At 51.5% G+C, this 57,671-nt stretch carries 61 protein-coding genes and 1 pseudogene (1 of these 62 running past the window's edge); 1 reads left to right on the top strand and 61 read right to left on the bottom strand.

Going from position 1 to position 57,671, the window contains the following annotated elements; all coding sequences use genetic code 11:
- The 55 genes from C162_RS06425 to C162_RS06155 all read right to left on the bottom strand — a co-directional run.
- On the bottom strand, nt 1–1,549 hold the 5' portion of the coding sequence (locus tag C162_RS06425; RefSeq protein ID WP_036692610.1) for a PolC-type DNA polymerase III. Its footprint begins 2,783 nt before the window's first position; only the first 1,549 of its 4,332 coding nucleotides appear in the window; the start codon lies at nt 1,547–1,549; its stop codon lies off the left edge, out of view.
- A 158-nt stretch (nt 1,550–1,707) separates the two neighbouring features.
- Nucleotides 1,708–3,156 carry a proline--tRNA ligase gene (proS, locus tag C162_RS06420; RefSeq protein ID WP_036692605.1) on the bottom strand — a complete coding sequence of 483 codons (1,449 nt, stop codon included), beginning with the start codon at nt 3,154–3,156 and terminating at the stop codon, nt 1,708–1,710.
- Between the two features lie 94 nt (nt 3,157–3,250).
- Nucleotides 3,251–4,525: an RIP metalloprotease RseP gene (gene rseP, locus C162_RS06415; RefSeq protein ID WP_036692599.1), complete on the bottom strand. Its 1,275-nt coding sequence runs from the start codon at nt 4,523–4,525 to the stop codon at nt 3,251–3,253.
- Nucleotides 4,526–4,672: 147 nt separating this feature from the next.
- Entirely contained in the window at nt 4,673–5,812 is a 1,140-nt protein-coding gene (locus C162_RS06410; protein ID WP_036692595.1) for a 1-deoxy-D-xylulose-5-phosphate reductoisomerase, read from the bottom strand.
- A gap of 23 nt (nt 5,813–5,835) precedes the next feature.
- Nucleotides 5,836–6,639 (bottom strand): phosphatidate cytidylyltransferase, encoded by an 804-nt coding sequence (locus C162_RS06405; RefSeq protein ID WP_036692592.1) that lies wholly within the window; start codon nt 6,637–6,639, stop codon nt 5,836–5,838.
- Between the two features lie 20 nt (nt 6,640–6,659).
- Nucleotides 6,660–7,427 carry an isoprenyl transferase gene (locus C162_RS06400; protein ID WP_036692589.1) on the bottom strand — a complete coding sequence of 256 codons (768 nt, stop codon included), beginning with the start codon at nt 7,425–7,427 and terminating at the stop codon, nt 6,660–6,662.
- Between the two features lie 78 nt (nt 7,428–7,505).
- On the bottom strand, nt 7,506–8,060 hold the full coding sequence (frr, locus tag C162_RS06395) for a ribosome recycling factor (protein WP_036692586.1): 555 nt from the start codon (nt 8,058–8,060) through the stop codon (nt 7,506–7,508).
- Nucleotides 8,061–8,789 (bottom strand): UMP kinase, encoded by a 729-nt coding sequence (gene pyrH, locus C162_RS06390; RefSeq protein ID WP_036692582.1) that lies wholly within the window; start codon nt 8,787–8,789, stop codon nt 8,061–8,063.
- A gap of 102 nt (nt 8,790–8,891) precedes the next feature.
- Nucleotides 8,892–9,542 carry a translation elongation factor Ts gene (gene tsf, locus C162_RS06385; RefSeq protein WP_036692572.1) on the bottom strand — a complete coding sequence of 217 codons (651 nt, stop codon included), beginning with the start codon at nt 9,540–9,542 and terminating at the stop codon, nt 8,892–8,894.
- Between the two features lie 146 nt (nt 9,543–9,688).
- Nucleotides 9,689–10,390, bottom strand: coding sequence for a 30S ribosomal protein S2 (gene rpsB, locus C162_RS06380; RefSeq protein WP_036692565.1), 702 nt, complete (start codon nt 10,388–10,390; stop codon nt 9,689–9,691).
- Between the two features lie 161 nt (nt 10,391–10,551).
- Nucleotides 10,552–11,154 (bottom strand): hypothetical protein, encoded by a 603-nt coding sequence (locus C162_RS06375; RefSeq protein WP_036692563.1) that lies wholly within the window; start codon nt 11,152–11,154, stop codon nt 10,552–10,554.
- Nucleotides 11,151–11,723 carry a hypothetical protein gene (locus tag C162_RS06370; RefSeq protein ID WP_036692562.1) on the bottom strand — a complete coding sequence of 191 codons (573 nt, stop codon included), beginning with the start codon at nt 11,721–11,723 and terminating at the stop codon, nt 11,151–11,153. Before C162_RS06370 ends, C162_RS06375 begins: the two co-directional genes overlap by 4 nt.
- A 69-nt stretch (nt 11,724–11,792) precedes the next feature.
- On the bottom strand, nt 11,793–12,101 hold the full coding sequence (locus C162_RS06365; RefSeq protein WP_036692560.1) for a hypothetical protein: 309 nt from the start codon (nt 12,099–12,101) through the stop codon (nt 11,793–11,795).
- A 67-nt stretch (nt 12,102–12,168) separates the two neighbouring features.
- A complete protein-coding gene (locus C162_RS06360) occupies nt 12,169–13,572 on the bottom strand; it encodes a DUF342 domain-containing protein (RefSeq protein ID WP_036692557.1) in 1,404 nt (467 codons plus the stop codon).
- Nucleotides 13,573–13,602: 30 nt separating this feature from the next.
- Entirely contained in the window at nt 13,603–14,391 is a 789-nt protein-coding gene (locus C162_RS06355) for a FliA/WhiG family RNA polymerase sigma factor (RefSeq protein WP_036692554.1), read from the bottom strand.
- Between the two features lie 78 nt (nt 14,392–14,469).
- A complete protein-coding gene (locus tag C162_RS06350) occupies nt 14,470–14,880 on the bottom strand; it encodes a hypothetical protein (protein WP_036692553.1) in 411 nt (136 codons plus the stop codon).
- A 2-nt stretch (nt 14,881–14,882) separates the two neighbouring features.
- Nucleotides 14,883–15,380, bottom strand: a complete 498-nt coding sequence (locus tag C162_RS06345) for a chemotaxis protein CheD (protein WP_036692550.1) — start codon at nt 15,378–15,380, stop codon at nt 14,883–14,885.
- Nucleotides 15,373–15,999, bottom strand: coding sequence for a chemotaxis protein CheC (locus tag C162_RS06340; protein ID WP_036692548.1), 627 nt, complete (start codon nt 15,997–15,999; stop codon nt 15,373–15,375). The genes C162_RS06345 and C162_RS06340 overlap by 8 nt, the downstream gene beginning before the upstream one ends.
- 3 nt (nt 16,000–16,002) lie before the next feature.
- Entirely contained in the window at nt 16,003–16,464 is a 462-nt protein-coding gene (locus C162_RS06335) for a chemotaxis protein CheW (RefSeq protein ID WP_036692546.1), read from the bottom strand.
- Between the two features lie 27 nt (nt 16,465–16,491).
- The gene (locus C162_RS06330; protein WP_036692545.1) at nt 16,492–18,582 is read right to left on the bottom strand and encodes a chemotaxis protein CheA; all 2,091 of its coding nucleotides are present in this window, start codon (nt 18,580–18,582) and stop codon (nt 16,492–16,494) included.
- 34 nt (nt 18,583–18,616) lie between these two features.
- The gene (cheB, locus tag C162_RS06325; protein WP_036692543.1) at nt 18,617–20,008 is read right to left on the bottom strand and encodes a protein-glutamate methylesterase/protein-glutamine glutaminase; all 1,392 of its coding nucleotides are present in this window, start codon (nt 20,006–20,008) and stop codon (nt 18,617–18,619) included.
- A 34-nt stretch (nt 20,009–20,042) separates the two neighbouring features.
- The gene (locus tag C162_RS06320; protein ID WP_036692542.1) at nt 20,043–20,924 is read right to left on the bottom strand and encodes a MinD/ParA family protein; all 882 of its coding nucleotides are present in this window, start codon (nt 20,922–20,924) and stop codon (nt 20,043–20,045) included.
- A complete protein-coding gene (flhF, locus tag C162_RS06315; RefSeq protein ID WP_036692540.1) occupies nt 20,921–22,339 on the bottom strand; it encodes a flagellar biosynthesis protein FlhF in 1,419 nt (472 codons plus the stop codon). The genes C162_RS06320 and flhF overlap by 4 nt, the downstream gene beginning before the upstream one ends.
- Nucleotides 22,336–24,369 (bottom strand): flagellar biosynthesis protein FlhA, encoded by a 2,034-nt coding sequence (gene flhA, locus C162_RS06310; RefSeq protein ID WP_036692533.1) that lies wholly within the window; start codon nt 24,367–24,369, stop codon nt 22,336–22,338. Before flhA ends, flhF begins: the two co-directional genes overlap by 4 nt.
- Nucleotides 24,370–24,389: 20 nt before the next feature.
- Nucleotides 24,390–25,484, bottom strand: coding sequence for a flagellar biosynthesis protein FlhB (gene flhB / locus C162_RS06305; RefSeq protein WP_084648837.1), 1,095 nt, complete (start codon nt 25,482–25,484; stop codon nt 24,390–24,392).
- Between the two features lie 22 nt (nt 25,485–25,506).
- A complete protein-coding gene (fliR, locus tag C162_RS06300) occupies nt 25,507–26,298 on the bottom strand; it encodes a flagellar biosynthetic protein FliR (RefSeq protein ID WP_036692526.1) in 792 nt (263 codons plus the stop codon).
- A gap of 4 nt (nt 26,299–26,302) precedes the next feature.
- Nucleotides 26,303–26,572, bottom strand: a complete 270-nt coding sequence (fliQ, locus tag C162_RS06295; RefSeq protein WP_036692523.1) for a flagellar biosynthesis protein FliQ — start codon at nt 26,570–26,572, stop codon at nt 26,303–26,305.
- Between the two features lie 22 nt (nt 26,573–26,594).
- Complete coding sequence (fliP, locus tag C162_RS06290; protein ID WP_036692519.1) at nt 26,595–27,359, bottom strand: flagellar type III secretion system pore protein FliP; 765 nt, start codon at nt 27,357–27,359, stop codon at nt 26,595–26,597.
- Entirely contained in the window at nt 27,356–27,886 is a 531-nt protein-coding gene (locus tag C162_RS06285; protein WP_036692516.1) for a flagellar biosynthetic protein FliO, read from the bottom strand. The genes fliP and C162_RS06285 overlap by 4 nt, the downstream gene beginning before the upstream one ends.
- Before the next feature lie 9 nt (nt 27,887–27,895).
- A complete protein-coding gene (locus C162_RS06280; RefSeq protein ID WP_036692515.1) occupies nt 27,896–28,261 on the bottom strand; it encodes a response regulator in 366 nt (121 codons plus the stop codon).
- A gap of 26 nt (nt 28,262–28,287) precedes the next feature.
- Nucleotides 28,288–29,622, bottom strand: a complete 1,335-nt coding sequence (fliY, locus tag C162_RS06275; protein ID WP_036692512.1) for a flagellar motor switch phosphatase FliY — start codon at nt 29,620–29,622, stop codon at nt 28,288–28,290.
- Nucleotides 29,612–30,610 (bottom strand): flagellar motor switch protein FliM, encoded by a 999-nt coding sequence (gene fliM, locus C162_RS06270; protein WP_036692509.1) that lies wholly within the window; start codon nt 30,608–30,610, stop codon nt 29,612–29,614. Before fliM ends, fliY begins: the two co-directional genes overlap by 11 nt.
- A gap of 39 nt (nt 30,611–30,649) precedes the next feature.
- Entirely contained in the window at nt 30,650–31,117 is a 468-nt protein-coding gene (locus C162_RS06265; protein ID WP_036692501.1) for a flagellar basal body-associated FliL family protein, read from the bottom strand.
- Nucleotides 31,114–31,338: a flagellar FlbD family protein gene (locus tag C162_RS06260; protein WP_036692499.1), complete on the bottom strand. Its 225-nt coding sequence runs from the start codon at nt 31,336–31,338 to the stop codon at nt 31,114–31,116. The genes C162_RS06265 and C162_RS06260 overlap by 4 nt, the downstream gene beginning before the upstream one ends.
- 112 nt (nt 31,339–31,450) lie before the next feature.
- On the bottom strand, nt 31,451–32,269 hold the full coding sequence (flgG, locus tag C162_RS06255) for a flagellar basal body rod protein FlgG (RefSeq protein WP_036692497.1): 819 nt from the start codon (nt 32,267–32,269) through the stop codon (nt 31,451–31,453).
- Nucleotides 32,270–32,392: 123 nt separating this feature from the next.
- A complete protein-coding gene (locus C162_RS06250) occupies nt 32,393–32,776 on the bottom strand; it encodes a TIGR02530 family flagellar biosynthesis protein (RefSeq protein WP_036692495.1) in 384 nt (127 codons plus the stop codon).
- On the bottom strand, nt 32,773–33,306 hold the full coding sequence (locus C162_RS06245) for a flagellar hook capping FlgD N-terminal domain-containing protein (RefSeq protein WP_036692493.1): 534 nt from the start codon (nt 33,304–33,306) through the stop codon (nt 32,773–32,775). Before C162_RS06245 ends, C162_RS06250 begins: the two co-directional genes overlap by 4 nt.
- A gap of 27 nt (nt 33,307–33,333) precedes the next feature.
- Nucleotides 33,334–34,809 (bottom strand): flagellar hook-length control protein FliK, encoded by a 1,476-nt coding sequence (locus C162_RS06240; RefSeq protein WP_036692491.1) that lies wholly within the window; start codon nt 34,807–34,809, stop codon nt 33,334–33,336.
- Between the two features lie 22 nt (nt 34,810–34,831).
- Nucleotides 34,832–35,782 (bottom strand): MotE family protein, encoded by a 951-nt coding sequence (locus C162_RS06235; RefSeq protein WP_235218363.1) that lies wholly within the window; start codon nt 35,780–35,782, stop codon nt 34,832–34,834.
- 18 nt (nt 35,783–35,800) lie between these two features.
- On the bottom strand, nt 35,801–36,244 hold the full coding sequence (fliJ, locus tag C162_RS06230; protein WP_036692490.1) for a flagellar export protein FliJ: 444 nt from the start codon (nt 36,242–36,244) through the stop codon (nt 35,801–35,803).
- Nucleotides 36,245–36,250: 6 nt separating this feature from the next.
- Nucleotides 36,251–37,564, bottom strand: a complete 1,314-nt coding sequence (gene fliI / locus C162_RS06225; protein ID WP_036692488.1) for a flagellar protein export ATPase FliI — start codon at nt 37,562–37,564, stop codon at nt 36,251–36,253.
- Complete coding sequence (locus C162_RS06220; RefSeq protein ID WP_036692487.1) at nt 37,557–38,405, bottom strand: FliH/SctL family protein; 849 nt, start codon at nt 38,403–38,405, stop codon at nt 37,557–37,559. Before C162_RS06220 ends, fliI begins: the two co-directional genes overlap by 8 nt.
- Nucleotides 38,398–39,414, bottom strand: a complete 1,017-nt coding sequence (gene fliG / locus C162_RS06215; protein ID WP_036692485.1) for a flagellar motor switch protein FliG — start codon at nt 39,412–39,414, stop codon at nt 38,398–38,400. The genes C162_RS06220 and fliG overlap by 8 nt, the downstream gene beginning before the upstream one ends.
- A gap of 4 nt (nt 39,415–39,418) precedes the next feature.
- On the bottom strand, nt 39,419–41,008 hold the full coding sequence (gene fliF, locus C162_RS06210; RefSeq protein WP_036692483.1) for a flagellar basal-body MS-ring/collar protein FliF: 1,590 nt from the start codon (nt 41,006–41,008) through the stop codon (nt 39,419–39,421).
- 34 nt (nt 41,009–41,042) lie between these two features.
- Nucleotides 41,043–41,351 carry a flagellar hook-basal body complex protein FliE gene (fliE, locus tag C162_RS06205; protein WP_036692482.1) on the bottom strand — a complete coding sequence of 103 codons (309 nt, stop codon included), beginning with the start codon at nt 41,349–41,351 and terminating at the stop codon, nt 41,043–41,045.
- 29 nt (nt 41,352–41,380) lie between these two features.
- A complete protein-coding gene (gene flgC / locus C162_RS06200; RefSeq protein WP_036692480.1) occupies nt 41,381–41,827 on the bottom strand; it encodes a flagellar basal body rod protein FlgC in 447 nt (148 codons plus the stop codon).
- A gap of 6 nt (nt 41,828–41,833) precedes the next feature.
- Nucleotides 41,834–42,241, bottom strand: a complete 408-nt coding sequence (flgB, locus tag C162_RS06195; RefSeq protein ID WP_036692479.1) for a flagellar basal body rod protein FlgB — start codon at nt 42,239–42,241, stop codon at nt 41,834–41,836.
- A gap of 376 nt (nt 42,242–42,617) precedes the next feature.
- Nucleotides 42,618–44,018, bottom strand: a complete 1,401-nt coding sequence (hslU, locus tag C162_RS06190; protein ID WP_036692477.1) for an ATP-dependent protease ATPase subunit HslU — start codon at nt 44,016–44,018, stop codon at nt 42,618–42,620.
- 33 nt (nt 44,019–44,051) lie between these two features.
- A complete protein-coding gene (gene hslV / locus C162_RS06185) occupies nt 44,052–44,594 on the bottom strand; it encodes an ATP-dependent protease subunit HslV (protein ID WP_036692475.1) in 543 nt (180 codons plus the stop codon).
- Nucleotides 44,595–44,634: 40 nt separating this feature from the next.
- Nucleotides 44,635–46,014 carry an FADH(2)-oxidizing methylenetetrahydrofolate--tRNA-(uracil(54)-C(5))-methyltransferase TrmFO gene (gene trmFO, locus C162_RS06180; protein ID WP_036692474.1) on the bottom strand — a complete coding sequence of 460 codons (1,380 nt, stop codon included), beginning with the start codon at nt 46,012–46,014 and terminating at the stop codon, nt 44,635–44,637.
- Between the two features lie 23 nt (nt 46,015–46,037).
- Nucleotides 46,038–48,134, bottom strand: a complete 2,097-nt coding sequence (gene topA, locus C162_RS06175; protein WP_036692472.1) for a type I DNA topoisomerase — start codon at nt 48,132–48,134, stop codon at nt 46,038–46,040.
- A gap of 99 nt (nt 48,135–48,233) precedes the next feature.
- Nucleotides 48,234–49,352: a DNA-processing protein DprA gene (gene dprA / locus C162_RS06170; protein ID WP_036692471.1), complete on the bottom strand. Its 1,119-nt coding sequence runs from the start codon at nt 49,350–49,352 to the stop codon at nt 48,234–48,236.
- A 251-nt stretch (nt 49,353–49,603) separates the two neighbouring features.
- Nucleotides 49,604–50,533 (bottom strand): succinate--CoA ligase subunit alpha, encoded by a 930-nt coding sequence (gene sucD / locus C162_RS06165; RefSeq protein ID WP_036692470.1) that lies wholly within the window; start codon nt 50,531–50,533, stop codon nt 49,604–49,606.
- 66 nt (nt 50,534–50,599) lie between these two features.
- A complete protein-coding gene (gene sucC / locus C162_RS06160; RefSeq protein ID WP_036692469.1) occupies nt 50,600–51,757 on the bottom strand; it encodes an ADP-forming succinate--CoA ligase subunit beta in 1,158 nt (385 codons plus the stop codon).
- A 412-nt stretch (nt 51,758–52,169) separates the two neighbouring features.
- On the bottom strand, nt 52,170–52,640 hold the full coding sequence (locus C162_RS06155) for a MarR family winged helix-turn-helix transcriptional regulator (RefSeq protein ID WP_036692468.1): 471 nt from the start codon (nt 52,638–52,640) through the stop codon (nt 52,170–52,172).
- A 148-nt stretch (nt 52,641–52,788) separates the two neighbouring features.
- Between C162_RS06155 and C162_RS06150 the strand changes: the two genes are divergently transcribed.
- The gene (locus tag C162_RS06150; protein WP_036692467.1) at nt 52,789–53,217 is read left to right on the top strand and encodes an organic hydroperoxide resistance protein; all 429 of its coding nucleotides are present in this window, start codon (nt 52,789–52,791) and stop codon (nt 53,215–53,217) included.
- 105 nt (nt 53,218–53,322) lie between these two features.
- Here the strand turns inward: C162_RS06150 and C162_RS06145 are convergent, their stop codons facing one another.
- The 6 genes and pseudogenes from C162_RS06145 to C162_RS36330 form a co-directional block, all read right to left on the bottom strand.
- The gene (locus tag C162_RS06145; RefSeq protein WP_036692465.1) at nt 53,323–55,014 is read right to left on the bottom strand and encodes a YifB family Mg chelatase-like AAA ATPase; all 1,692 of its coding nucleotides are present in this window, start codon (nt 55,012–55,014) and stop codon (nt 53,323–53,325) included.
- A 210-nt stretch (nt 55,015–55,224) separates the two neighbouring features.
- Nucleotides 55,225–55,734 carry a metallophosphoesterase gene (locus C162_RS06140; RefSeq protein WP_036692464.1) on the bottom strand — a complete coding sequence of 170 codons (510 nt, stop codon included), beginning with the start codon at nt 55,732–55,734 and terminating at the stop codon, nt 55,225–55,227.
- A gap of 34 nt (nt 55,735–55,768) precedes the next feature.
- Nucleotides 55,769–56,023, bottom strand: coding sequence for a hypothetical protein (locus C162_RS35890; protein WP_083684912.1), 255 nt, complete (start codon nt 56,021–56,023; stop codon nt 55,769–55,771).
- A 297-nt stretch (nt 56,024–56,320) separates the two neighbouring features.
- Nucleotides 56,321–56,707 carry a YraN family protein gene (locus tag C162_RS06130; protein WP_036692462.1) on the bottom strand — a complete coding sequence of 129 codons (387 nt, stop codon included), beginning with the start codon at nt 56,705–56,707 and terminating at the stop codon, nt 56,321–56,323.
- Nucleotides 56,704–57,006, bottom strand: coding sequence for an EscU/YscU/HrcU family type III secretion system export apparatus switch protein (locus C162_RS06125; RefSeq protein ID WP_036692460.1), 303 nt, complete (start codon nt 57,004–57,006; stop codon nt 56,704–56,706). Before C162_RS06125 ends, C162_RS06130 begins: the two co-directional genes overlap by 4 nt.
- A pseudogene (locus C162_RS36330) lies at nt 57,003–57,671 on the bottom strand (DNA ligase); the annotation flags it as partial. The pseudogene C162_RS36330 and the gene C162_RS06125, both read right to left, overlap by 4 nt.

Raw genomic sequence — 57,671 nt, 5'->3', positions numbered from 1 at the left:
CCATATCGAACCGCGCATTGTGCGCAACAAGAATGCTGTCTCCTACGAACTCCACGAACTCCCCCAGTACCGGCGCAAGATCCGGGGCATCCTTGACCATTTCATCCGTAATGTTCGTCAACTGCTGGATGTGGTAGGGGATTTTCTCATGCGGATTGACGAAGGTGGTGTAACGGTCGAGTTCCTTGCCTTCACACATCTTGATCGCCGCAAGCTCCGTGATGTTGTTGCGTGTGATGGACAGCCCCGTGGTCTCGATGTCGAAGACGACATAGGTTGCCGTCTTGAGCTCGAGCGCCTGCGCATTCTCCACGATATTGACCGCATCATTGACGACATTAGCCTCCACCCCGTAGAGCATCTTGAGCTTATGCTTATGGGCGGCGTGATTCGCATCCGGGAAGCTCTGAACATTGCCGTGGTCGGTAACTGCAAGTGCCGGGTGGCCCCATTTCGCAGCTGTTTTGACATAGGCATCAATCGGTGCTACCGCATCCATCGTGCTCATAGTCGTATGCAAGTGGAACTCCACACGCTTCTCCTTGGCATTGTCCTTACGGGCAGGCGGCGCCGACACCTCGGTCAGATCCGAAGGAATCATCACCAGCTCAGGAATCTGCATGAACCGGTCATATTCCACTTTGCCGCGCGCCCGGACCCATTTGCCGTTAGCCAACTGGCCCATGATCTTCAGTTCTTCCTTGGTCTTGGCGAACATCTTCATCTGCAGGGAATCTGTAAAATCTGTGATGCAGAAGGTGAACAGCGTATTTCCGTTACGCAGTTCCTTGCGGTCCAGCCCGAAGATCGTCCCCTGGATCGTAATCTTCTTCTCTTCATCCTGAATTTCCAGAATGGAGACGGCCTGCTCTTTGATGTCATTCCCTACCTGAAGCTTAATGACCTCATTCGGGTCCCCGGCTTCTTCAGGCTCGTCCGGCTCGCTATTCATCATCATCAGCTCTACCAGCTCACGCTGCTCCTGCTGGAGCTTCTGCTGGAATTCCTCATAGGCATCCGCCTTGCTCTTACTCTCGTCCTCGGCCATTTGCAGCTTGACCTTGAGGGGAAGTGCGAAATATTTATCATAATATTTAATAATGGCGGCTTCGATACCCTTTTTACGGGCCAGCTCGAGCGACATGGTATCATTCAGGCTAAGGATGAGCGTTCCGTCCCGCAGCTCCTGACTGGAACGCGTCAGCCAACCGTTGACGGAAGGAATCTCACGCTGGACCCACTCGAGGAACATGCCCCAGTACTCCTGCACAATATCGGCTCTGCTTACAGTATCATCATATAGGAACAAGAAGCTGACCTTGGCAATATGCTGCAGCTTCTCACGCATTCTTAGGATAAAGGCCCGGTAGGTCTGGGCGGGAATCAGGGTTGTCTTCGCAATCACGATATGCCAGTCATGGTTGCCGCGGCTAATCTCCACCCGTTCAATCTGTCCGTCTACAAAATAAGGATCAATCATGGCAGGCGGAATCTCCCCCTGCTTCATCAACAGCTCAAATCTCTTTCTTCTCTCCACGTTCTGCTCCATGCATTCCCCACCTAACTCGGCAATAATTGGCGTAAGACTTCGACGTCATTCTATTGTAAGAAAAAGCCTCCGGCTTGAAAAGCATTGGGTACTTGCGGCCCGCCGACTCCTCTCGCCAGAAGCTGATATAAAAAAGTTAACAATTATAAGGTTGCCGATTAATACGCTTTGGCAAATACAACCGTATGCTGGGCAGGCTTGCCGCAGCAGATACAGGTTTCTTTCGTTTCTGACGGATGGAACGGAATATTACGGCTGCCTGCGCCGGTCTCTTCCTTGACCTTATCCTCACATTCTTCAGAGCCGCACCAGCCTGCAAGCGCAAAACCGCGTTTCTCCTCCATAGAATTCTTCATCTGCTCAAGAGTGTCTACGGAATAGAAATGATCCTCACGGAATTTCAGTGCCCGCTCATACATCTCCCGATGGACCTGCTCCAGCATGGCGTTCACTTCTTCAACCAGGTTCTCCTGCTGAATGACCTTCTTCTCACCGCTGATCCGGGATACGAGCACACAGACTCCATTCTCCATATCACGCGGTCCAAGCTCCAGACGGACAGGGACGCCGCGCATTTCATATTCATTGAACTTCCAGCCCGGGGTTACATCCGCACGGTCATCTACACGCACACGGATTCCGGCACTTTTGAGTTCACCAAACAGTTCGTCGGTACGTCCGATGACCGCTTCGCGGGTCTTAGGCGGTCCGATTGGAATCATAATGACCTGCGTAGGCGCTACCTTCGGCGGCAGGGCCAGTCCGCGGTCGTCACCATGCACCATGATGAGCGAACCAATCAGACGCGTGGTAGAGCCCCATGAGGTGGTGTGCGCATGTTCCAGTACATTCTCCCGGTTCAGATATTGGATATCAAAAGCAACCGCGAACTTGGTACCCAAATAATGTGAGGTAGCGGCCTGAACGGCCCGTCCATCCTTCATCATCGCTTCAATGGAATACGTATCCACAGCACCGGCGAACCGCTCGGATGGCGTCTTCTGCCCGGTCACTACCGGAATAGCCAGAAAGGTCTCCACGAAGTCGCGGTAGTTATCAAGCATCTTCATCGTTTCTTCGCGTGCTTCCGTCTCATTCTCATGCGCGGTATGGCCTTCCTGCCAGAGGAATTCCGTCGTGCGGATGAACGGCAGAGTACGTTTCTCCCAACGGACCACGTTGGCCCATTGGTTGATTAGCACCGGAAGATCGCGGTAAGACTGAATCCATTTGGAATACATATGACCGAACATGGTCTCGGACGTAGGACGGATTGCCAGACGTTCTTCCAGCACATCGCCTCCGGCCTCAGTGACCCAAGGCAGCTCCGGGTTGAAGCCCTCCACATGTTCCTTCTCCTTCTGGAAAAAGCTCTCAGGAATGAATAGCGGGAAGTAGGCGTTCCGGTGACCGGTAGCCTTCAGGCGGCGGTTCATTTCCTCCTGGATATGCTCCCAGATTTCATAGCCGTCCGGTTTGAATACGATACAGCCGCGGACCGGTGAATAATCCATCAGGTCCGCTTTTTTGATAACATCGATATACCAGCGTGAGAAATCCTCGCCCTGCGGCGTGATCTCTGTAACGAACTGCTTGTCTTTGGCCATGTGAAGAAATCCTCCTATTATTCGCCCCTCAGATTGCACATTAGCTGTGAAGCCCAATCCAATGCATCACGGGATAAAAATGATATGACATCCGTCAGCCGCTTATGAGGCGTAAAATATCATTATACGTAACAGCGATCATCACCAGGAACAGCAGGGCAAAGCCTACAAAGTGGACCATGCCTTCCCTGCTCGGGTCGACCGGCTTGCCTCGCAGTGCCTCAACACCAAGGAAGACAAGCCGGCTGCCATCCAATGCAGGAATCGGCAACAGGTTGAAGATCCCTAAGTACAGGCTAAGAATAGCCGCCCAGTAGGTAAGATACTGAATGCCCTGCTGGGCAATCTGTCCGGTCAACTGGAATGTGCCTACTGGCCCCGAGATATCATCCATATTAAATTTATTGATCAACTGCTTGAAGCCGATAAAAATCAGCTTGGTGGTGTCGACCATAGCTGTACCGGACTTGGTAATCGTCTCCCCCACTCCGGCCTTGCGGGTAGGCAGCTCTGGCGTAATTCCAACCTTGCCGCCTTGCTCCCCTTCCATTCCGCGGGGAATCATGGTTACATTTAAGGTCTCTTCGCCGCGCTTCAGCGTCCAGTTCATTTCTTTGCCTTTGGAGGCCGAGGTCAGCTTGATCATCTTCTGGTAATCTCCGCCGATGGCTTGCCCGTCCACAGTGACGACGATATCGCCCTTCTGAAGACCTGCTTCCTGCGCAGGCATTCCTAAGCTGACGTCACCGATCTTCACATAGGTCGGATTCTCCACCGGGATTCCGGCCATCTGCAGATGAAGTGCAAATAGCACAAACGCCAGAATGAAGTTCATCACTGGACCGGCCAGGATCGCTATCGCACGCTGACCGACGGTTTTGCCGCCGAACTGGCGGTCCCTAGGCGCAATTTGCGTCTGCTGGGTGCCCTTGATCATCATCGCCTGCGGATTCACATCATAAGTGGTCACTTCACCGTCAACATCGAGGCGGATTTTCAGTTCATTCTCCAGATCGGTGAACTGCGCTTCACCGCGAATAACATTTCTGCGCGTATCCAGTGAATCGATGTATATATTCTTCACCTTGTTATCCTGGCCCAGCCGGACGGCAATGGTCTGCCCCGGGCCGATCTCAACCATCTCGGGGTCTTCACCGGCCATCCGGGCGTATCCCCCGAAGGGCAGCAGGCGAAGCGTGAACTGGGTTTCACCGCGTTTATAAGAGAACAGTTTCGGACCGAAACCGATCGCAAATTCCCGTACAAGAATTCCGGCGCGTTTGGCAAAATAATAATGTCCCCATTCATGGACAGTCACCAAAACAAAGAACATAAACACCGTTAAAAAAACAACTCTTACCATCTCCATAGCGCAACATTCCCCCTTAAGGTGTAAGACCGAAGTATGTCCTCTTAATTTATCATTATTCCAAGGCAGGGCACAAGAGAATCAACAGTCCACACCTATTTTTCAGGGTACAGCCATATTCACCGTTTATAAAAGCCTCTTATCCCGTTACAGGACAGCCGCAAGCTCCCGGGAGGCTAAATCGCTACTGTGAATCTGTTCCAGACCGGGGTTCGCCTCATTGTGATGACGCTGAAGCACTTCATCAATAATCTCATCAATCCGCAGGAAGGGAATCTCACCGCGCAGGAAGCGGGCTACGGCGACCTCATTGGCTGCATTGAAGGCGGTTGTGAATGTACCACCCGCTAAGCCGCAGTCAATGGCCATCTTCAGCGCCGGATAGCGCTCATAATCCATCTCCCGGAAGGTCAGGCTGGCTACCTGAGCCAGAGACAAGCGCTTCGCAGGAGACGGCCAGCGGTCGGGATAGGTGAGCGCATATTGAATAGGAACCCGCATATCAGGAGTCCCGAGCTGAGCAATAATGCTGCTGTCGCAGAACTCCACATACGAGTGAATAATGCTCTCCGGATGCAGCACCACATCAATCTGCTCATACGGAAGGGCGAACAAATGGTGGGCTTCAATAACCTCAAGACCTTTGTTAACCATGGTTGCCGAGTCAATAGTAATCTTGGCCCCCATGCTCCAGTTAGGGTGACGCAGTGCGTCTGCTACGGTTACATTCGTAAGCTGTTCACGCTTATAATCACGGAACGAGCCGCCCGAGGCAGTGATGGTAATTGAAGCCACATCTTTACGATTCTCCCCATTTAAGCATTGAAAAATCGCCGAATGCTCACTGTCCACTGGCAGCAGCTTCACGCCTTTGCGTCCAGCCAGTTCTGTAACCAGATGACCGGCGGTCACCAGCGTCTCCTTATTAGCCAGTCCAATGTGTCTGCCGGCTTCAATCGCCGCAAGCGTGGACTGAAGTCCTACACTTCCTACAAGCGCAGTTACGACCGTCTGTGCATCGCCTCCGGCAGCAATCTCCACCAGACCTTCACTTCCGCTATACAGCTCTACACCGGCAGGCAGACTGGATCTGATCTCCTCTGCAAGCTCCTTCGTGGATACCGATACACGGCGCGGCTTGAAGCGGCGGACCTGTTCCAGCAGCAGTGAAGTATTGCTTCCCGCCGCCAGTCCATCGACTTCAAAAGCTTCCGGATGCATCGCTACCACATCCAACGTCTGGGTACCGATGGACCCCGTGGAGCCGAGAATACTAATTCTTTTCACAGTTGCTTTCCTTCTCCCTGTCGTTAATAGTAAGGCATCAGCATTACAATATGTACGAAAGGAAATACGATGATCCAGCTGTCGCAGCGGTCCAGGATGCCTCCGTGACCCGGCAAGAGTGAGCCTGAATCCTTAATACCGTACACCCGTTTATAGGCAGATTGTACAAGATCTCCGAGCTGACCGAGCACAGCGCAAGCAATTCCAATCAGCAGCGCGCGCCCCGTAGTCAGCAGATCAGGAACCAGTAAAGCAAACACAATCGAAATGGCAGCAGAAATCAATACTCCGCCAAGTGCGCCCTCAATAGTCTTGTTAGGACTGATTGCAGGCCACAGCTTGTTCTTCCCGAAGCTTCTGCCGACAAAATAGGCTCCGGCATCACTGCCCCATATACAGCACAGCAGCAGGATCGTCCAGAAGAGGCCATGGCTATCGCCCGCACTGCGGGCGATTCCCATATACGAGAACCCCATTCCTATGTAAACAATGCCCGTGAACATCATCGCGGTGATTTTGATATCCAGCTTATTCTTGCTGAAGACAGTGACCAGCAGGAACAGCAGCAATACCAGCCATATCCCCTGTTCCCAGGAGAATAACTTATTCGTCCCCAGAAGATCCCAAGGAATCATAAAGCCTACTACAGAGGCGTAACCCAATACAGCAGTCAGTCCGAAGGTTGCTGTACCCGTCATTTTGACAAATTCATAATAGCCGATGAGGGCCATGGCAGTCAGCATCAGCTGATACGGCCAGCCACCCCAATAGCATAACCCTAAAAACAAGGCCCCGGCAACAATTCCGGTAATCAATCGCTGCTTCAAAGAATCCCTCTCCCATCAGGCTACTTCAGTCCACCATAACGGCGTGTGCGGCGCTGATATTCAGCAACAGCCTGGATCAGATGCGTCTTATCGAACTCCGGCCAGTATGCATCCGTAAACCAAAATTCACTATACGCGATCTGCCACAGCATAAAGTTACTAAGCCGCATTTCACCGCTGGTACGGATCAGCAGGTCAGGATCAGGTAATCCGCTGGATAACATTCTGCTGTCTATCAGCTCTGAAGTAATCTCTTCAGGGGACAGGACTCCTGCCTGAATATCCTTGCCCATGCCGCGCATACAATCCTCAATTTCCTTACGCCCGCCGTAATTGAGTGCAAAATTCAGAATAAGTCCGGTATTGCTCTGTGTGCGGGCTACCGCTTCTTCCATCGCTTTGCGCGTATGGGAAGGCAGCGAGTCGATATCGCCCATTACGCGAACCTGTACATTCTTTTCAATTAATTCGTCCAATTCAATCGCCAGAAATTCAACGGGGAGACGCATCAGGAAATCCACTTCATCCTTCGGCCGACTCCAGTTCTCCGTAGAAAAAGCATACAGGGTCAAGAATTCAACGCCCAGGTCATTCGCTGCAATCGTAGCACGTTTGACCGCCTTCATCCCGTTCTGATGGCCTACAACCCGAGGCATACCGCGCCGTTTCGCCCAGCGCCCGTTGCCATCCATAATTATCGCTATGTGCCGGGGAATATTATCCGGTGAAATCTCGACTGGCTCCTGCCTGTCTTTACGGCTCAGCCATTCTTGAATCCGTTTGATCATTTCCGTTTCCTCCAAGCTCTTATCAGAAAGAGACAAACCCCACCATTAACGGAGGGGCCTGAAGTCTCATGAATTTCGTTATACTTCCATAATCTCTTTTTCTTTGGACAAGAGCACTTTGTCGACTTCAGCTATGAACTTATCCGTTGTTTTCTGGATATCTTCCTGATGTCCATGTGATTCATCTTCTGAAATGCCGTTTTTTTCCATCTTTTTGATGTCATCGTTGGCATCGCGGCGGATGTTGCGGATCGCTACCTTGGCTTCTTCCCCGAACTTCTTGGTGAATTTCACCAGCTCGCTGCGGCGTTCTTCGGTAAGCGGAGGAATCGACAGGCGGATGATTGTACCGTCATTAGCAGGTGTAATCCCGATGTCCGATTTCATAATTGCCCGCTCGATGTCTGACATTGAGGTTTTGTCCCACGGCTGGATCAGCAGGGTCCGGGAATCCGGTGTGCTGATGTTAGCCAGTTGATTGATTGGAGTTGGAGCACCGTAATATTCAACCTGGATGCGATCCAGCAGTGACGTCGAAGCGCGTCCTGCCCGCAGTGTTGCCAAGTCGCGTTTCAGCGAGAGAATCGCTTTTTCCATACGCTCTTCGGCATTTTTCTTAACCGATTGTGGCATTTAATTTACACTCCCTTTAACGATCGTTCCGATCTTTTCGCCGAGAACGACGCGTTTGATATTGCCTTGCTCTGTAATAGCAAACACAATGAGCGGTATATTATTATCCATGCAGAGTGAGGAAGCGGTAGAATCCATAACCCCCAGGTTTTTGTTCAGAATATCCATGTAAGTCAGCTGCTCGTATTTCACGGCTGTGCTGTCCTTGAACGGATCTGCTGAGTAGACGCCGTCAACCTTATTCTTGGCCATGAGGATAACCTCGGCTTCAATCTCGGCTGCTCTAAGCGCTGCCGTAGTATCGGTCGAGAAGAACGGATTCCCTGTCCCTGCGGCAAAAATAACTACGCGGCCCTTCTCCAGATGCCGGATCGCCCGGCGGCGGATATAGGGCTCAGCAATCTGCTGCATGGCGATAGAGGTCTGAACCCGGGTTGGGACATCGATCTGTTCCAAAGCGTCCTGCAATGCCAGCGAGTTCATCACTGTTGCCAACATCCCCATATAATCGGCTGTTGCCCGGTCAATACCGCTTGCACTTCCGGCGATTCCGCGCCAGATGTTGCCACCGCCGCACACAATCGCAACCTGAACTCCAAGCTCCACGACTTCTTTGACCTGCTCTGCAATAGAGATGATCGTATCGGCATCGATGCCATAGCCATTCTGTCCGGCGAGCGATTCACCGCTTACCTTAAGGACTACTCTCTTAAATACCGGTTGTTCCAATTATATACCCTCACTTTCTACAAAAGACGGAACACTACTTGTATGTGTTCCGCTCTTTTGATGCTTGCCTGTATTCAGTTCTTATTCAATGACATGCAGTTATTATTGTTTTACTTGTGCCATAACTTCTTCTACGAAGTTATCGACTTTCTTCTCAAGACCTTCACCCAGTTCGAAACGAACAAAGCGGCGGATGGTGATGTTCTCGCCAATGGTGCTGATTTTTTCATTCAGCAACTGGGAGATTGTCTTGTCCGGGTCTTTAACGAAGGATTGCTCCATCAGGCAATATTCTTCATAGAACTTGCTGATGCGGCCTTCCACCATTTTTTCAACGATCTTCTCAGGCTTGCCTTCGTTCAGCGCTTGTGCCTTAAGAATTTCTTTTTCCTTCTCTACGTCTGCAGAAGGTACTTCTTCACGGCGAACATACAGCGGGTTCGCTGCTGCGATTTGCATAGCGATATCGCGTGCGAATTCTTTGAAGGAATCCGTTTTACCTACGAAGTCAGTTTCGCAGTTGATTTCTACCAGAACGCCAATACGGCCGCCAGCGTGGATATAGGATTCTACAGTACCTTCAGTAGCAATACGTCCTGCTTTGTTGGCTGCTGCGGACAATCCTTTTTCACGAAGCAATTCTGCTGCTTTGGTGATATCGTTGTTTGCTTCTTCCAGCGCTTTCTTACAATCGAGCATTCCTGCCCCTGTTCTTTCGCGAAGTTCCTTCACTGCTTTTGCATCTACTGCCATTGTTATTCCCTCCAGGGTCATAGTCGTTGTCATGCGAGGACATCAAGCGATACTTACTTGCATTTTAAAAAAAGGGCAGTGAGAGGTTATCCACCTGCCAACCACCCTTTTCATTTAAGTTCATGTTTTATGTTCCGGCTACTACCTTAAGCTGTAGTTGTGTCTTCGCCCTGATGAGCTTCAACAACAGCATCAGCCATTTTACCAGTCAAGAGCTTCACGGCGCGGATAGCGTCGTCATTGCCTGGGATTACGTAGTCAATTTCATCCGGATCGCAGTTAGTATCAACGATAGCTACGATAGGAATACCCAATTTGCGAGCTTCTGCTACTGCAATGCGCTCTTTACGCGGGTCAATGATGAACAGCGCGCTTGGAAGACCTTTCATGTTCTTGATACCGCCCAGGAATTTCTCAAGACGATCTTTCTCTTTGCGGAGAAGGATAACTTCTTTCTTAGGCAATACTGCAAAGGTACCGTCTTCTTCCCAAGCTTCCAGTTTCTTCAGGCGGTCAATACGCTTCTGAATGGTCTGGAAGTTAGTCAGGGTACCACCGAGCCAACGCTGGTTAATGAAGAACATACCCGAACGTTCAGCTTCTTCTTTTACGGAATCCTGTGCCTGCTTCTTTGTTCCTACGAATAGGATTGTGCCGTTGTCGCCAGCGACGCTCTTTACAAAGTTGTAAGCTTCCTCTACCTTCTTGACTGTTTTTTGCAAGTCAATAATGTAAATTCCGTTTCTTTCAGTGAAGATATAACGATCCATCTTTGGATTCCAACGACGAGTCTGATGACCGAAGTGTACCCCAGCTTCGAGAAGCTGCTTCATGGAGATTACTGCCATCTTCACACACCTCCTAGTTTTGGTTTATTGTGTGTCTCCTCCGCCGCGCGTCATCTTTCAGCAAGACTTTCTTCAGAAGAAAGCACCTCTTGTCGAAATCAACCGGCGTGTGTTTTAACACCGTCAATTAATATATCATATTAAAACAACCTATGCAACGATTACTTTTTTACGGTAATCAGCTTGTCAATAATGGAGTTGATGCTCTCTCCCTTGTTGAAGCTGTAGCTGCCGTATTGAATGATAGTGTTCACCTTACGGCTGTCGGCCGTCTGGAGGAACTTGTTCTTGTCCTCGATAACCCCGGCTTCCGCAAGCAGATCTGCCGTCTGGGCTAGAGTAATTCCAGTGGGAATCTTCAAAGAGATTACCCCGTCCACCACAGCCACAGGCGCTTCAGGCGTAACCGGAGTCTTGGTAACAGGCGATGCCGTGCTCTGCGGCTGCGCAGGAGCTGAAGGCTTGCCCGGAGTCGCTGCGACGCTTGGCGCTGCGGCCGGCTTGGGCGGAACAACAGGCGTAGAGGCTGGTGTTGCTGCTGGCGCCCCGGAGGTCTTGGCCTCGGCCGCTTTCTCCGGGGATGGCGTTGCTGTTGCAGCAGCTTCTGCCGGATCTACAATGGTCAGGTTCATACTAGCCGCTTGCCGGATCAGCTCTTCTTTGGTTAGAGGCAGAGCCCGCCCGGCTATCATCAGCTGCAGCAGCAGCGCGCCGGCTATCAGCCCGATCCCTAGTCCCAGCATAAAGAACCGGTTCTTAATCATACGGATTCCTCCTGCTGGGCAAGCTGCAGGATCAGCTGCACTTCGCCCCGCTGCAGGCCGGCGGTCTTGGCAATAGAATCGATTGATTTCCCCTGCTCATGCAGCTCGAACAGCCGGGGATACCGCAGCTTAATGGAGCTGACGGGCCTTGGCTTAGCCGGAGGTACTGCCGCAGCCGCCTGCTCCATGTTCTGGGGCTTCTCTGTATGGCCGGACGAAGCTTCCCGCGAGAAGGTGGCAGCCAGCTGAAGCAGTCCCTTCTCTTCCGCAGTCAGCCGCGTATCCATCAGCAGCAGGCTCCTCTGCAGTTCGCCCACCTGCTCACGCAATACACCGATTTCTTCCTGAAGGGCCACCTTATTGCTCTGTGACTGTGTCTTAATACTGCCCACCAGCTTCAGCAGCTCGGAATTCTCATGCTCGATATCAGCCATGTAGAGCTCGAGAGCCGCCTCCGTCTCCTTCAGGCTCTTCTTCTCCGAGTCTTCCTTGCCCGTCCTGGCCGGCAGCCGCAGGGCATAAACAATAGCAACTGCGCCTACCAGCACGATGTATACCCATGGTTCCAAATGTGTAATCTCCTTCTGCGTTTAATTCATAGGATGTCTTAACTGCATTTGCGGTTATTCTGGTCCCAATCAGAGACTGAAATCTATACGGTGCCCCTTATAGGGATGTTCAGCATCATGAGTATTCTCCTGCTTGTCCGGCTTTCGCGGATGAGGCTGACTGCCAGAGCCATTCCCCTTACCGCCGTCCCGCAGCGCCGATTCGGCAGACTCGTCAACCTCAGTGCTGCGCAGAGAGATTTCTTGACTATGCTTGACATTCTGGCCTGCCAATTGCTGCTGGTCGAGTGCAGGACGCTGCTGAAGGTTGTTCTGAACTTTGCCCGCATCATGGGTACGGGGCAATGCAATTTGCAGTTCCACCGGTTTCAGACTCATAAGATCCCTCTTCTCCACTCATTGGTTTCAGAATCAAGGAATAGCAGGCCGCCTCGGCTGCCCGCCATTACACATACGGTATTATGGATATGTCCCCTTCACTATAAATGAAGGATACCCGCTCTGTCGGGTCCTTGACGAACCTGGTATACCTGCCGATTACGATCTTAGAGCCTCCATAGATCGTCTTGACCACATCAACCTTTGCTCTGCCGGTGTCCTCCAGCATGCGCTCGATCTCCAGCACACGCTCTTTAATTCTCTTTTCATCACGCATATGGGATTGCTTGGTTGCATTAAGTTTGACGCGAAGTGCCACCTTATCCGGCGATAGCTGGCCGTTGTTCGCCAGCTGATTAAGCAGATACAGCGCTTTATTGGTCTTGTCCTCATTCTCGAGAAGCTGCCGGAGCTCTTGGCGCAGTTCGTTGATCTCATTTCTCAGCTCGGGAACAACGCCCACTTCAATCGCTGTAGCTGTAGACATGGTATTGCCGATGGTACGGGCGATCACGCGTTCGCCTGCCTGTACGATACCGCCTACGATTAAGCCTTTGGCCCCGTTACACAGCACATCATGGCCTGCCCGGATGCTGGAATGCATAATACTTTGGGAGACTACAATATCCTCCCCGGCCACAACATTGCCATCCTGGATGAACGAGACCTTAACATTTTTACCGGCGCTTACAAGGCCTTTATTATATCCAATGATGCCGCCGGTAATCTCGATGGACCCGCCCGATATCAGTTCGGCCCCCTCTACCCCGCCGACCACCCGGATATCTCCTGCGGATTTGACAGTGAAACCGGTAAGCACATTGCCGCGGATGACCACTGTTCCTACGAAATCAATATTCCCTGTGCTGTAATCCACATCCCCATTGATTTCATACACTGGAAATACATTGATTTTCCCTTTGTCTGTCAGCGTAACCAATCCGTCAATCGCCGAATACATGGAGGTCTCTTCCTGATCCACCACCACATTCTTGCCTACCTTGAAATGAGCCTCCTTCCCTGCCCGGAACGGAAGCTCTTCCCCTGTTACCATTTTGCCGTTCACGCCGTTCTCTGCCGGAATAACCTTGGCAATAAGCTGGCCCTTCCTCACGTTATGCAGACGGACCAGCTCTTTGTAATCCACCTTGCCATCCTCTTTCTCCAGAGGCTTGCGGTCCTCCTCCATATCAACGGTCAGCACAACCCGGCCGTCCTTACCATTGACAGCAGGCTGTCCAATCGCGATGGGCACCCGGTTCCAGAAATATTCTTCCGGGTTGCTGCTAATCCGCTGAACAATATCATGCTGGATACCAAAACGAATATTGTGACTGAACAGGAAGCTCTCAAGGTCCTCGACCGAACAGGTGAAATTCTCATCCTTCTTGGTGAACTGAAGGTAAGCAATCCCCTTATCCTCCGAAAAAGTAATGCTTAGGTATTGGCTCAATACATATTGACCGATCAATTTCTGCTCCCCCTTGTCACCGTCACCCGGTTAATCATTTTGCATTAGAAGGTCCCGGTTCTTCTCAAGTGTTCCTCTTAGCCGCAAAATAGCTTTGGAATGAAGCTGGGAGATTCGCGAAGGAGACAGTGACATCACTTCCGCAATCTCGCTTAAAGATAAATCTTCATAATATAAAAGGGACACGACGGTCCGTTCTTTCACTGTTAGTTTCTCGATGCCCTTGGTTAGCGTATCCCGCAGGTAGAACTCATTTACTTTCCGGTCCGGATTCTTGGCCTTGTCATCTACCAATATGGACATTCGTGTCTCTGATTCTTCTTCACGTATAGGATCTTCCAATGAACAGAGCGACATTACTGCAACATCCTGCAGCATCGTCTGAAACTCCGTTTCCGAAATATTCAGATACTGGCTCATTTCATCGTCACTTACCGATCTCAAATACTTCTGTTCCAGCTGCTGGTAGGCATCCTCGATTTTTTTCGCTTTTTCGCGTACGGATCTGGGAACCCAGTCACTTTGCCGCAGAGAATCGAGAATTGCTCCCCGTACCCGCCACGAGGCATAGGTCTGGAATTGAAGCCCCCGCTTGTAGTCGAATTTTTCGATGGCATCAATGAGTCCCATGACACCGTTGCTGGCCAAATCGTCCTTGGAGACGTTTTTGGGCAACCCTACTGCCAGACGGCTGGACACGTAATCAACAATATGGAGATAACTCTCAATCAGCTTTTTTTTAGCTTCAGGATCGCCGTGCTCTTTCCACTGCTCCCAAAGCAGGTCTGTTTCCGACTGAGCTGCTTTACGCTCGTTCAACGGCTTTCACCCTTCCCAAAGTTTAGTCAGCGGGCAAACATGCGGCGCAAGATGACGGACTTTCGCCGCAACACTCGCTTATTCTTCTTTCAGGTGACGAACGGCCTTGGCCAATTCTTCAGGATCTTTCATAGAGACTAGCTTCGGAGGCTGCAAAGGCGTGAACCCCCCGGGCTCTTCACTGACCGCCTCCCTTTTTGGGGTTAGCAGGTCCTTGAGCTCCTGATCCTCTTCAGGTGTACTAATATCAAGCTTCACGCCAAGTGACTCTTCGTTATCGAACAAACTGGCTTCGGGGTCTGAGGATTCTTTTCCGATAATAAAACCCAATACCCATCTCAGGAAGAAAGCAAGCACAAACCAGATAATAAATCCGTACATGCCACGGATCAGGCTGGTACCCAGCAGGTTCTGTCCGTTATTCGCAAGGAAGGTTAGTAGAAATCCGATCAGTCCGGCCACAATATTCAGCAATAGTTTCCTGCTCATGGCTAAATTTCCTTCGGGCCTTTTTGAACGCTGCGGATAAAAATCACTCCTGTGGTGCAAGAGATTTCTATCGTGCGCCCATAATTGCCGCCCGTGTCCTCCGCGATAAGAGGAATACGAAGGTTGTCCAGAGCAAGCTTGCAGGATTCCACATTCCGAGGCCCGATCCTCATGGTGTCACTCCCTCCGGCAAAAGCAAACATCTGCGAGCCCCCGGCCATCTTAGCCACAATCCGGCTTCTAACCGCCCCCAGCCCCAGCAGGCGGGCCAAAAGCTCAGGTACAGCAGTATCTGCGAACTTGGCGATATTCAGCTGTCCCTCCCGGGCAATCTCTGACGAGGGCAGCATAACATGAGCCATCCCCGCCAGCTTTTTACCGGGATCAAACAGAGTCAGTCCTACGCAGGAGCCAAGACCGGTCGTACGAATAAGGCTGTCCTGGCTGCCTACGTTCAGATCCGCCATACCTACTTTAATGATGCTCTGCTCTTCAATCATTGTCGAACGGTACTCCTAAAGCCTTGAATATTTTGGGGAACGATTCCGGATCGGGAATAAGGAAGAATTGTCCTTCAATTTCATTTTGGCCTTCTAAAAAAGTCGTATCGATCAGCAGAGCATCGTCACCCATCTGACCGAACTGCAGCAGCCCGTAGCCAAGAATGGCACCAGCCATATCCATCGCAAGCGCCGGCACTGTCGGATACATGGACAGGGAAGTGAAGTCCGCCAGGGAAGAGAGATATGAGCCGGCCAGAATATTTCCGATCTCACTTAGTGCGGATAACTCCATCTCACTCAACTCATCGCCGCCGGAGACTTCAATTCCGGCAATCCGGCTGAGCAGACTGCTTGCCGCTTCCGGGGTAAGGATGAAGAACAGGTTGCCCGGGGCTTCACCTTCCACACGCAGGAATACCGCGTATACTAGTTCCTCCGCTCCGCCCACCTTATCGGTGATCTCCTCGAAGCTGAGTAGCTGTACCTTCGGCACGGCCATGTCAATCGGCTTATTGAGCAGCTGGGACAAGGCAGTGGCTGCATTGCCGGCACCGATATTCCCAACTTCCTTAAGCACATCCATTTTGAAGTCTTTGAAATTCTTGAATAGCTCCATAGGCTAGCCCTCCAGGCTTTCCAGCTGCACGATTTCACTCTTGTTCAACACTTCAGACAGGTTAAGCATAATCAGCAGACGGTCATCCCCTATTTTAGCTACTCCGTCCAGATACTTCGCCTTGATGCCGCCCACAACATCCGGCGGTACATCGATAATGTCACGGTTCAAGTCGATGACATCGTTGGCTGAATCGACAATGAAGCCCACTTCCATCTCATTCACATTTACGATAATGATTCGGGTCTGGTCGGTGTGCTCCGCTTCCTCGATGCCGAATCGTCCGCGCAGATCAATAACCGGAATCACGACACCGCGCAGATTGATCACACCTTTGATAAATGAATAGGTCTTCGGTACGCGGGTAATCGGCATCATGCGTTCAATCGTCTGGACCTTCTCTACTTCAATGCCGTATTCTTCAGTGCCAAGCTTGAATACAATTACTTTAATATCTTCAGCCATGGAATGACCCTCCCTGTTCTAACCTGATTATTTGATAAAAGCATTCGGATCGATAATAAGCGCTACTTGTCCGTCTCCAAGAATGGTGGCTCCGGAAATCCCCTGCACCTCAGGCAAATACTTGCCGAGGTTCTTGATTACAATTTCGTTCTGGCCAATGAAGTCCTGCACGGCCAAGGCAACCAGCCGTTCTCCTTTGCGGACAACCACGATCTCCGTCTCCTCTTCCGTGCTTTCATCATAGTCCGGAATAGAGAAGATCTTGCTTAGGGAGACCAGCGGAATATGGCTGCCCCGGAACTCCAGCATCCGGTTGCCGTGAATGGTGCGGATCTGGGATTGCTTCACAATTCCAGTCTCTACGATGGAAGAGAGCGGAATGGCATATTTCTCTGAGCCAAGCCGAACCAGCATTGCTGCAATGATCGACAGGGTCAGCGGAAGCTGAACGGAGAAATTCGTACCTTTGCCCGGTGTTGAATAGATGGTGACATTGCCGCCCAGCGAAGAGATTTTGGCTTTGACCACATCCAGACCCACGCCACGTCCCGATACGTCAGAGATTACCTCAGCCGTACTGAAGCCCGGCGCGAAGAGCAGCTGGTACGCTTCGTCATCCGACATCGTATTAGCCTGTTCCTGGGTAATTGCACCCTTTTTGACGGCAGAGGCCAGTACATTCTTGGGATAGATGCCCTTACCATCCTCTTCAATCTCAATGAAGACATGATTGCCGCTATGGAATGCTCGTAAATGAACGGTTCCTGTCTCCGACTTCCCGGCAGCGATACGGTCCGTGATAGATTCAATCCCGTGGTCTACCGCATTACGCAGGAGATGCACCAATGGATCACCAATCTCATCAATTACGGTACGGTCCATCTCTGTATCCGCGCCGGTGATGATTAGATCCACCTTCTTGTCCAGCGATTTCGCCAGATCGCGGATCATACGCGGGAACCGGTTAAATACGGTGTCTACCGGAACCATGCGCAGCTTCATGACAATATTCTGCAAATCTCCGCTGACCCGGCCCATATGCTCGACTGTCTCGGTAAGATCACCGTTCTGGACCTCAGAGGCCAGCTGTTCCAGCCGGACACGGTCAATAAGCAGCTCGCTGAACAGATTCATCAGCACATCCAGGCGCTCAATATCAACACGGATGGTTCGTGATGGCGACGGCGCTCCTCCTGCCCGGGCCGGGGCAGCTTTGCCGTTCTCTTCCTTGGGGTGCACAGAAGCAGCAGGTGAAGCAATACCGGCAGCTGCGGGAGCAGCCTCCTGCACCGGAGCCGGGGCAGGCGCTTCGGCGGTAGCTGCCGCAGTGTCTTGTCCCATTTGGCGAAGTGACTCCTGATCAAGCGCCACAGCAGTAACCGCTTCGATCTCCGACAAATTCAGAATCATCTTCTGAATTTCACTTGCATCCTTTTGGGTTATGTAGTAGAGGGAGAATCCGTAATCGAATTTCTCCTGCTCTATGTCCTGAACCGAAGGGAAGGATTTGACGACTTCTCCTGAACGCTCCAAAAGGTCGAAGACCATGTAGGCACGTACGGCTTTGAGCTGACAGTCCTTGCGGATAGCCACATCCACATACAGCACCTGATGGCCTTCCTGAAGGGACTGCTCCAGCACAGAGTACTGGAATTCATCCAGGAACACCTGGGCCGCACTTGCATTGCCGGACGCAGCAGCAGTGACTTCAGCAGAAGCATTGCCGGCAGAAGGAACCTCTCCGCGAACGATAGCCTGCAGGGAAGAGACAATGGCTGTTACATCGGCCTTGCCCGCCCCCCCGCCGGTGATATCCTCCACCATGGATTCCAGAGCGTCAATACTTTTGAACAGGGTATCAAAAATGAAGTCCTGCATCCGCAGTTTGTTATTACGCACCAAATCGAGCACATTCTCCATTTGGTGCGTAAGCGAAGCCAAATCTTCAAAACCCATTGTAGCCGCCATACCTTTCAAGGTATGGGCGGAGCGGAAAATCACCTGAACAATACTCAGATCCTCCGGATTCGCTTCCAGCCCCATCATGCTCTCGTTCAAAGACTGCAGATGATCATTTGACTCATCAATAAACATGGATAAGTATTGGTTCATGTCCATGAGCGGGTACCTCCCCTTCGAGTTCGCTATTCCATTATTTAACGGCTTGTACCAGCCTTGGAGCAATTTCTTGCAAAGGCAGGATGTGTCTTACACACTTCAACTCTACTGCAGACCTCGGCATTCCGTAAACCACACAGGTTTCTTCACTCTCTGCAAAGGTTGATGTCACCCCTGAATCGTAGAGTGCTTTCATCATACGGGCCCCGTCGCTGCCCATCCCCGTCATAATGACAGCATGACGTTCCAGCGAGGTAAGCTTCAATACCGATTCAAACAGTGTATCTACAGAAGGACGATGTCCATTGCGGACCTCTTCCTTAGTAAGCTCTATCATGTATTGGCCGCCAGGCGCAGGAACCACTGTCAGGTGATAGCCCCCGGGGGCTATATACGCTGCTCCCTGCCGGAGAACCATACCGTGCTCCGCTTCCGCGACCTCCAGCGCGCTAAAGGTATTCAGGCGCTGGGCCAGCGATTTGGTGAAGTTAGGCGGCATATGCTGGACAATGACAATTGGTGCCGGGAAGTCTCCAGGGATGTTCTCCAGGAACGCCTTAAGTGCTCTCGGACCTCCTGTTGAGCAGCCTACAGCAACCAGCTTACGCACGCCCCGGCTTCCGCTTACCTGGCCTCCTGATGCTGCAGGAGGTTCAACGAACGAACCTGCAGCAATTTCAGCAGCTGCACGTTGTCCAGCCCATCCGGCGCCCTGCACTTCCTTGGAACGGCCTTTAAACCTTTCGGGAGCCGATTTGGGCACTACTGGCGCGGGCTTGATTACCCGCTTCGCAGTAACTGGCTCAGCTCCGGCCTCCGGCTTCCGTTTGTCAGCAGGCGGTTCAATCGGTGCCTTGACCCTCGGCTTCTCCGTGCCCTGAAGCGGTGCTTTATCCGCCTCTCTCTTGGAGGGCTCCAGCTTTCGTCTCACCGGTTCCACAATAGCCCGCGGAGCAGTTAGTTCAGCAGCAGGAGAAGGAGGCTCAGGCAATTTGACGGCAGAAGCGCGGGCTTCACGCCGCTCGCGCGCCAGCATCGCCTCCTTCATCTGCTCCCTGAGGGATTCTCCGACAGCGATGATATCCTGGGAGTTTGAAATGGACGGCTTTCGGATGAAATCGAAAGCCCCCCACTCCAAGGCCAGAATCGTCTCCTTCATACCCTCTTCATTGATACCGGACAGCATAATCACCGGGAGCGGACGCTGGGCCATGATACTTTTTAGCGCCTCCAGGCCATTCATCTCAGGCATCTCCACATCCATGGTTACGAGATCCGGACAAAGCTCGTTAACCTTCTCAATCGCCTCACGTCCGTTAGCAGCTGTCGCTGTGACTTGAAAGTCGGCATCATTCTCTATTAAATCGGAAATGATCTTGCGCATGAATGCAGAATCATCAACAACCAGAACTTTATATGGCCTCATAGCTTTCCACCTCTGTCCCTCAAATTCAGAACAATTATCTGTTTCGTTTCAACCACTTGCTAATGAATCCCTTGATGCCTTGTACTTTAGCGGTTTCTACTGAATCAACAGCCAGATAACTCTGTGCAAGCCTCTGCACATCCCTGGCTGCAATACTGTTCGGAAAAGCCACTGAGAATGGAATTTGTTTCTTAACCGCCTGTACCACATGCGGATCGCTGCTGATGTAACCAAGGAAGGGAAGCTCAAGCTGCAGGAACCGGCTGGCTGCCATCCGGATTTTGTCGCTGGTAGCCCGTGCCTCCCGTTCATCCCCTGCCTGATTGACAATCAGTCTGAACGAGACCTCCGGATGCGAATTATGAACAACCTTCATCAGCGCATACGCATCTGTAATTGCTGTAGGCTCAGGTGTGGTCACCACCAGGCAGTCGTCGGCAGAAGTGATGAATTTCATCGTTTCCTTGGACAGCCCCGCCCCTGTGTCGAACAGGATGAAATCCATGGTATCGGCAATGCTTGCAATCTGTGTGGTAAAGTAATTCAGATCCGCCTCCGAGAGTGTGAACAGTTCGTCCATCCCGGAACCCCCTGCAATGAAGGGCAACGCTTGCGGTCCGAGCTGAATGATCTGTCCGATATCTGCTTCCCGCTTGAGCAGGTGGTACAGATTGTATCTGGATGAGACACCCATAAGGACATCAATATTAGCCATGCCGATATCGGCATCGAACAGAAGAACTCTCCGTCCCATGGCCTTCAGTGCAAGCGCGAAGTTAAGGGTGAAATTCGACTTCCCGACTCCCCCCTTCCCGCTGCATACCGTGATGATCCGGGCAGAGGCACCGCTTCCGGGAGCCTGCCTTGTATCCTGACTGGAGACCAGCCGTCTTAACGCCTGCGCCTGGTCCATCACCCGCCCCCTGTTCCCAGCAGCATGCCGCCAATCTGCTCCCCTGTTGCCATTAGAAGATCATCAGGAACATTTTGTCCGTTGGTAATATAAGAGAGCTTTAGCGGGTAATCATTCAGAACATTGAACAGCGGGCCATAGCTCCCAGTTTCATCCAGCTTCGTAAATACAACCTTATCCAGCTGGTATCTGCCGAAGTGCTCCGCGATCTTTTTCATGTCACGGCTCTTCGAGGTCAGGCTCAGCACCAGCAGGGTCTCACTCTTAAGCTCCTTGGCCAGCAGACTCTGTAGTTCAGCCACCAGCATTTCATTGCGGAAATTGCGTCCGGCGGTATCCATGAGCACCAGATCACAGCTCTCCAGCCGGAACATCGCCCGCTGCAGATCTCCAGGTGATTGGACAACCTCCAGCGGTATGTTGAGAATGGAGGCGTAGGTTCTAAGCTGTTCAACGGCTGATATCCGGTAAGTATCCGAGGTAATCAGCCCGACCTTACGGCCCTGCTTGAACAGCTGCTCCGCTGCCAGCTTGGCAATCGTTGTCGTCTTGCCGACCCCTGTCGGCCCGGCAATATATACAATCCGGGTATCCGGGGCAATACCGCCGGCAATTCGTCCCGCCAGAAAACCGTCAATCTGCTCTCTAAGCACAGCCTCGAATTGCTCCGGCCCCCAGCTGCTTCCTTCCTCACGGTAACGCTCCAGAACATATCCGATCCATTCCTCTACGAGAACTGCGTCAGTCTCCTGGTCAATCAGGCGGCTACGTAAGGATTCCAGCGCATCCGGCAGCTCGGCAGCCCCTGAGGAATAACGTGCGATACGTTCCATCCATTGCTTCATATCCCGGATCTCCCGCAGGACATCACTCTCAGTGGCAGAGGCACTCTCAGGTTCAGGCTGTTCTGCTGCAAGCGATTCATAGATGGCTGCAAGCTTCTTCCGGCTCTCCTCCGGCTGCGGTACAGACGGCTGGCCTGCTGCAATATCCTCAGTGCGGATAACCGGCGGCTCAGTCTTGGCTAAAGGCGGCATCACAGCGACACCTCCGCCCTGCTCCAGTGGATCAGCCAGTGCTGCGGCAATCTCGGCAAACGACTTGGCTGCTGCCGCCTCCCTTACCGTCACAGGCGGCGGGAGAGGAGGAGCAGCGGCTGAGGCAGCCTTCTGATAGGCCTCTGGTACTGCATTTCGCGGTACGTTCATCGGCGGTGCAGGAATCTTCTCCTGCGCAGCCGCCTTTGCACCGTTCTCCACAGCAGCCACAACCTCAATCTTCTTTTTTGTGAACATACCCATGAATCCGCCAACCTTTATTTCTTTGGTGCTTAAAATAACGGCATCGCTTCCAAGCTCGCTGCGGATCGAATGCATGGCGTCAGGCATCGTATCGACCACATAACGCTTCACTCTCATAAGTTCACCACCCCGACGCTTTGAATTTCAATGTTTGGCTCCAGCTCACTGTAGGAGAGCACAGGGATATCCTGCATGGTTCGCTCAATAACCTGGCGCAGATACATGCGAATCGTTGGAGAGGTCAGTACAATCGGCTGCTGGCCGGACTGCAGGAGACGGTTGATCTGCTCCGTAAGCCGCTGATAGACGGTTTGGGTAGATACCGGATCAAGCGCCAAGTAGCTGCCCTGCTCGGTCTGCTGCACGCTCTCGGAAATCTTTTTCTCAAGCCCGGGACCTACGGTAATGACACGCAGGGTCTCCCCCGTCTGAGAGAACTGCTGGGTAATCTGTCTGGAGAGAGATTGCCGCACATATTCAGTCAGAATATCAGGGTCCTTAGTATAAGTGCCGTAATCAGCAAGCGTCTCGAAGATGGTGACGAGATCGCGGATGGATATTTTCTCCCGCAGCAGCTTGCCCAGCACCTTCTGAACATCCCCGACAGCAAGAATGGAAGGAATGAGCTCGTCCACCAGCACAGGGTAATTCTCCCTGAGATTGTCGACCAGCTGCTTCGTCTCCTGACGGCCCAGCAATTCGTGTCCATACCGTTTGATCAGCTCGGTCAGATGCGTGGCTACAACGGAAGGCGGGTCAACCACGGTATAACCGGATAACTCAGCCCGCTCCTTCACCGACTCATCGATCCATAAGGCAGGCAGACCAAAGGATGGTTCGATAGTCTCAATCCCGCTAATCGACTCGTCATCATACCCAGGACTCATGGCAAGATAGTGATTAAGTAATAATTCACCGCCGCCAACGTTATTTCCTTTAATTTTGATGACATATTCATTCGGTTTTAGTTGAATATTGTCGCGTATACGAATAACCGGCACGACAAGACCCATCTCCAGTGCACATTGCCGTCGAATCATGATGATACGGTCGAGCAAATCGCCGCCCTGCCCCGTATCCGCCAAAGGAATCAGACCATAACCAAATTCGAATTCGATCGGGTCCACCGTAAGCAGATTGATAACACTTTCGGGACTTCGCACCTCTTCGATCTGCTTCTCCTCGACCAGTTGTTCATCGGCAATCTGCTGCCTGCTGGCCTTCTGTCCCATACTGTAAGCCGCATAAGCCATCAGCCCCGCCAAAGGAAGCGTGGACATAATCGTAATCGGGGTAAAGAACCCCAGAAACGCAATGGTCGCAGCCACTATGTATAGAAGCTTCGGATAGGACAGCAATTGTCCGGTCAGATCCTCGGCCAGATTGCCCTCCGAAGCCGCGCGGGTAACGATGAGACCGGAAGCCGTGGAGATCAGCAAGGCCGGAATCTGGCTGACCAGACCGTCACCGATGGTCAGGACAGAGTAGGTTGAGAGTGCTGTCTGGAACGACATACCATGAACGGTCATACCGATAATGAAGCCGCCGATCAGGTTGATAATGAGGATGATGATACTGGCAATGGCGTCCCCTTTAACGAACTTACTCGCACCATCCATGGCTCCGAAGAAATCCGCCTCGCGTTCGACATTACGGCGGCGTTCCCGTGCCTGCTGCTCATTAATCATCCCCGCATTCAGATCCGCGTCAATACTCATCTGCTTACCGGGCATCGCATCCAGCGTGAAGCGGGCGCCTACCTCGGCCACGCGCTCCGAACCCTTGGTGATAACAATGAACTGAACCACAACCAGGATCAGAAAGACAATGAACCCGATAGCGATCTGTCCCCTGGCAATCCAGCTTCCGAAGGTCGCTACGACCTCCCCGGCATGGCCATCAGCCAGAATCAGCTTGGTTGTTGACAGGTTCAGCGCTAAGCGGAACAGCGTTGTGATCAGGAGCAGTGAAGGAAATATTGAGAACTGCAACGGATCTCTGGTATTCATGGCGACCAATATAATGGTCAGGGCTATCGAGATATTGACAATTAACAGTACATCCAAAAGCCAGACAGGGATGGGCAGAATCATCATAAGCACAATACCGATAATGCCCAGTAGAACTGTTAAATCTTTAGCTTTCAATGTCCTTAACCTCCCCCGGCTTATCTCCTCTTGCCTTTAAGCTTATATACATAGGCCAGCACTTCGGCAACTGCCTGGAACAGATCGGCCGGCACTACATCACCGATCTCCGCTCTCTGGAACAATGCCCGTGCCAGCGGCTTATTCTCCATCGTTACAACACCATGCTCCTTGGCCAGTTCCCTGATGCGGAGTGCCACATAATCCTGGCCCTTGGCTATAATCTGAGGAGCCTCCATTGTGGAACCGTCATACTTCAGGGCGACTGCAAAGTGGGTCGGGTTCGTGATGATAACATCAGCCTTGGGGACCTCCTGCATCATCCGCTGCATCGCCATTCTGCGCTGACGTTCCCTGATCTTGCCTTTGATGATGGGGTCGCCCTCCATCTTTTTGTACTCATCCTTAATGTCCTGCTTGGACATCTTGAGACTCTTCTCATGCTCGTATTTCTGATAGATATAGTCCAGTACCGCCATTATAAAAAGAGCCGCTGCAATCTTGATGCCCAGGCTCATGGTCAGCTTCGCAACGAAGGCGTATGCCCCTTCCGCATCGACATGCGAGAGGCGTGCAAAACTCTCCTTCTGTCCCCAAAGCGTACTGTAGACCAGATAGGCAATCAGGATGAGCTTGAAGATAGATTTGAGGAACTCTACTACGGAACGCATGGAAAAAATATTTTTGAAGCCTTTGATGGGGTTTATCTTGCTGAACTTAGGCGTAATTCCTTCGCCTGAAGCCATGAAGCCTACCTGTGCGAAGTTAGCCACGAGCGCCAGCAGGAAGGTGATGCCCAGCAGCGGAGCAAGCAGAATGAGGATCTGCAGCCCGTACTGGTTAAACAGCGTAGTGATATTCTCCGGTGTTACCTCAAGCATCATCCGGTTCTGGAACACATCTGTGTAGAGCTTGATAAACCGTTCTTTCATGAAGCCGCCGAAGACGCTCAGTGACAGCAGCGCCGAGAAGAGGACCACTGCGCCTGACATTTCAGCACTTTTGGCAACCTGCCCCTTCTTGCGGGCGTCCTGCCGTTTCTTCGGAGTGGCTTTCTCTGTCTTATCTCCTCCGAACAGCTGAAGGTTCAGTTTGTATCTTGCCTGTTTTGCCAAGACAATCTCTCCTTACCGTAGCCTAAGGACTCTTCCCAATGAGGCCAAGCAAGTTGTGCATGGACTCGAACATAATCTCGAAGAGATTCTGGAACAGCGCAGCCATCCCCGGCATCAGTATAAGAAGCAGCGCCAGACCGATAATGATTTTGAGCGGGACACCGATGACAAACACATTATATTGCGGAGCCGTTCTCGCCAGGAAGGCCAGGCCTACATCCGTCAGGAACAGTGCAGCGACCAGCGGAGCCGACATTTGAAAGGCCAGCATAAAGGATTGAGCAAAGGTGCGGATCAGAAACTCTGACAAGCTTCCGCCGATCATTTTGAGGAACAGGTCATTATCGATCGGCACCCATTTATAGCTGTATACAATAGCATCCAGCAGGTAGTGGTGGCCATTCATGCTCAGGAACAGCAGCAGTGCAATCATATACTTGAAGTTACCGATAATCGGTGCCGAGGCCCCGGTCATCGGGTCAATGACGTTCGCAATCCCGAACCCGATCTGAATATCGATAAAAGAGCCCGCAGTCTGAATCGTCATAAACATCAGGTAGGCGATAAACCCAAGCAACAGCCCGATTAATGCCTCCCTGATAATCAGGAGGATAAACCCCAGATCCTGCGGAACTGTAATATTCATGCTGCCTGAGCTGAAGATGACCATCGATACAAAAAAAGACAAACCAATTTTGAACGTTGTCGGCACGCTTTGCGACGAAAAGACAGGAACGACAACAAAAAAGGCGGTAATTCGACAAAAAATCAGCAGAAAGACAGGAAAACTTTGCACCAGGGTCTCTATATTCATAGACTCAACCGATATACATATAGAGACTGCCCAGAATTTGGCTGGTGAAATCCACCAGCTTCGTTATAATCCACGGACCGAACAGCAGTAAAGCAAGCAGTACGGCAACGATTTTGGGAACAAACGCCAGGGTCTGCTCCTGAATCTGGGTTGTGGCTTGAAAAATACTGACGATCAGTCCTACCACCAGACCAAGAATCAGCATGGGGGCGCTGGTCTCCAGCACTAAATATACGGCTTGGCCGGCCAGGCCGATAATAAACTCCGCATTCATCCCATGTACCTCCTCTTACAAGTCAGGTGTTAAAACTCAGCAGCAGTGATTTGACTACTAGGTACCAGCCGTCCACCAGCACAAAGAGCATAATTTTGAAAGGCAACGATATCATTACCGGCGGCAGCATCATCATCCCCATGGCCATCAGGGTGCTGGACACCACAATATCAATAATAAGAAAAGGAATAAAAATCATAAAGCCCATGGTAAACGCCTTTTTCATCTCGCCGATTGCAAAAGCAGGTACCATTACTGTTAAAGGAATATCATTATAGCTGGCTGGCTTCACTGTAGCGTTATTGCCGGTATAGTTCATGAACAGCAGCAGGTCCTTCGTATTCGTCTGCTTGAACATAAATTCCTTAATCGGCTCCTGCGCTTTGTTCAGAGCTTCGCTCTGGGTCAGAGTGCCCTTCATATAGGGCTGTAAGGCCGTCTCGTTCACAGTTGCCAGTGTCGGCGACATAATGAACAAGGTTAGGAACAGAGCCAGTCCTACAAGCACCTGGTTCGGTGGCATCTGCTGTGTACCCAGTGAGGTTCTCACGAACCCCAGTACGATCACAATCCGCGTGAAGCTGGTCATCAGCACCAGGAATGAAGGAGCAATGCTAAGCACCGTTACCAGCAGCAGGATAGAGATGGAGCTCGTACCCCCGCTTGGAGCATCATTGTCTCCCACCGAGATATTGATATTAGGAATCGGGTCAGCATGAACCGGATGCAGGAGCAGCACACTGAAAATACCAAGCAACAAAAAAGAAAGAATCAGCTTTTTTTTCATAAATCCTCCGACTCTTTCCTGAGATCCTCATCCCTGCGCAGTTCCTCCAGCTTCTCCTTGCGCTCTGGCGCCAGGGCAAGCTTGGATTGCAGCGTCTCATAGAAAGACGAAGTCTCATGAATCTCAATTTCCTGGGACGGCACCTCACCGCGCAGCTTGGACTTGATTTTGGCGATAAGCGGTGCAATGAAGTTGTCTGTTCCTGAGGCCTGGTCTTCAAAAGCGGATATAATCAGCGCCACCTCTGCCGGATCGGTGATCTTATCCATCATAGTGATGTCCTCGCCCACTCCGATCAGATAGAGGCTGCCGCCCAGCTCAATGACCTGAATCGACTTATTCGGACCCAGCCCCAGCGCACCCAGCGTACGGATGGAACGGCCGCTCATCAGAGTCTGATTGCGGCGTCCCAGAAAACGGATCAGCAGCACGATAAGAATAACAATGACTGCCAGAAAAAAAACAACCTTCAATAAATTCAGCAGGGCATTACTACTGTCTCCGAGCGTTCCGGAAGCAAATAACATACCTCGTTCCTATATACCCAGCGTTTTGTTGATGGCTTCAATGACACGGTCTGCCTGGAACGGCTTCACAATAAAGTCTTTGGCACCGGCCTGGATTGCATCAATAACCATAGCCTGCTGACCCATGGCTGAACACATAATGACTTTGGCATTGGCATCTACTTTTTTGATTTCCTTAAGGGCGGCAATTCCGTCCATTTCAGGCATGGTGATATCCATCGTGATCAGATCCGGACGCAGTTCCTTAAATTTCTCTATAGCCTGTGAACCGTCCTGGGCTTCACCCACTACCTCAAATCCGTTTTTCGACAAAATGTCCCGGATCATCATTCTCATAAATGCTGCATCGTCCACGATTAGAATTCGGTTAGCCATTTTTACAAAATCCTCCCTAAGTATGCTTATTGTAATTTTTGTATACGGTCCCACTGGCTGACGATATCCGTAACGCGGACACCGAAGTTCTCGTCGATAACTACGACTTCCCCCTTGGCAATGAGCTTGTTGTTAACCAGAATGTCAACAGGCTCACCTGCCAGCTTGTCCAGTTCAATAATTGAACCTTGCGACATTTCCAGAATATCTTTAATCTGCTTCTGGGTCCTTCCTAATTCTACGGTTACCTTCAGTGGTATGTCCATCAATAAATTTAAATTATTTTCGTCAATATTGCCAAAAGCCCCTGCACTCAGATTCGCAAATTGCACAGGCTGCACATTTACATTACGGCCCTGTGCAGGATTCTGCGCCTGAGGCTGCGGATAGGGCATGCCCTGCGGCGGCATTCCGTAAGGCGGCATGCCCTGCATCCCATACGCCGGCATCCCTGCCGGAGGATAATAATATCCCCCTTCCGGCATTCCCGGATAAGGCGGCATTCCCTGGCCCTGCGGCGGATATTGCGGAGGGTACCCTCCCGCCTCCGGCGCTGGCATTTGCTGCTGAGCTGTAGGCGGAGCCTGTGCCGGTTCCGGTGCAGGCGCTGGTGCGGCTGCCGCAGCCGGAGGCGGTGTTGCTTCCGCAGAGGAGACGGCCGCTTCCTGGTCAGCCTGGCTGACATCGCCTAGCAGCATGGTCACCATATCCTTGGCGAATTGTACAGGCAGCAGCTGCATAATGGTGGAATCAATCAGATCGCCGATCTTGAGGCGGAAGGAAATCTGGATTAGCGTCTCATCATCCGGCAGGCTTCCTACACCTTCTCCGCTCGACATGTTAAGAATGTCAATGCCTGGCGGAGAAATATTGACGAATCTGTTGAAGATCGTTGACATTGAGGTAGCGGACGAACCCATCATCTGGTTCATCGCTTCCTGCACGGCACTGATATGAATCTCATTCAGTTCCTCGTCCTTAGGATCTCCTTCCCCACCGAGCATCAAGTCGGCAATGACCTGTGCATCCCTGATCTTGATAACCAGAGAATTGATGCCCTGGAAACCGTCGACATACTGTACGTGAACAGCCACATGAGGTTTGGGAAAGGCTTCCTCGAACTCTCCGCGTGTAATAATGGAAACCTTAGGGGTAGTAATGTCTACCTTCTTACCCAGTAGGGTGGAGAGTGCGGTTGCCGCACTTCCGAAGGTGATATTCCCAATTTCTCCCAGTGCATCCTGTTCAAAAGGTGTTAAGTAATCATCCACGGTCTTCGGTGAAGGAGCCAAGTTGCCTTCCGCAGACTGTCTAAGAAGAGCATCTATCTCTTCCTGGGACAAATAATCTTTACTCGTCAAACTCTTCAACCCCTTCGCTGACAATCTCGTCTATTTGCACAGCCACACGTTCTTTGATCATCCCCGGACTTCCAATGAATTTCAGCTTGTCCCCCACCTTAATCGACAGACCGGAATCCACCGTCTTGTTAAGAGAAATCACGTCGCCGATGCTGAGCCCGAGAAATTCAGCAATGGATAAATTCGATTCGCCAAGCTCCGCCACGATTGGAAGCTGCGCCCGGTGAACCCGTGCCCGGATGGCTTCGAGCTCTACCTCATCCCGCACCTTTTTCTCGGAGACAAACCACTGGTGCACCGAGAGCCTTGACATAATCGGCTCCAGCACAACGTGCGGGATACAAAGGTTGATCATCCCCGTCGTGTCTCCTATTTTGGTACTGAGGGAGATCAGGGCAATCGTTTCATTTGGCGATACAATTTGCATAAACTGCGGATTCGTTTCCAGCGCCTCCATCCTGGGATGGATATCAAGCACTGTCTTCCAGGCTTCCTGCAGACTTTCAAAGCATCTGCTGAAAATCCTCTCCATAATGGTCGTTTCGATTTCAGTCAACGCATTGATTTTGGAGGGTGCCGTTCCGAAGCCGCCAAGCAGACGGTCCAGCATGGCAAAAGCAATATTCGGATGCACCTCCATCACCATCCGGCCCTCCAGCGGCTCGGCCTCAAAAATATTCAATATCGTCATTTTGGGAATGGAGCGGATAAACTCGTCATAAGGGAGCTGCTCTACTTGAACGACATTGATCTGCACGAAGGTGCGCAATTGGGCCGAAAAGTACGTTGTAAGATAGCGGGCAAAGTTATCATGAATCCGGGTAAGGCTGCGGATATGATCTTTGGAGAAACGCACGGCCCGTTTGAAATCATAAGAGCGGATCTTTTTAGTGGTTTCTTCTTTTTTAAGTTCGTCGGCATCCATTTCACCGGATGAAAGTGCAGCAAGCAGAGCATCAATTTCGTTTTGTGATAGTACATCAACCAATTCAATCACCCCCCCATCAAAGAATAGACCCGCCTGCAGCTACATAGATGCCAGTATGAATTTGGTGAATTCAATCTGGGTGATGGAACCTTCTGTCAGGTTCTTATTGATGATATTCACCAGTTTGCTGCTGAACTGATCTTTGCCGCTGGCCCCATTCAACTCCTCGGGTTTGGCATCGGCAATCGCTTTGATAATCAGCGGTGTTATTTTAATAGATTTTATCTTTTCGAATTCTTCCTTGGACGACGCCGAATCTAATTGAAGCGCGATGTCAACTGAAAGGATGTAATCGGGATCGGCAAGATTAGTTTTGATATCTTTGATTTCGGCTGTCATCTCAACAATTTGATCAGCAGTCATCTTCTTCGTCTCCACGTTCTGGACAGCCTTGCTCACTTCATTCCCATCACCTGGGAAAATTTTGTCCATTAGTAAGAATGCAGCGACTACGATAAGTGTAACGGCCAGCAATATCGTGATGAGCCATGGCAGCATCTTTTTCATGAAAGCTCCTCCATTGACTGGACTTTAATGGTGGCAGCGTGTGTGCCTATGTCCCTGTTATATTCCTTAATCTTGCTAATGACTTCATCGGCTTTTTCAAGCACGATCAGTCTTTTGCCGGTTACCAGCGTAATATACGTGTCCGGTGATTCTTCAACCATTTCAACCAGCAGGGAATTCAGCCACATCCCCGCCCCGTTCAATCTTGTTACCGAAATCATGACAGGCCTCCTAACCTAAATAGGGGGAGGAGATCCTCCCCCACGACTGTAATAACATTTCCGCTGCGGGCAAAACGTTATTATTCAGCAAATTACATATTACGGTTCAGGCTTAACGCTTCAGATTAACTACTTCCTGTAATACTTCATCGGAAGTGGTGATAATCCGCGAATTCGCCTGGAATCCACGCTGGGTAACAATCATTTCTGTAAACTCGCCGGTCAGATCCACATTGGACATTTCCAGTTGGCCTGGAACGATGGTACCAGTTCCCACTTCTGCATTATTGGCAGTCGTCGGCTCCAACGCCCCTTCAGCATTTGCATTTAATGTCATCCGGTACAGGTTGCCGCCAATTTTCTCAAGCCCTCCCGGATTACTGACTTTGCCAACACCAATTTGAACACCGGATTCAGTAGTGCCGTCCGCCATCGTCTGCACAATTGTTCCGTCACTGGAGATGGAGAATCCCGTTGCATCATCGCTGAGTTGAATGGGTGCGCCCCCGGAGTCAACGACATGCAGGCCATCCGATGTAATCAGATTACGGCTGGCGTCCACATGGAAATCTCCGGCACGGGTTAGGAATGGAATCTCCTGATCACCCGAAAGCTTCACCAGAAAGAATCCGTCTCCTTCAATCCGCAAATCTGTAGGGTTATTGGTAGTCATTGCACTACCACCGGTGTGCAGGGTATCAATTGAACCGATACTCACTCCAAGACCGATCTGCTTGGCGTTGACACCGCCTTGTCCCTCTTCCCCAGGTGCTGTAACCCCGGAGACAGTCTGGCTCATAATATCCTTGAACATCACGCGTCCAGACTTGAAGCCGATGGTATTGACATTCGCAATATTGTTACCAATGACATCAAGCTTGGTCTGGAATCCGCGCATACCTGAAACCCCTGAGTACATAGATCTTAACATTATTAATCGTCCTCCCGGTTATAGAGTCTTCTGACTCTTAAGAATTGAAAGATGAAGCTGGAGTGGTGGCCGCGTCAGTCGGTCGGCAGCCACTATCGGCTCTCCAGTAAGGACCAGCCGATGTCAAGATATAATTACTGCACTGTCAATCTGCGTGAATACATTGTCCTTCATTGAATTGCCATCCATCGCTGTAACAACTGTCCGGTTCTTCACACTAACAATAAGTGCCATATCCTTCATAAGAATCAGAGATTCTTTGCTGCCCTTGGCGGCTGCTTTGTCTACCGCAGTGGAGATCTGATCCAGTTGGCGGCTGCCAAGCTCGATTCCCCGCTGCTCCAGGCGTTTAGCTGCATGGTTACTGAACTTCAGGATATTCTTCTGCAGCACACTCTCGAACGACGCTTCAGGACTTGAGGAGCCCTTAACAGATTGCTGACGCTGCAAGGCGGAAGGATGTACAGCTGCCGGATATAATTGTCCGATAGTTATTCTGTCACTCATGATGTCTCCCCGCTCTCCCCGTTTGTCGCAGTCTCACTGGCTGCCGGAGTCTCACTGGTTGCTGGACTCTCGCTAGCCGCTGGAGTCTCGCTGCCCGCTGGAGGTGTAGTACCAGCATTCTGAATTTGCGTAATATCTGTTAGAGCAATACGCTCCTTGCCTACCACTGCGTATTGTACCCCGCTGCTGACAACAATCGATTCAACATTGCCCGATTTCGGCAATTTCGTCTCAGCATCCGTCCAGGTGATATCCTTCCCGATCAATCCTGACACCGAGCCAAGGGACTGATTCAGTGCTGTAAGCTGGGTGGATATGTTCATAAGCTGCTCTACAGATGAGAATTGAGCCATTTGAGCGATGAATTCCTTATCCTCCATCGGCTGCATCGGGTCCTGGTTCTGCAGCTGGGTAATCAGTATTTTCAAGAACTGATCCTTGCCCAGTGTAGAGGTACCTGTGGTCTTGGGTGTCTTATCATTCGCTACATAATTCCACTGGTTGCTGTTAGACACGGGATTCGTTGCCATATTATTTCACCTCGCTTGTTCTGTTCATCAAATCTTGGTTGAGAATCCGCCGCTCTGGTTGGTATCCTGCTGAGTAGCAGAAACCCAATCCTTCCATTCGCCATTAAGCTCTGCGGCGAGCACGGCATCTGCTGATTCTTCCTGGTGATCCCGCGAACGTCTGCCTTGCTGCTGTCCGCCCGCGCCTGCCTGCTGACCCTGCCCTCCGGTCCACTGTGACTGAGGGGAGTTGTTGTTCTGCGTCACTTCGAGGCGCTCTACCTGAAGTCCCTGGGACTGCAATGCCAATCGAAGCTGGCTCATCTGCTGCTCAAGCATATCCTTGGTTCCGGCATGCTGGGTCATGAACTGTGCCACCAGATTTCCGTTTTGCATGGTAATCTTCACATCCACTTGTCCAAGATTCTCTGGGAATAAGGTGATCGTAGCTTCAGCCACTCCGCCCTTCTTGACAATCTCAAGCTTACCGCTGATGAAGGTGTTCATCTCCTGGGCGAATTGCTGGACCGGCACTGGCGCGGCTTCCGCCTTCAGCGGTGCAGTAATTCCGTGCCGCAGCGATAATTGGCCGGCCGTTACAACCTCCGGCTCCTGAGTCGTCCCTTCTCCAGATAGTAAAGGATCTTCGGCAGACACTGTCTCCTTCAATGTGGCAGTCACTACCGCGGCAATAGGAGTGGAACCCTCAGGTGCAGTTACAGCTTCGGAATTGCCAGCCACAGCTGCTGCATTCAACATGGAACCTGTGCTCGCTGAAGCCCCCAATAACCTACGGACATCCGTTGCCAAATCTCCCTTGCTATACATTCCCACCCTAGGCTCGCTTTCCGTTGCCTGCTTAAGCGACACCGCTGGAGCATCAACAACTGCTGGAGTCTTGTTAGCCATGGACTTGTGATTAACAGGTGCACTCTCCGCCATAATAGCTGAGAATTGATTTAGAAGCGCAGCTCCTTTGGCAGCAGTCTCCTGATCCCCGCTGACAGCTGCTATCTGAACCCGTTGAACCAGGCTGTTCAGTTCATCTTGAATGGCAAAGCGCAGGGTTTCAGGGTTCTTGGCAAGTGGCGACAAGCTGATGGATGTGTCAGCAACAGTAGCTGAGGCATCCTGTGAACCTGGAGAGGGATTGCCGGACACAAGAGCAGATACTTGAAGCAGCCAACTTTGAAGCGCAGCAATTAGTGCCGGATCAGCCTCCAGACTGGTGTCAAGCTTCTCTATATCCTGCACAAGACCTTCCAGCAGCTTCGTTTGCTTAACATCTGTACTGCCTGCCTCTTCTCCCTTAGCCTGAACAGCACTGAGGAGTCCCTGCAATAATGAAGCTAAATTACCGGCTACGGGAGTCTCAGTGCCTTTGGCAGTCGTAACTCCCCCCATGCTCTGCACAAGCGTCTGGGCAAATGGCATCGACGGGTTAACTGTCCCGGTTGTCCCCTGCGTTGTTCCGCCGGAAGCAGCCAGATTGCCTGCGGTTAAGGTTTGTAGAATAATACTCATCTTTTTCACCTCCCTTCAAAAGTTATTTCCCGCCCATCAGACGGTTGACAATTTTGGCTGTCTGCTTGCTGTCTTTCTTGGTCATCTCCCCCAAAATGGAGGAGCGGACCGAGTCACTGACCGTATTCAGCACCGTGATGACTTTATCCGGACTCAGGCTGTACATGGAGCCAAGCAGCACTGCCGCATCCGCAGCGGGCATGCTGGTGAAGGTCTGGCCTAGCTTCTCCTGATCCAGATTAGCTGAAGGCTTGGGAGTAGCAGTACCAGCCTCCTGCTTTAGCCGGGATTGCAGGGCTGCAATAGCCATATCGGTTGAATTTGTGGTTTCTTTTAGCTTTATGGAGACATCTGCCGCTTTTTTGGCATCCATTTTTTCCAGGATGGCCGTTTTGCTGGCATTGTTCATCACACTGAAGATTTGAACCATCTCATCGGTAGTCAAATTCTCCATAATCGGCGCCGCTTTGGAGGCCTTCATCCCGGCATACAGCTTAGCCAGATCCGTCACTTTCTTCAGATAAGGATCTTCCTCTTCCTCGGTGGCTGCGGCCGTTTCAGCAGCGGTCTTTAACTCATCAACCTGCTTTTGAAGTGCTTCGGCCTTGGTTGTCTCCGCCGCCTTGTCTTCTTCAGCCTTCTTCAGTTTTTCCTCCCCAGCGGTAAGTTGAGCTTTGAGTTCTTTGATCGTGCTCGCGGAGCTCGCGGCCTGCTCTTTACTCTCTGCGGGCGGATTCTCCTCTGCGGCTTCACCCGGCGCTGCCGGGTCCGCGGGCGGATCAGGCACCCATTTCTCTATAACAGGAATTTTGTTGGCAATCGCCAACACGTTATTGCGGATATCCATATTAAATAGGGTGAGCAGTACCCCAAGCAGTACAAGCGTGAAAATGATTGGAATCATCAAGAACAAAAAACGCTCTAATTTGCCTGCCGACCCTTCATCTTCAAGTTCCATCTGATTATTTGCCACTAGCGGAAACCTCCCGGGTTAGAGGGATTTCATCGCGAAGCGGACGGTAGCCATCTCATCCAGTTCGTTTTGTTCCCGTAAACTCATATTCTGCAGAAATGCGGTTTGTGCTTTGTCTTTGGCTTTGAGCCATACCTTCTCATCCAGAACCTTCGTACTCAGGTGATCCTGCTTATTCTGAACCTCAACATGTGCCCTACTAATGTCGGAATGCTTACGGGCAATGCATTTGTCGAGATAATCCACGTAATCCTGCATTTCACGAAGCTTAGCCATCGGTGTCTTCTGCTGTGCTGCACTTTGCAGGGACAACATCAGCGTGCTGCGCTGACCAGTTAATTCATCAAGGCTTTTTTCCTGTGCCTGCAGTTCTCCGAGCGCGCTTGAGAGCATCCACTCTGCCTGTGTTTTTTCGTTACCCTTCAAGTCCACCACTTTTTGAAAAGTATAATGGAATCTCATGATCAATCAACTCCTCGAGAACTGTGAAATTAAAGTCTGCTGCACTTCGCTGAGGGTTACCTTCTCGTTCACCTTTTGCTTGGTGAAATCCCAGATGCTGTCGATGTAATGCATCGACTCATCGATTTGCGCGTTAGAGCCCCTCTGGTAGGCTCCGATGTTAATCAGGTCCTCGGAATCCTTATATACCGCCATCAGGCGCTTCACATTCTCGGCCGCTGCAATCTGCTCCTCCGGGGCGATATCCTTCATCACCCGGCTGATGCTTGCGAGAACGTCGATCGCTGGAAAATGTCCTTTATTGGCTATATTCCGGTTCAGAACAATATGTCCGTCCAGAATGCCGCGCACAGCATCTGCTATCGGCTCGTTCATATCGTCACCGTCAACCAGCACCGTGTAGAACGCGGTGATTGAGCCTGTAGGGCCCGTCCCAGCACGTTCCAGCAGCTTAGGCAGACTGGCGAATACAGAAGGTGTATACCCTCTCATCGCCGGAGGCTCGCCGACTGCTAGCCCTACCTCACGCTGCGCCATCGCATAACGTGTTACCGAGTCCATCATCAGCATGACATTCAGACCACGGTCGCGGAAGTACTCGGCAATCGTAGTGGCGATCAGCGCCCCCTTAATCCGGATCAGTGCAGGCTGATCGGAAGTGGCCACAATGACCACCGAACGCTGAAGACCTTCGGGTCCCAGATCGCGCTCAATGAAATCAAGCACCTCTCTGCCCCGTTCACCGATCAGCGCAATCACATTGACATCTGCCGAGGTGTTTCGGGCAATCATGCCCATCAGTGTACTCTTCCCCACACCCGAGCCGGCAAAAATCCCTACACGTTGCCCCTTACCGATAGTCAAAAGTCCATCAATAGCCCGGACTCCAATGCTGATCGGTTCGGCGACCCGCGGGCGGTTAAGCGGATTGGACGGAATGTTGAAGGTGGAGCTGTGCGGCATTCTGGCCGGTATCAGTGAACCATCCAGCGGCTGTCCCAGACCGTCGAGAACCTTCCCGAGCAGCTCCGAGCCGACTTGAACGCTAAGCGGCTTGCCGGTGCCCACTACATCACAACCAGGCCCGATAGCCTGCAGTTCGCCAAGCGGCATTAACAGCACCTTGTTATCACGGAACCCTACAACCTCTGCCTGAAGCGGCTTACTTCCTTTGGCAGGATAGATATAACACACATCACCGATGCTGGCGTCTGGCCCTTCCGACTCCACCATCAGCCCGATAACCTGAGTAACCTTACCGTTAATCCTTACCGGATCGAAGTTACGCAGCTGATCTTTGTATCTTCTGCTGTCAAGCATCGTCGTCCCCATTTCTGTGTTCATCTGAGTCCAGAGCGATTCTTAGCAGTTCTTTTTTAATTTCGGCAAGCTGGGTATCAACCCGGGCATCGATGCTGCCGAAGGAAGACCGGATCACACACCCCAGATCTCTGACCGTTGAATCCGGGAGAATCTGCAGCTCAGCCTGAGAGTCCACAGCAAGCGAGAGTTCTTCACGGGCCGCATTGACAAAAGCAAACTGTGCAGGAGACACACAGAGTGAGATCAGCCCCTGCTCACGTTTGCGGGCCAGATTCTTACGGATCAGATCCATCGCAAATTGCGGTTCAACGGTGAGTTGCTTGTCCACGATTTTCTCAGCAATATCACAGCTTAGCTCTACAAGAAACGGCTCCGCCTCCTGAATAATTACATCTCTTGCCCGGTACGCTTCCTGAAGCACGGTCTGCGCTTCGTCCATCATCTCGGCGAGACGCCGGGACATCTCCTGCTCTGCTTGGGCCAGACCTTCTTGATACCCCTGTTGATAGCCCTCGGATTTGACGGCTTCGATCAGCAGCTCATCCTGTTCTCTACGCTCGCGCCACCATTCTTCAGCTTCAGTCCGTGCTGATTCCACAATATTCTCCGCTTCCTCGGAAGCGCTGCGGACTTGACTCTCCGCGAACTCCTGAGCATCCTTCAGCATTTGCTTGCGGGACTGCTCCGCTGCCTCCCTGGCGGGGTCCTGGTAGTGGACTTCACCCGAAGGCTCTTCTGGAGCCGGCTCTTCAGTCAGGCCTGCATGATGTCTGGCCTGTTCAAGACGCTTCAGCACATCTACGGGAATATATTGAGAATGTTTGATCAGCTTAGACAATAATGTCATCTCCTCCGCCACGGGCGATGATAATTTCACCAGACTCTTCGAGTCTGCGGATCGTGCCTACGATGCGGGTCTGTGCTTCTTCCACATCACGCAGCCGCACGGGTCCCATATACTCCATTTCCTCGCGGAAGGTCTCAGCCATACGCTTAGACATATTGCGGAAGATAACATCCCGCACTTCCTCGCTGGCCACTTTGAGCGCAAGCTGCAAGTCCGCGTTGTCGATATCCTTGATAATCCGCTGAATGGAACGGTTATCCACATTGACGATATCTTCGAAGACGAACATCCGCTTCTTGATTTCTTCGGCCAGCTCCGGGTCCTGAATTTCCAAGGAATCGAGAATAGTCCGTTCTGTACCGCGGTCAACACCGTTTAGAATCTGTACAATCGATTCGATACCGCCTGCATTCGTATAATCCTGGGTGACTGTAGCAGACAGCTTCTGTTCCAGCACACGTTCGATCTGGGTTACGACCTCTGGAGAGGTGCTGTCCATAATCGCTATTCTTCTGGCTACCTCGGCCTGCTTCTCCTGAGGCAGAGAAGACAGGATAGAGGCCGCTTGTTCAAATTGCAGATAAGAGAGTACAAGTGCAATGGTCTGCACATTCTCGTTCTGGATGAAGTTGAGAATCTGATTCGGATCTGCCTTGCGGGCAAAATCGAAGGGTCTTACCTGCAGTGTTGCTGTCAGGCGGTTGATCACTTCGAGCGCCTTTGCCGAGCCGAGCGCCTTTTCAAGGATCTCCTTGGCGTAGTTGATACCACCCTGAGAGATATATTCCTGTGCAAGACAGATCTGATGGAATTCGGACATGATCGACTCTTTTTCCCCGCTGTCCACTTTGCGTACATTCGCAATTTCCAGCGTCAGCTGTTCGATTTCCTCATCCCGCAGATGCTTGAATATTTGTGCCGATACTTCAGGCCCTAGTGTGATAAGCAGGATCGCCGCCTTTTGACGGCCGCTGAGTCCCTGCTGGCTAGCTTTTGCCATCTCTTCACCTCTGTTCTTCAGCAAGCCAAGTGCGGAGCAGATTTACGAATTCATCCGGCTTCTTCTTCGCCAGACTTTCCAGCTGCTTGCGGACCTGACTTTCATTCGTCACGCTATCCATATTAATTGAAGGGAACTCGGTAGGAACCTGCAGCGGAATATCTTCTTCCACCTCTTCCTCCTGCTTGTTCTTGCGGCTGCGGTAGATCAGATAACCTCCGCCTGCACCGACCAGCAGAGCAGCCGCACCGATGGCCCAGATCATCCAAGTTGCCAGTCCTCCGGATGTATTCTCGGCAGTGGCACCTCCAAATTGTTGCGAGAATACCGAAACTTTTTTGGTCAGGTCCGCGTCTGTATAAGTAATACCTGAATCTGCCAGCGAGGCGCGGACAATGTTGACCAGAATGTTTTGTATCGCTCCTGAAGTAGCCTCGTCCAAAGTTGTTTGTCCTGCAGGTGGTTCAACCGCGACATTTATGGTTAAATCTTTTACAGTATATGGACTTGCGATAATATCTTTGGTGATTCTCGTAACTTCAAAGTTCCTTGTCTCCGATGATTCCTCAGAAGAAGAAGCACCTGTGTCAGCCCCAGCAGGATAACCTGCAACATCTTCAGACCCTGTACCCGCGACTCCTCCGGATGTGTTCCCTTGGCCCGAGAACGTTTTGCTGATAATCTGCGAGCTGATCTCAATCCCCTTCATATTCTCAGCATCCACCGGTACTACAACATCTTCCTTTCTGTTCTCCTTATCGAAATTAAGCTTGGAGAACACCAGGACATCGACCTTGTCGGGACCTGTCAGGGTACTCAGGAATTGTTTGACATCTTTCTTGACATCATCTTCGAATTTCTTCTTGAGTGCGAAGTTCTCTTCAACCTGGCTGGAGATCCCCGCCTGGCCGCCCTTGGCCGTCGGTTTCAGCTCCACCTCGTTGTTAGTGATCGTAATGTTGTCGATGGGAAGATTCGGGACAGCGGTCTTCACGAGATTGAAGTAACCGTCAATATTCTCCTGGGAGGGTCTGAATCCCGGATCAAAGCTCATCACCACGGAAGCCTGCGCTTTCTCCTGATCCTCCTGTGAGGCGAATACCGTCTCCTTTGGCAGAGTAATGAGAACCTTGGCGTCTTTAATCCCCTGCATCCTTCTCATCAGCTGTTCAACTTCACCATTAAGCGCATTGTTGTATTTAACATTGAATTCACTGTCTGTAGTGCCGATCATGGACGAGGATTCATTGAACACCTTGTACCCGATTGACCCTTGCTGAACGATCCCCTGAGAACCAACAGCTATCTTGATACGTGCAGCATCCGTGCTGGGAACGGAGATACTTTTGCCATCCGGGCTTAAACGGTAAGACACCCCTGATGTATCCAAATAACTCATAACTCCCGCTGAATCGGTACTGTCCAGGTCCTGAAAAGCAACCTCGTATTCTACCTTCGATAACTGCATAGTCGTAACTACGATTACTATAATGATAATAAACAGAGTGGAGAAAAACATTATCTTCTGTTTACCGCTGAATCTGTTCCAATACTGGGTTATCTTCTCCCGGTACTGGGCCAATCTTTCATTCACAGTGTCACCCCATCCGAAACGTAGCTAGGATCATTTAGATTTGAGTTCTCATAATTTCCTGATAGGCTTCAATTACTTTGTTCCGGACTTGTGTAGTCAACTGCAAACTCAGCAATGCCTGTTGGGACGAAATCATAGCCTCATCAATGTTGACCTCTCCCAGTACAAATTTGTTACTCATGTCTTTCGCCTGTTCTTCCTGATCTGCTACCTGGTTAAGCGCATTCTCCAGGTATGAACCGAAGCTCTGTCCCGGCTCTTGCACGGCTGAGGATTCTGCAGCTACGGACTTCATAGCGAGCGGCTGAACCGCCTGGTTCCCGATCAATAAATTCTGTATCAATTCTTCTCCTCCTAGACAGTCAATTCATTTTACCGGCCGATTTCAAGCGCCTTGGTCACCATGGATTTGGATGCGTTCAGCATCGTAACATTCGCTTCGTAAGAACGCGAGGCAGACAGCATGTCCACCATTTCCTTGGTCACATCCACATTCGGCATATATACATAACCGTCAGCGTCCGCATCAGGATGGCTCGGATTATATACGGGCTTGAGCGGAGAAGAATCCTCGATAATCGATTTCACCTTGACGCCATCATTGCCGCCGCTCATCTTGGAGCCGAGTATATTCGCGAAGCTGTCAGCCTGGGTAGTTTCCAGAACTGTGAGCTTACGGCGGTAAGGTACGGCTTTACCGTCCACCACGGAGGCTCTTGTGGTCTCGGCGTTGGCGATATTGGAGGAGATCACATCCATCCGCAGACGCTGGGCGGTTAAAGCCGAGGCGCTAATACCAAAGCTGCTGCCAAAGTTCATTATTTATTACCCTCCCTGTACAACTGTACGCATCATTGTGATCTGACTGTTCAGCTGTTCTACATAAGAGTTGTATCTCAGCTGGTTCTCGGCGCTCAGCGCCTGTTCACGATCCATATCCACATTATTGCCGTTGTTATTCATAGATGTAGTCTCATCGGTACTGACCACAGCAGCCGGCATGCCGGTTACTGTCCCGAAGCGGAAATGGCGGGAGTCTGAAACCTTCGCACCCAGAGTAGCTTTAAGTCCGCCCTCCTGATCTCTCAGGAAGCTCTCAAAGCTAACATCTGAACGTTTAAAATTTGGTGTATCATTATTTGCTACATTATTAGCCAGAACACTTTGTCGTTTGGTGGCGGCATCAAGGCCTCCTTGTAATCTTTGAAAACTGACACTGTTCAGCAAACCCATAGTAATCCCCCTTCCAAACCTATCATAATGAAAAGAATTCCACAACTTTGTTCAAATCCCTGCTTATTTTCGACAAATAAAGTCATTTTTTTCACAACATATTCGTCATTAAGTCGAACCATGTCGATGAATGATTCTTATATCAATCTCACATACATTGATTCTCTTAGAATTTGTATATTATTACAATAAGAAATAAGCCCTATCTTTTCAGAAAAGAGAGGGCTTAAAGCATGTTTTTACAATTATTTTCCTTTTATATTACATTTACTGCTTTATTATAGAATTTTTTAACTTTTTATGCATGAAATTAGAATCAAATTTACATAACCATAATTCGAATTACCTATATTGATGATTTTATGGCTCTGTCATCTTAAAGGATATATTGGCTTAAGTCGCGGTCCTGCGCGATTCCTGCCAGTTTTTCGCGAACATACTCCGGAGTGATGACCACCCTGTCGAGCGTCAGCTCAGGCGCCTCAAATGATAGATCCTCCAGCAGCTTTTCCAGGATTGTATGAAGACGCCGTGCCCCTATGTTCTCCATATTCTGATTCACGGAGGCCGCGATCTTGGCAATTTCCTGAATAGCTTCCTTCTGGAACTGGATTTCAATGTTCTCCGTCTGCAGCAAATGTACATATTGTTTCGTAAGTGCGTTCTCAGGCTCCGTAAGAATAGATACAAAGTCCTCAAGTGTAAGACTGCTCAGCTCCACACGGATCGGGAAACGTCCCTGAAGCTCAGGGATCAGATCTGAAGGCTTGGCAATATGAAAAGCGCCTGCAGCGATGAACAGCACGTAGTCTGTCTTCACAGGCCCGTATTTGGTCATGACTGTTGATCCCTCGACGATTGGCAGAATATCACGCTGCACGCCTTCACGGGATACATCGGGACCTGAGCCCTTGCCTTGGCTGGCTACCTTATCGATCTCATCGATGAAAATAATCCCGGATTGCTCTGCGCGGGCTACTGACTCCTGAATCATGTCGTCTGTGTCAATCAGCTTGGCCGCTTCATCCTGGATCAGCACCTTGCGGGCCTCACGGATCGGCAACTTACGCTTCTTCGTACGCTTAGGCAGCAGGTTGCCGAACATCTCCTGCATATTCATGCCCATCTGGTCGTTCCCCTGGCCCGCGAACATATCCATCATCGAAGGCGTCGTGTCCTCGACATCAATCTCAATGACATCATCTTCCAACTGGCCGGCAAGCAGCTTGAACTTGATCCCTCTGCGGCGTTCGCTCAGGCTTCCGTCCTCCGGCTCTTCCTTAGTATCTTCCGTCCCGCCGTTGTTTCCGCCAAAAATCATCTCAAACGGATTGCGCTGCGATTTACCCTTCGAGGTGGACGGGACCAGGATCGCCACAATCCGGTCATTCGCCAGCTCTTCTGCGCGGTCCTTCACCTTTTCGGTGCGCTCCAGCTTCACCATACGGATAGAGGTCTCAACCAGATCGCGGACCATCGACTCCACATCGCGCCCCACGTAGCCGACTTCCGTAAATTTGGTGGCCTCAACTTTGATGAACGGGGCGTTAACAAGCTTGGCCAGACGCCGGGCAATCTCTGTTTTACCTACACCGGTAGGTCCAATCATTAGTATATTCTTAGGCACAACCTCATCCCGCAGCTCCTCGGACAACAGACTCCGCCGATACCGGTTGCGGAGGGCAACAGCCACTGATTTCTTGGCCTGCTTTTGACCTACGATATATTTGTCAAGCTCTGTTACGATCTGGCGTGGCGTAAGCGATTGATTCACCATTGTGACTTCCTCCCTTTATATATGGCACCTTGCCTATAACTGTTCGACAATGATATTGGAATTGGTATATACACAGATCTCGGATGCAATCTGCAGCGCTTCTCTGGCAATGTCACCGGCACCCATTTGAGGAGCATGACGCTTAAGTGCCCGCCCGGAAGCCAGCGCAAAGTTACCGCCGGAGCCGATCGCCAGCACATCATCATCCGGCTCGATAATTTCACCGTTGCCGGAGATCAGCAGCATGCCTTCCTTATCCATTACGATCATGAGCGCTTCCAGCTTGCGCAGAATGCGGTCCTGGCGCCAATCCTTGGCCAGCTCCACCGCCGCCCGCTGAAGATTGCCGTGATGCTCCTCGAGCTTCCCCTCGAACTTCTCGAACAGGGTAATCGCATCAGCAACGGAGCCTGCGAACCCGGCAATAACCTGGCCTCTGTACAAGCGGCGGACCTTCTTGGCCGTCGTCTTCATAATGACACTCTCTCCGAACGTAACCTGGCCATCACCGGCAATCGCCGCATGGCCGTTATGTCTTACCGCACAAATCGTAGTTGCATGAAAGCTGGGTAACATGATGGACACCCTCCTCAGATTAGGTGATACAGGTCTGAACCTATTGTGCCGGACTATCCGCTTCTGCCGGATCAGTATCCACCGGCTCCGGCTCTGTATACGTCAATTCATGGGCTGCAGCATAAGCAGCAAGGCTGTCAAGCGCCCGGTAAGCCAGACGTTCGTTCTTCTCTTTTTTGCTGCGGAACCGGGCGTCCAGCTTCGGCAGCAGGCCGAAGTTGGCATTCATCGGCTGGAAATGTTCAGGATCGGCCGAAGTGATATAGGCGGGCATGCTGCCCAGCACCGTATCCTCAGGGAAGATCAGGCTCTCTTCGCCAAGCGCAGCTCTCGCTGCATTCATACCGGCGATCATACCGGAAGCCGCAGATTCTACATAACCTTCAACCCCGGTCATCTGGCCGGCAAAAAACAGTCTTTCCCGTCCCTTCATCTGGTAAGTCGGCTGAAGCAGCTTGGGAGAATTAATAAAGGTATTGCGGTGCATAACCCCATAACGCACATATTCAGCTTGCTCCAGGCCCGGAATAAGCGAGAATACCCGTTTTTGCTCGCCCCACTTCAGATGAGTCTGGAAACCAACCAGATTATACAGCGTACCGGCAGCATTGTCCTGGCGCAGTTGCACAACCGCGTAAGGCAGCTTGCCTGTGTGAGGATTGAGCAGTCCTACAGGCTTCATAGGGCCGAACAGTGCCGTCTGCTTTCCGCGTCTCATCATAATTTCAATCGGCATACAGCCTTCAAAGTAAATCTCTTTCTCAAAATCTTTGAGTGCAGCCGTCTCGGCCGAGATCAGCGCATCATAAAAAACATCGAATTCCTCTTCTGTCATTGGACAGTTGAGATAGGCGGCTTCGCCTTTATCATAGCGGGATGCCAGATAGACCTTGCTCATATCGATGCTGTCTTTCTCTACAATCGGCGCTGCTGCATCATAGAAATAGAAGTATTCCTCACCCAGCAGTGCCTTAATCTCCGAAGACAAGGAGGGTGAAGTCAGCGGCCCGGTGGCAATAACAACAATCCCTTCCTCCGGTATATGCGTAAGTTCTTCGTTTATGACTTCCACCAGAGGGTGGTTATGCAGCGTGGACGTGATTTCGCCGGAGAAGCCGTCCCGGTCAACAGCAAGAGCGCCTCCTGCCGGAACAGCATGCCTATCGGCTGCACCCAGCACCAGGGAGCCCAGACGCCGCATTTCTTCCTTAAGTACACCCACCGCGTTCCCAAGGCCATTGGCCCGCAGTGAGTTGCTGCAGACCAGCTCGGCGAACTGATCCGTATGATGCGCCGGTGTCTTCACCACTGGGCGCATCTCATATAGTCTGACTGGAACTCCGCGCGAAGCGATCTGCCAGGCGGCTTCACTCCCGGCCAGACCTGCGCCGATAACGGTTACTTGTGCTTTTTCTGTCAATTTCCGTTCCTCCTGTAACCCTATTATTCTGCTAACTCATCGCTGTCGATTACAGCCTCTGTATGATCGCATGAAGTACACTGCAGCTTGGTTCCCTGCTTGTTACGCTTCTCGATCATCCAGGAGCCGCAAGCCGGACAAGGCTTCACTGACGGCTTATCCCAGGAGACAAAGTCGCAGCCCGGATATTGATCGCAGCCGTAGAAGACGCGCCCCTTCTTGCTGCGCCGCTCCACTACCTTGCCTTCATGGCATTTCGGACAGCTTACACCGATATCCTTAATGATCGGCTTAGTATTGCGGCATTCCGGAAATCCGGAGCAGGCCAGGAATTTGCCGAACCGGCCCAGCTTATAGACCATTGGCTTGCCGCATTTCTCACACAGTTCATCGGAGACCTCATCTTCAATCTCAATTTCCTTCATTTCTTCTTCCGCATATAGGAGTCTTTTCTCAAAGGATTCATAGAACTGGGCGAGTACCTTCACCCAATTCTCCGCACCTTCCTCCACATGGTCAAGATCCCCTTCCATATGGGCGGTGAATTCCACATTGAGAATTTCTGGGAAGAACTCTTCCATTTGCTCTATGATTAGCTCTCCAAGCTCAGTCGGCATGAACTTCTTCTCTTCAATCGCCACGTACCCGCGCTTCTGGATCGTCTCCAGGGTCGGCGCATAGGTACTTGGACGGCCTATGCCCAGTTCCTCAAGCGTCTTGACGAGACGGGCTTCTGTATATCTTGGCGGCGGCTGGGTGAAATGCTGCTTCGGCTCGATCCCGCGCTTCACCAGCTCATCGCCTGCCTTCAGCTGCGGCAGAAATTTCTCTTCGTCTGTCGTGCCGTCATCATTGCCTTCCACATACACCTTCATGAATCCCGGGAACGAGACCTTGGACCCTACCGCTCTAAATATCGCTGTACCGGCTGTTATGTCTACCGACAATGTATCCAGCACCGCAGAAGACATCTGACTGGACACAAAACGCTCCCATACCAGCTTATACAGCCGGAATTGATCACGGCTCATGAATTCCTTGACCATATCCGGCTCGCGCAGTGCAGAAGTCGGACGGATCGCCTCATGCGCATCTTGGGCGCCCGCAGCCTTCTTGGAATATTGGCGCGGCGTCTCGGGAATGAACTTCTCACCGTATTTGGCTTGGATCAGCTCCTTGGCTTCATCCTGGGCTGTAGTGGATAGACGCGTGGAATCCGTACGCATATAAGTGATTAATCCGACAGTGCCTTCCTTGCCCAGCTCAACTCCCTCATAGAGTTGCTGTGCGACAGACATCGTCTTGGACGCGCGGAAGCCCAGCTTACGGGCAGCCTCCTGCTGCAGTGAGCTTGTTGTGAACGGAGCGGATGGATGACGCTGTCTCTCTTTCTCCTTTACTTCTTTGACCTGGAAGGCCGCGTTCTTAATCGCTTCCAGCACTTCCTGCACATCGCTCTCCTGGCCCAGTTCCTTCTTCTCGCCGTTCAGCCGGTGGAACTTGGCTTCGAATTCAGAATCCCGAATCGCTAGCTTAGCAGTAATGCTCCAGTATTCTGTAGGAATGAATTCGGAAATTTCATTCTCCCGGTCCATCACAATCTTGACCGCTACCGATTGTACCCGTCCGGCGGAGAGGCCTTTTTTGACTTTCTTCCATAATAGAGGGCTAATCTTGTAACCGACAAGCCGGTCCAGAATCCGCCGCGCCTGCTGGGCGTTCACCAGATCCATATTTATCTTGCGCGGTGTCTTGAAGGCATCCTTCACCGCCTGCTTGGTAATTTCATTGAAGACCACCCGGCATTCCTGAGTGTTGTCCAAATTCAGTGCATTTGCCAAATGCCAGGCAATGGCTTCCCCTTCGCGGTCCGGGTCGGCTGCGAGATAAACTTTTTTGACTTTTTTGCTGGCATCCTTAAGTTCCTTCAAGATAGAACCCTTGCCCCGGATCGTTATATATTTGGGATTGAACTGATTCTCCACATCCACACCGATCTGGCTTTTTGGCAAATCTATGATATGCCCCATTGATGCCTTAACAATATATTTGCTGCCCAGATATTTACCAATCGTTTTTGCTTTTGATGGTGATTCTACAATAACCAACGCATCTGCCATAGGTTTTCCTCCCAAAAGTTCGTAAGCAGATCACCTCCTGAACCAGTCCTCGGACCCGGCTGAACCAGGATGTCTATGCTTACCACAGTTACTTCTATATTAAATTACCTTATAAATTGCACCCGGTAATTGTGTTACCGCTTTTTTTATGATTAAAGATAACAGAACTGAATGCAAATGTCCAAAATCCCACCTCGTTGACGCCAGCAGTTCATCGAGTGTAAAGGGGCCTTGATGCAGTATATGGTAAAGGTGCAGCTCCTCACTTGTCAATTTCTTTTCCATCAGATCGGCTGGGCTCTCTTGCTCTAATGCTCCTGCTAAAGCTGATTCAGCCCCCTTGGAAGGAAGGTAGGAGACGTATTCTTCCACAATATCTGAGGCGCAGGTTACCAGCTTCGCACCTTGCTTAATCAACTCCAGTGCCCCTCTGCTCTTGGGAGAGGTCAGCGGCCCCGGTACGGCAAACACATCCCTACCTGCTTCAAGCGCAGCATCAGCGGTGATCAGGGACCCGCTGCGGCTATCTGCTTCCACTACCAGTGTTCCCAGTGACAGACCTGCGATAATCCGGTTGCGCTGCGGGAATAATCCGGGATGACTCGGAGTTCCGATAGGATATTCGCTAAGAACCAGCCCTTCCCGCGAAATCTGCCGCTCCAGCTCACGGTTATCCGGAGGATAGACCTTATTGAGGCCGGTTGCCACCACGGCAATAGTCCCTCCTGCTCCGCCTAGCGCCGCTTCATGACAGACACTGTCAATCCCCCTCGCCAGGCCGCTTACAACCGTGAGACCGGCTGCACTTAGCTGTCCCGCCAGCATCTCCCCCACTTTGCGCCCATAAGCGGTAGGCACCCGGGTCCCAACCATAGCAACAGAGGGACGGGAAGCCAGCTCCAGACGGCCACGATAGTACAATACCCAAGGCGGCTGAGGGGTTTCCCGCAGCTGCATAGGATAGTGATCGTCCAGAATGGTGACCATCGCTACACCGCTTTCTTCCATTAAAGAGCGGCGCTTCAGCACCCATGCTTCATTAAAGTCTACAGCCAGGCGCGCGGATATCACACCGTTGATTCCAACCCGCTCCCATTCCTCAGCAGAACAGGAGAAGACAGCATTCGTCAAAAGACCCGCCCGGCGGATCTTGTCGATACTTTTCCACCCAATCCCCTCCATCTCATGCAGACCGAACAATAGCTCCCGAATTTCCATATGTATTCTCTCCCCGTGCGGAAGGGCCAGCCTTCCTTATTGTCTTAAACCCAACCTGACTTAAACCAAAAAAAGCAACCTTTCATCCGCATAATCCGGGACAAAAGGTTGCTTACCTTCAACATTCATTATACCTGCTTCAGCAGGAAAAGCTGTGACCAAACAACCCCACAAAGTGGAGATTTAGCTTCGATGATAACTCAGGTACTTTGCGGGGACCCCAAAACATTTCGAACTAGCGTAGAAGCGCTCTAGTGGGTTGTGAAGGCATTCAGGATGCCGCGTTCCTCAAGCACACTGACGAGGGTAGAGCCCATTTCAGCAGGTGTTGGCGCTACCTTAATGCCGCAGGACTCCAGCACAGCGATCTTCTCGCTCGCCGTCCCTTTACCGCCAGAAATGATTGCCCCGGCGTGACCCATCCGTTTGCCCGGAGGTGCCGTGACCCCGCCGATGAAGCCCACTACAGGCTTGGTCATGTTCTCTTTGATCCACAGCGCTGCTTCTTCCTCAGCTGTGCCGCCGATCTCACCGATCATAATAACAGCTTTAGTGCCCGGATCTTCATTGAACAGCTTAAGGATGTCGATGAACTCCGAGCCCTTCACCGGGTCCCCCCCGATGCCCACCGCTGAGGATTGGCCGATTCCGCGCTCCGTCAGCTGATGTACGGCCTCATAGGTCAAGGTTCCGCTTCGGGAGACTACACCGACATACCCCGGCTTATGAATATAACCAGGCATAATGCCGATTTTGCATTCTCCAGGCGTGATGACACCCGGACAGTTGGGACCGATCAGCACTGTGGAGCGGCCCTCCATGTATCTGGACACTTTGACCATATCGAGCACCGGAATGCCTTCTGTGATACAAATGACCAGGTCCATCTCTGCATCCACCGCTTCCATAATCGAATCTGCGGCAAAAGCAGGCGGTACGTAAATGACACTTGCAGTTGCACCAGTGGCAGCCTTAGCTGCAACAACCGTGTCGAAGACAGGCAGACTCTTCTCGGTGCCGTTGTCCAGGGTAATCTGAACCGTAGTGCCCCCCTTGCCCGGTGTTACACCGCCAACCATCTGAGTACCGTAGTCCAGCGCGCCTTTTGTATGAAATAAACCCGTAGCGCCGGTAATTCCCTGGGTGATGACTTTCGTATTTTTATCTACAAGAATGCTCATGCGATAGGTCACATCCTCACTTATATTGTCGAATACGAGACTGGCTCCCCACAAAGGCAGCTATGCTTACACAAGAGCAACGATTTTGCGGGCACCGTCCGCCATGGAATCAGCAGCAACGATATTCAGTCCGGAGCCGGCGAGTATCTCCTTGCCCAGTGCCACATTCGTGCCCTCAAGACGTACGACCAGCGGCTTGGTTAAGCCAAGCTGTCTTGCCGCTTCGACTACACCGGTAGCGATGACATCACAACGCATAATTCCGCCGAAAATATTAACAAAGATACCGTTCACCTTGTCATCGGACAGGATGATTTTGAAAGCTTCCGTTACCTTCTCAGTTGTCGCACCGCCCCCTACATCGAGGAAGTTGGCCGGTTCGCCGCCATAATATTTAATGATATCCATAGTTGCCATCGCCAGGCCCGCACCGTTCACCATACAGCCGATGTTGCCGTCCAGTGCGATGTAGCTGAGGTCGAATTTGGACGCTTCGATTTCTTTGGCATCCTCTTCGTCCAGATCACGCAGCTCCAGGATATCCTTGTGGCGGAACAGACTGTTGGAATCGAAGTTAAGCTTAGCATCAAGCGCCATCACATTACCGTCAGCAGTAACAACCAGCGGGTTGATCTCCGCAATTGAGCAATCTTTATCCACAAAAGCCAGATATAGCGCTTGCATGAACTTGACTGCTTTGTTCACCAATTCGGGAGGAATAGAGATACTGTAAGCCAGTTTGCGCGCCTGGAAGGTCTGAAGCCCCACCGCCGGATCCACGATTTCCTTAAAAATCTTCTCGGGATGTGTAGCCGCCACCTCTTCAATCTCCGTACCGCCCTCTTCGGATGCCATCATGACGACACGTCCGGAAGCGCGGTCCACAACCAGACCAATATAATATTCTTTGACAATCTGACAGCCCTCTTCAATCAGCAGCCGCTTCACTACCTTGCCTTCGGGTCCCGTCTGATGGGTGACCAGTGTCTTGCCAAGGATCTCGGACGCATACGCGCGAACCTCATCACTGTTCTTCGCCAACTTGACGCCGCCGGCCTTGCCGCGTCCGCCAGCATGAATCTGCGCTTTGACTACAACCACAGGTGTACCCAGCGCTGCGGCAGCTTCCACTGCTTCGTCCACTGTATAAGCAACTTTTCCGTTCGGTACGGCTACGCCATACTTCTTAAGTACTTCTTTTCCCTGATACTCGTGGATATTCATTCCGGAAGCCTCCTAAAGTGTTGCGGTGACCTGTGCAGGCAGCCTGCGGTCATTCCGCATTCCGTTTTGATTGTCCAAAGCCGGGTCCAGACCGGTTGTTAACCGGCAATATCCCGGTACAAGCAGAGCGCCGGCGCCTGAAGCATACGCTGCAAACGGTACAGTTCTCTGCCAGTAGCATATAGTTCCTATCACAAGGTGATATCTATAATTACCTATATGCCAGAATGTGAAACCCAGAATATTGTAACATGTTTTAAAAACGCTTTCCTTAAAAACTTTCACTATTTATACATACATTTTCGCTCGGTTTCATGCCGGAATGCGAACGATTGCATTGACATCCATGCAGAAACGGCTTTACCGCCCTTATTCAGGACGGTGAAACCTATACTCTTATATGGGAGCGAGACTACGATTTCGAATTGCTAACGTTAGCTTCATGCACCCGGTTCAGGAGATTTTTGAACTGTCCCAGCAAGTCTATGAACTCTACCGGGGAGAGCATCGTGCCTTCTGCCATTTTGCCGGGAATGCCCATAGCATCCTGCCGCAGCGCCAAGCCTTGGGCTGTTAATGAAATCAGCACCTTCCGCTCATCCTGCAAAGAACGTTCACGCAAAATTAGTCCTGCAGCCTGCAGACGCTTGAGCAGCGGAGTCAGCGTCCCTGAATCGAGGAACAGAGCTTCACCCAGCTCCTTGACTGTACATTGTTGTCTCTCCCACAGGACCAGCATAACCAGATACTGCGAATACGTTAATCCGATCTTATCCAGATGAGGCTGGTATAGCTTCGTAAATTCACGCGAACACGCATAAATCGTAAAGCAGAGCTGGTTCTCCAGCATAAGCTCAGGGGTTGTAGTAGATTCTTTTTGCATTTCTTCTTCACCTGCCTTTGTGACATTAGTTTATCACAATTCATCCATAATATCATGTTAATAGCGGGAAATAGATTGACTTTTATTTTAATTGTGTTAAATTTAGTTGTGTACAATACTTTATGAAAACGAACGGGAGCGATTAAATATGATGACCATCCAACAGAAAATGTACGAAACAACAGTAAAAGCCGTAGGCGGCAGACAAGGTTCTATCGAATCCGACAGCCCTAAGCTTAATCTTGCGATTAGCACACCACGCGAAATGGGCGGCGCCGGCGGTGAAGGTACCAATCCTGAGCAGCTGTTCGCAGCCGGATACTCCGCTTGCTTCGACAGCGCGCTGAATATGGTTGCACGTATGGGCAAGGTAAAGATCGAAGGCTCAGAAGTTACGGCTACTGTCAGCTTCGGTAAAGTGGAAGACGGCGGCTTCGGCATTGCCGTGAAGATGGATGTTCTCGTCAAGGGTGTTGACCGTGAGACCGCCAAGCAACTCGTAGAAGCAGCTCACGGAGCTTGTCCTTACTCCCGCGCGACCCGCGGCAATATCGAAGTTGAACTGAACGTGCTATAAGAATAGCTTCCCAAGTGGAAACGGCATTGCCGTCCTTTTAAAGGACGGTACCGTTTCAGAATGCCAACCCCCTGCCCGGCGGCCCCGGACGGGGGTTTTGGCGTGTCAGGCTTCCTCCTCCACCATGACCTGCCTGTCCAGATTGCGGTATTGGACTGCTTCGGCCAGATGCGCAGCGCTAATCTCCTCCGTTCCTTCCAAATCGGCAATCGTGCGGGCCAGCTTAATAATCCGGTCATGCGCCCGCATGCTAAGCCCGAGACTCTCCAGAATACTGCTGAGCAGCATCTCCTCTTCCGGCCGCAGCGCAGCATAACGGCGAAGCGCCGCCCCAGACAGCTCGCTGTTCCAGGAGATCGGTAGAGTGTTATACCGCTTCGCCTGAATGGCTTGAGCCCGCAGAACCTCAGAACGCATCTGTGCCGTTGAGACCGGAGGTACACTCCTGTCGCCTTCTCTTGGACGCGGCACATCAACCTGCATATCCATCCGGTCCAGCAGCGGACCCGAGATTTTGCCCCGGTACTTAGCGATTTTGGCCGGACTGCAGCTGCACCTCTGTTCCGCATTGCCATTACCAAGAAATCCGCACATGCAGGGATTCATGGAGCAAGCGAGCAGGAACTGGGCCGGGAAGGTGAAGGATGCCCGTGCCCTGCTGATTGTGACAATCCCATCCTCCAGCGGCTGACGGAGCACTTCAAGCACAGTCCGGGAGAACTCGGGCAGCTCGTCCAGGAAGAGAATACCGCGGTGCGCAAGGCTAACTTCCCCCGGCTTCGGAATTCCTCCCCCGCCGATCAATCCGGCTGCTGAGATGGTATGATGCGGTGAACGAAACGGACGTTCCCGCAGCAAGCCGCCTCCGCCGTCTCTAAGCTTCCCGGCAGCACTGAATATCTTCATCACCTCAAGCGATTCTTGATCGGTAAGATCGGGAAGAATTCCGGGTAACCGCTTAATCAACATGGTCTTCCCCGTACCTGGAGGGCCGATCAGAATAATATTGTGCATCCCGGCAGCCGCAATCGTAAGCGCCCGCTTCACATGATTCTGGCCAATAACATCGCTGTAATCTTCATTCATTAGCTGCTTCACCCCAAGCTGGGAAGGAATCTTCTCCGCTGGCTCAGAACGATATCTCAAATGGTCAAGGGACAAAGCCAGAACGGGCGGACGTTTCCTGGAAGACGCTTCAGCACTCACAGATACTGATACTGGAAACGGTAAATCAGCCTGCAGCAGCTCAGACCCGGCCACTTCAGATCGTTCAACCGAATTCGGCGGAATAATCTGACCGGGCTGAGGCAGCTCCCGCAGATGCCCGGCAGTGTACACCTTCATTCCCGCGATCAACGCAGCTTCCGCCGCATTGCCGGGTGGCACCAGGACAGCATGAATTCCGGCCTGCCGCGCAGCCTGGGCCATAGATAATACCCCATTTACCGGCCGCAGACTTCCGTCCAGCGCAAGCTCACCAATCAGCAGCATCTGCCCGGCTTCCGGCATGACAAGCTGGCCGCTGGTCGTCAGTATCCCCAGGGCAATCGCCAGATCAAACGCCGAGCCCTCCTTGCGCAGATCCGCCGGGGCCAGATTAATCGTCACCCGCTGCTGGGGATAGCTGTACCCGCAATTTTTGACAGCGGCCCGCACCCGTTCGACCGCTTCTCTGACTGCCGAATCTGGCAGGCCGATAATAATGGTCTGCGGCAAGCCGTTAGCCAGATCCACCTCTACTCCAATCATTACACCTTCAATGCCATACAGGCATGCGCTATGCATTTTTCCGTACACAAATAAGCACCTCTTCTCCAGAAATACGCCCGCAGCGGGCGTTCGTTTCCAGGAAAAAAGGTGCTTCCTCTTTTTCCGTAAGCTTAATTACACTCAGTATAGCCGTAACCCTACACAAGATGCAAGGTTATTGCGCATATAATGCTGCACAAAAATCAGCTTTTAATAGTCTTGCATAATTGCGCAATCATGACCAAAGAATCATTTTATTCAGCCTTCTTCACTGGCTACCACCGAATTCCTGATCTGCTCAAAGGACAGCGGGGTGTAATTCCAGTGTTCCACACAGATATTAAAATGATGATTGCCTTCATACTTCTGTCCATGAATATGTCCGTGCACATTCACGTAAGGCATATGCTTGTTCATATACATCGGCTCATGCGAGAGCAGAAAAAACTCCTTGTATATCATCGGATACTCACTGACCTCATCAAACCCGGCTTCCAGCCACCAGTTCCGTCCGCGTCCACGGTCATGATTGCCAAGAATCAATATCTTGTACCCGTTCAGGGCAGCCACAATGCTCCGGGTATCCTCTTGATTCCTGAAGGAAAAGTCCCCAAGATGAAAAACTGTGTCCTCCTTGCCTACGACAGCATTCCAGTTCGCAATCATCATCTTGTCCATCTCTTCCGCACCGGCAAAAGGCCGCGATTCAAAATCAATGATCAGGTTATGGCCAAAATGATGATCTGAGGTAAAAAATACTTTGGACAAGACCGCTCCCCGCTTTCGCTAAGTGCCTGATTCCTTATTCATTCCACTTCCGTTTGGCTCCGCGCCGATTCACATCCATTTGTATTAATTCTGCCACGGGCGGCGCTTCCTCATGCTCGATCAGCCATTTGCGCATTTCCTTAATAGCCTCCACTTGTCCGTTGCCCTTGTCGCGCCAGGTCAGCAGCTCGATCACATTGATGACCAGTGACAAGAGGCTGCTGTTGCTGTCTTGAGTTTTCTCAGCACGCATCTTGTGGAATAACGCTTCATTCTCCCAGTCAATCAATATCTCTTCCGCTATTGCAGGCCGCATAACGGTAAATGTCTTATTGCAATTACTGCAGCATACAACGGATAAGGGCTCTGCGCCAAGTTCCGTTACTATATTATGCTCACAATTTTGGCAAGTAAAGCTTACCTGTATATTCATTGGTTGATTCCTCATTCCGGCAGCCCTCCTCATGGTGGCATTAAAAGTTACACTAATGTTTACCCACTTCTTTTGAGAAATGACCCATGAAGTCCGGCATCTGTCAAGGATAATTGTATAATTCTACCCGTTTTTTTGAAAAACAGAGAACCGCTAAAAGGCGTCCCGGAGATGCCGCAGGGAGCCGATGCTTAAATCCGGCTGAAGCTGTACAGCAATCACATCGAAGGCAATTGCATTCGGCTGCAGTCCCTGCATGTGCAGGTAGACCCGGGCCGTCTCTCTCACCTGACGGATTTTGCGCGCATCGACCGATTCCTCCGCAGTGCCTTGTACAGCTGATCCGCTCCGGCTGCGCACCTCAATGAAGACCAGAGCGCCTTCATACTCTGCGATAATATCCAGCTCTCCGCTACGGCAGCGCCAGTTATAATCCCGGATGTGGTAGCCCCGTGAAGTCAGATACATTCGGGCCGCCTGCTCGGCAGCAGCGCCTTTCTCCTGGCGGGTGTAGGTTCTGCCGTCCCCGTTATGGCTCACTTCTGTCTCCGTTCCCCGGCTGTCCGGTCACTCTGGTATACATAGCTGAGAATCTCAGCCACCAGCTGATAGAGCTGAGGCGGAATCTGCTGGTCGAGATCCAGCTTCGATAGCACCTCTACCAGCGCAGCATCCTCCTGGACCGCTACTCCGTTTTCCTTTGCCTTTTGCAGGATGATGTCCGCAACCGAGCCTTGCCCCTTAGCGACAACCACCGGCGCTTCGCTCTGCCCTGGAATATATTTGAGCGCCACTGCCTTCTTGAGATTCTGCGGAACCTTCTGCTCAGACTCACTCATATGCGGTAATCTACTCCTTTGTACTCCTGAGGAGCATAATCGGACGGCTTCACCGCAGCAGCGGCCACGCTCCGTTCCGGCAATGCCTCCGTGCGCAAGCTGGACAGCTGATAGCCTATGCCTTCGACCGCCGCTTTCATCTCCTCGCGGCGGCCCTCCAGCAGCTCCAGTACCCAAGGTTCATCGTTATGCAGCTTCAGGCTGACGATGCGGTCCACCACCTGCACATCGACCATCGTCTGGCCGAGCTGCTTCATGTCCAGATCGAACCACAAGCGGCAATTCGCCGCGTCGAGCTCCCCTTTGCTGCCGCGCCGCGACTGGATCTGGACGGAGGCCGTCTCCCGGCCATCCGGCCCGTGCAGCGGCAGGAACATCGTCACCTGCGCGAACGGCGCGGTGCGGTCTGTATTCAGCAGCAGCTGCTGGCCTGTCAGCTGCTGAACCAGCTGGCCCGCGGCTTCCTTCACCGCGGGCGGGGCCTCACTGCTGCCCAGTACCTGCAGCAGCACGCCCTTGAGTGTACCGGCGGCATCTTCTGCGCCGCCGGACGCTGCCTGCGCGGTGTGCGCCCCGCCGCCGCGCAGGATCTGCTGCTCGTGCTCCGCACCGAGCAGCTTCAAGATCCGCCCCACCCAGGGGTCAGTCCCCTGGGTGGCGGCGGG

The organism is Paenibacillus sp. FSL R7-269 (assembly GCF_000517865.1).
Classification (GTDB): Bacteria; Bacillota; Bacilli; order Paenibacillales; family Paenibacillaceae; genus Paenibacillus_AQ.
This window is presented reverse-complemented; position numbering and strand designations above follow the sequence as displayed.

What these genes read in the sequence shown, in the direction of transcription:
- fliP (WP_036692519.1), bottom strand. Translation starts at nt 27,359, where the DNA reads ATGAAAAAAAAGCTGATTCTTTCTTTTTTGTTGCTTGGTATTTTCAGT.
- C162_RS06345 (WP_036692550.1), bottom strand. Translation starts at nt 15,380, where the DNA reads ATGATTGAAGAGCAGAGCATCATTAAAGTAGGTATGGCGGATCTGAAC.
- C162_RS06155 (WP_036692468.1), bottom strand. Translation starts at nt 52,640, where the DNA reads ATGCAAAAAGAATCTACTACAACCCCTGAGCTTATGCTGGAGAACCAG.
- C162_RS06125 (WP_036692460.1), bottom strand. Translation starts at nt 57,006, where the DNA reads ATGAGTGAGTCTGAGCAGAAGGTTCCGCAGAATCTCAAGAAGGCAGTG.
- tsf (WP_036692572.1), bottom strand. Translation starts at nt 9,542, where the DNA reads ATGGCAGTAGATGCAAAAGCAGTGAAGGAACTTCGCGAAAGAACAGGG.
- C162_RS06375 (WP_036692563.1), bottom strand. Translation starts at nt 11,154, where the DNA reads ATGATTAAGAACCGGTTCTTTATGCTGGGACTAGGGATCGGGCTGATA.
- C162_RS06250 (WP_036692495.1), bottom strand. Translation starts at nt 32,776, where the DNA reads ATGAGTGACAGAATAACTATCGGACAATTATATCCGGCAGCTGTACAT.
- flgC (WP_036692480.1), bottom strand. Translation starts at nt 41,827, where the DNA reads ATGAACTTTGGCAGCAGCTTTGGTATTAGCGCCTCGGCTTTAACCGCC.
- fliI (WP_036692488.1), bottom strand. Translation starts at nt 37,564, where the DNA reads ATGCTTGACAGCAGAAGATACAAAGATCAGCTGCGTAACTTCGATCCG.
- rpsB (WP_036692565.1), bottom strand. Translation starts at nt 10,390, where the DNA reads ATGGCAGTAATCTCCATGAAGCAGCTTCTCGAAGCTGGGGTACACTTC.
- rseP (WP_036692599.1), bottom strand. Translation starts at nt 4,525, where the DNA reads ATGGAGATGGTAAGAGTTGTTTTTTTAACGGTGTTTATGTTCTTTGTT.
- fliG (WP_036692485.1), bottom strand. Translation starts at nt 39,414, where the DNA reads ATGGCAAAAGCTAGCCAGCAGGGACTCAGCGGCCGTCAAAAGGCGGCG.
- cheB (WP_036692543.1), bottom strand. Translation starts at nt 20,008, where the DNA reads ATGAGGCCATATAAAGTTCTGGTTGTTGATGATTCTGCATTCATGCGC.
- topA (WP_036692472.1), bottom strand. Translation starts at nt 48,134, where the DNA reads ATGGCAGATGCGTTGGTTATTGTAGAATCACCATCAAAAGCAAAAACG.
- C162_RS06340 (WP_036692548.1), bottom strand. Translation starts at nt 15,999, where the DNA reads ATGGAGCTATTCAAGAATTTCAAAGACTTCAAAATGGATGTGCTTAAG.
- C162_RS06400 (WP_036692589.1), bottom strand. Translation starts at nt 7,427, where the DNA reads ATGATCAAACGGATTCAAGAATGGCTGAGCCGTAAAGACAGGCAGGAG.
- hslU (WP_036692477.1), bottom strand. Translation starts at nt 44,018, where the DNA reads ATGGTGAATCAATCGCTTACGCCACGCCAGATCGTAACAGAGCTTGAC.
- sucC (WP_036692469.1), bottom strand. Translation starts at nt 51,757, where the DNA reads ATGAATATCCACGAGTATCAGGGAAAAGAAGTACTTAAGAAGTATGGC.
- C162_RS06280 (WP_036692515.1), bottom strand. Translation starts at nt 28,261, where the DNA reads ATGGCTAACCGAATTCTAATCGTGGACGATGCAGCATTTATGAGAATG.
- frr (WP_036692586.1), bottom strand. Translation starts at nt 8,060, where the DNA reads ATGCCACAATCGGTTAAGAAAAATGCCGAAGAGCGTATGGAAAAAGCG.
- C162_RS06285 (WP_036692516.1), bottom strand. Translation starts at nt 27,886, where the DNA reads ATGTTATTTGCTTCCGGAACGCTCGGAGACAGTAGTAATGCCCTGCTG.
- C162_RS06265 (WP_036692501.1), bottom strand. Translation starts at nt 31,117, where the DNA reads ATGAAAAAGATGCTGCCATGGCTCATCACGATATTGCTGGCCGTTACA.
- dprA (WP_036692471.1), bottom strand. Translation starts at nt 49,352, where the DNA reads ATGGAAATTCGGGAGCTATTGTTCGGTCTGCATGAGATGGAGGGGATT.
- sucD (WP_036692470.1), bottom strand. Translation starts at nt 50,533, where the DNA reads ATGAGCATTCTTGTAGATAAAAATACGAAAGTCATCACCCAGGGAATT.
- fliJ (WP_036692490.1), bottom strand. Translation starts at nt 36,244, where the DNA reads ATGAGATTCCATTATACTTTTCAAAAAGTGGTGGACTTGAAGGGTAAC.
- C162_RS06335 (WP_036692546.1), bottom strand. Translation starts at nt 16,464, where the DNA reads ATGGCTGAAGATATTAAAGTAATTGTATTCAAGCTTGGCACTGAAGAA.
- proS (WP_036692605.1), bottom strand. Translation starts at nt 3,156, where the DNA reads ATGGCCAAAGACAAGCAGTTCGTTACAGAGATCACGCCGCAGGGCGAG.
- C162_RS06365 (WP_036692560.1), bottom strand. Translation starts at nt 12,101, where the DNA reads ATGAGTCTGAAACCGGTGGAACTGCAAATTGCATTGCCCCGTACCCAT.
- fliR (WP_036692526.1), bottom strand. Translation starts at nt 26,298, where the DNA reads ATGAATATAGAGACCCTGGTGCAAAGTTTTCCTGTCTTTCTGCTGATT.
- hslV (WP_036692475.1), bottom strand. Translation starts at nt 44,594, where the DNA reads ATGTTACCCAGCTTTCATGCAACTACGATTTGTGCGGTAAGACATAAC.
- C162_RS06260 (WP_036692499.1), bottom strand. Translation starts at nt 31,338, where the DNA reads ATGATTTCGGTAACAAGATTGAACGGGGCGGGGATGTGGCTGAATTCC.
- C162_RS06350 (WP_036692553.1), bottom strand. Translation starts at nt 14,880, where the DNA reads ATGAGCAGGAAACTATTGCTGAATATTGTGGCCGGACTGATCGGATTT.
- C162_RS06150 (WP_036692467.1), top strand. Translation starts at nt 52,789, where the DNA reads ATGATGACCATCCAACAGAAAATGTACGAAACAACAGTAAAAGCCGTA.
- C162_RS06330 (WP_036692545.1), bottom strand. Translation starts at nt 18,582, where the DNA reads ATGGACATGAACCAATACTTATCCATGTTTATTGATGAGTCAAATGAT.
- flhF (WP_036692540.1), bottom strand. Translation starts at nt 22,339, where the DNA reads ATGAGAGTGAAGCGTTATGTGGTCGATACGATGCCTGACGCCATGCAT.
- C162_RS06245 (WP_036692493.1), bottom strand. Translation starts at nt 33,306, where the DNA reads ATGGCAACGAATCCCGTGTCTAACAGCAACCAGTGGAATTATGTAGCG.
- fliQ (WP_036692523.1), bottom strand. Translation starts at nt 26,572, where the DNA reads ATGAATGCGGAGTTTATTATCGGCCTGGCCGGCCAAGCCGTATATTTA.
- flgB (WP_036692479.1), bottom strand. Translation starts at nt 42,241, where the DNA reads ATGGGTTTGCTGAACAGTGTCAGTTTTCAAAGATTACAAGGAGGCCTT.
- flgG (WP_036692497.1), bottom strand. Translation starts at nt 32,269, where the DNA reads ATGTTAAGATCTATGTACTCAGGGGTTTCAGGTATGCGCGGATTCCAG.
- C162_RS06240 (WP_036692491.1), bottom strand. Translation starts at nt 34,809, where the DNA reads ATGAGTATTATTCTACAAACCTTAACCGCAGGCAATCTGGCTGCTTCC.